This is a genomic window from Lentzea albida (assembly GCF_900111005.1).
Lineage (GTDB): Bacteria > Actinomycetota > Actinomycetes > Mycobacteriales > Pseudonocardiaceae > Lentzea > Lentzea albida.
The window spans coordinates 54,291-110,934 of the sequence record NZ_FOFV01000004.1; the positions used below are offsets into that span (position 1 = coordinate 54,291).

Sequence of the window (56,644 nt, forward strand, 5' to 3'; positions counted from 1 at the left end):
CCCGCGATCATCAGCTCGGTGACGCGGGTCGGGATGCTCGTCGCCGGCGGGATCACGACGTAGCGCGGATCCGGCACCAGCACGGTGAACTCGGGGTTGTAGAAGTACAGCGTCACCCGCTTGTACGTGGCGTTGAACAGGTTCTGCGGCATGTGCACGCCCGCGGGCGGCGTGGAGATGCGCCACTGGTTGTCGCTGTTGCGCTCGACCTTCACCGGGACGTCGAGCTTGCCGAGCTGAGGGACGAATGCGTTGTCACTGCCCAGCCTGCCGACGTAGTTGCCCTGCAGCTGGATGGTCTGCGTCTTGTCCTGCGTCACCTGCGAGGTCGGCACGGGCACGGTCGAGAAGCCGGTCTCGATGATGGTGGGGTTCTTGCTGTCCCAGTTCTTGCTGGCCTCGGGCGTCAGGAACGCGCGGGCGGCCGCGTAGTCGCCGTCCGGGCTCGCCGTCGCCTCGATGAAGTCGCGCACGAGCGTGAGCGGGTCGATGTTCGGGCGCGGTTCCGGCGCGGCCGGCATGTTGGACGACTTGTTGTCCTTGGAGCCGATCGGTTTCGGCTGGGTGTTCGTCGGGATCGCGGCGCACCCGGACAGGGTCACGAGAACGAGCACCAACCACGCCAGCCGCTTCACCGCACTTCCTCCGAAAACTCGTCCGCCTTCGTGCCGGTCTTGTCCGCGGGGGGCCCGTCGACGGGCTCCGCCGGCTGCCAGGTGATCTCCTCCGGCCGCAGCTCGATCTCGCCCGGCTCCTCCTCGGCGATCGGTTCCTCGACCACCACGACGGGTTCGAGTTCCAGGGCCGGCGCGAGCGGCAGCGGGCTCTCGCGCAGTTCCTCGCCGTGCCTGCGGGGCAACGTCAACCGGAACACGGCACCGTGGCCGGGCTCGCCCCACGCCTCCAGCCAGCCGCCGTGCAGCCGGGCGTCCTCCAGCGAGATCGACAGGCCGAGGCCGGTGCCACCGGTGCGGCGGTTGCGCGACGGGTCGGCCCGCCAGAAGCGGCTGAACACCAGCTCGGCCTCGCCCTTGCGCAGACCGACCCCGTGGTCCCGCACGGTGATCGCGACGGCGTCGTCGTTGCCGCGCATGGTGAGCTCGACCGGCTGGCCCTCGCCGTGGTCGATGGCGTTCGCGAGCAGGTTGCGCAGGATCCGTTCCACGCGCCGGGAATCGAGCTCGGCGACGAGCTCGGAATCGGGCAGGTCCAGCACCACGGGCGAGTTGGCGGACGTCGAGATCGCACGCACCGAGTCGTGCGCACGGCGTGCCAGGACGCGGATGTCGACCTGGTCCGCGGTCAGCTCCTCGACACCGGCGTCCAGGCGGGAGATCTCCAGCAGGTCGCCCAGCAGCGACTCGAACCTGTCGAGCTCGTCCACGAGCAGTTCGGTGGACCGCGCGAGCCCGGCGGGGAACTGTTCGCGCGAGGCGTGCAGGACGTCCGCGGCCATGCGGACCGTCGTCAACGGCGTGCGCAGCTCGTGCGAGACGTCGGAGGTGAACCGGCGCTGCAGCTGGCCGAACTCCTCCAGCTGCTTGAACTGCGCCTGGATCGACTCGGCCATCTCGTTGAAGGACTCGGCCAGGCGCGCCACGTCGTCCTCGCCGACGACGTGCATGCGTTCGTGCAGCGTGCCGTCGGCGAACCGCTCCGCGACCTCGGCCGCCTGGCGGACCGGCCGCACCACCTGGCGCGTCACGAGGTTCGCGATGAGGGCGAGGAGGACCAGCAGGACGATGCCGCCGACCGCGAGCGTGGACTGCACGACCTCGGCCGTGCGCTGCTCCGCGGTCAGCGGGAAGATCAGGTACAGCTGCATCGAGCGCGCGGACGTGCTGATCGGCAGGCCCACGACGAACAACGTCGTCGGCGTGTTGTCGCGCTGCACGGTGTGGATCTGCGTGCCGGAGCCGCCGTCCTCGACCATCTCCCGCAGGCCGCGGGGGACGTCGTCGAGCTTGCCGACCGACGGCACCCGCCCGACGCCCGCGGCGCCCAGGCCGTCGGCCAGCACCGGTTCGAACGCGCCGGCGCCCGCCGTCGTGGCGTCGGTGCCGTTGCCGCCGACGGCGAGCTTGTTGATCGCGCTGGTGAACCGCGTCTGGACGCTGTCCGGGCCGGGGTTCAGACCGACCAGGTCGTTCTGGATGAGGCTGCGCGACGCCAGCGCCTGGCGCACCGCGGCCTCGTCCTTGGTGCTCAGCAGCTGGTTGGTGATCTGCATCTGCAGCACCATTCCCAGCACGAACACCACGGCCGACGAGAGCGCGAGCGTGGACACGACGACGCGCAACTGCAGCGAACGACGCCAGAGGTCACCAAACGCGGCCCATCGCCTGCGCGCCTCCTCCACGAGGAACTGCGCCTTGGCGACGACCGGCCGTACGAACTTCATACGCCACCTGTCACGGAGGGCCGGCCTTGTACCCGACACCGCGGACAGTCAACACCACCTCGGGGTGTTCCGGGTCCCGTTCGACCTTGGAACGCAGCCGCTGCACGTGGACGTTCACCAGGCGGGTGTCGGCGGCGTGGCGGTAACCCCACACCTGCTCGAGCAGCACCTCGCGGGTGAACACCTGGCGCGGCTTGCGGGCGAGCGCGACGAGGAGGTCGAACTCCAGCGGCGTGAGCTGGATCGGCCTGCCCTCGCGCAGCACCTCGTGGCCGGGGACGTCGATGGTGAGGTCGCCGATCTGCAGCACCTCGGACGGCTCGGCCTCGGTGCGCCGCAGGCGCGCCCGGATGCGGGCGACCAGTTCCTTCGGCTTGAACGGCTTGACGACGTAGTCGTCCGCGCCGGACTCGAGGCCCAGCACCACGTCGACCGTGTCGCTCTTCGCGGTGAGCATCACGATCGGCACGCCCGACTCGGACCTGATCGCCTTGCAGACGTCGATGCCGTTCATGCCGGGCAGCATCAGGTCGAGCAGCACGAGGTCGGGCTTGAGCTCGCGCAGCGCGGGCAGGGCACGGGCACCGTCGGCGACCACCGCGGTGTCGAAGCCCTCCCCGCGCAACACGATCGTCAGCATCTCCGCCAGGGCGGGGTCGTCATCGACGACGAGCACGCGTGCCTTCATACCCAACATCGTTGCACTGCCGGTCGGGCGTTCGCGCACCGCCCACGCTCCGTTGCTGCTGGTGGCGGTGTGCGCTCGTTCGGTCACCGGCCGGAACTGCCGTTCCACGTACCCCACCTCGCCCCGTTTGACCTGCTCGTCGCGGGAGTAACCGCGCGAGCGCCGCCTTTCGTTACCCGGGCGTTGTCAGGTCGTGCGGACGGCGGAGGCCAGCCAGATGCGCGCGTCACCCACCTTGTGCGGGTCGGTGATCGCGGGCACCGCGCGCTCGTGCCGCGCGGCCAGGTCGACCTGGTGGGTGACCTCGGCGTCCCAGCCGTAGCCGTCGAGCCACTCGACCGGATCCTCCACGTCGGACTGCCAGCGGGCGTCCAGCGCGTCGAACCGCCGGTGCACCGCCTTCATCTGGGGCAGGTCGCGGAAGGCGCGGTTGACGTGTTCGAGGGCGAGGGTGCTGCCGCGGGCGGACAACGCGCTCACCCAGTAGAGGACCTGCTCCCCCGCGTCCGGCGGCAGGAACATGAAGAGGCCCTCCAGCAGCCACGCCGTGGGCCTCTTCGGGTCGAACCCCGCGCGGATGAGCGCTGTCGCCCAGTCGTCGCGCAGGTCGCACGGGACGACGACCCGGTCGCAGGCGGGCACGGCGACCTGCTCCCGCAGGGCGTCCTCCTTGAACTCGAGCAGCTCGGGCAGGTCGAGCTCGAAGAGTCTTGTGCCCGGCGGCCACTGCAGCCGGAACGCTCTTGTGTCGAGGCCCGCCGCCATGACCACCACCTGGGGGTGGGCGGCGGCGAGCAGCTCGTCGTCGAAGTACCGGGTGCGCAGGACGAAGTGGTCACCCGCGAGGGTGCGCACGCCGTTGAGGTCGCTCGCGGAGCCGGCGGCCTCCACGAGTCCCGCGGCATAAGGGTCGTCGAAGAGGGGGTGCGGGTGGGCTTGCTCGTTGGCACGGGCGGCAGCGATCAGGACCGCCGTACGGGCGACACCGACCGGAGGACGCTGCAGGACACGCTTCAAATTCGATTCTCCTATCACTCACAGTGACATCCGGACACTCGATCGTGTCAATCGGTACGCACGTGAGCGACCACTCAAGGAGTGAAGAGTGGTCCCAGAAGCGAAGAAAAGTTCACGTTTGACCGCCCGTCCACGACCTGCCAAGGGGCCAACCAGTTGATTTTCGCCAATCCGTCGTAGACCACGCCACACCGGGCCTGCAGCGACCCATCGGATTCGTAAATGTCGCGGGCCCGCGAGTCGTCGTCCTGCTCGCGTCTCGCGGCGCGCTCCGCCGCGACCTCGACAGGCACGCGCAGGAGGAGGTGGAGATCGGGCACGGGCAGCCCGAAGCGTTCGATCTCGAGCTCGTGGACCCACCGCACGAACTCGCCGTGCTCGTCCTGGTGCAGCCGCGCGGCGCTGTACGCGGCGCTCGACGCCACGTACCGGTCGAGCAGGACCACGTCGTGCTCCTCGAGGTCCTTGCGGATCTCGTCGGCCGCGCCGCGCCGGTCGAGCGCGTAGAGGACGGCCATGCCGTAGACCGAGTCGCTTAGGTCACCGAGCCTGCCGTACAGGCCGTCGCGGACCAGGTCGGCGTGCACGCTCTGGCCGTAGCGCGGGAACGCGTGGCTCGCCACGGTCCTGCCCTGAGCGGTCAGAGTTTCGGTCAGTCCGCCGGCCAGAGTGCGCTTGCCGGCGCCGTCCAGACCTTCGATCACCACGAGCTTTCCCACGCCAGAACCCTAACGGGACCGGTTCCGGGCACTCACACGGCCGCAGTTCGTCCCCCACACGGGCGAAATCCGATCTTTCGATCACCAGAACGAGTGACTACGGTGAACAGTCACACGGCGCGTGTGTGAAGGGTAGGTGCCGCGGTGGCCGCGGATTCCGGGCACGCCGGATCGGTCGGAGAACCGAACGGGCACCCGACCGGGGGTTTGCCGACCCCGCTCGCCGAGACGCTGCGCTACGGGCCTTTCCACCGCGCACTGCGCGAGGCGATCGCCCACCGGGGCCTCTCGCTCGCGAGGCTGCGCGCACATCTCGAGCAACTGGGTGTCCAAGTGGGCCAGTCGACGCTCTCGTACTGGCAACGCGGCCTGCGCCACCCCGAGGTACCGCGCGCCATCAGCACGGTGCGCGCGCTGGAGACCGTGCTGCGCCTGCCGCCATCGTCCTTGTTGGACCTCATCGGCCCGCGCAACGCGAACACCTACGCCCCGCGCCCGGTCGCGACCTGGCCGGAGCCCGCGCCGCTGCTCGCGTCGTTCGAGTCCGTACCGGAGGCCGCGCGGGGCAACGCCGACCTCGAAGTGCTCTCCGTGCACGACACCGTCCAGATAGGCATGCACCGCGAGCAACGCTCCATCACCACACGGCTGGTCGTGCGGGCGGTGCGGCAGGGACCGGACCGGTACCTGGCGATGCACAACGGCGACGACGGCTCGTTGATCGAGAACGCGATGGTCAGAGCGGGTGAGGGCTGCCGGCAGGGGCGTCTGCGCCGGGAAAGCGCTTCCCGGAACCTCGCCGTCGAGATGCTGTTCGACCGGCGGCTCGCGGCGGGCGAGGAGCACGTCTTCAGCTTCACGATCGTCGACGACACGGGCAACGCGACGCCGGGCCACCACCGCACGTTCCGCGACACCTGCGGCTCGTACCTCGTGCAGCTGTCGTTCCACCGGCGTGCGATGCCCGCGCGCTGCATGAAGCAGTTCCTGGCCTCGGCCGACGCGACGCCGGTCGACGTCGACGAGCTCGTGTGCGGGCTCGGCGGCGTCGTCAGCGCCTACTTCGGTGACGTCGGGCCGGGCATCGCGGGCATCGCCGGCGAGTGGAGCTAGGGGCGAGGAGAGCGAGGGGGCTAGAGACCGGCGCTCCGAAGAGCATTCCGGTTCCGGATTTAGGAGGAAGCCCTCTCATGGCCTCGCGTCGACCACGGTAGCAGTGCGGTGCCTCAGTCCGACAGCAGTTTCCCGAGTTCTGACACCGTGGTGACGGTTCCGGTCTCGTCCTGCGCCAGTCCAACGCGAATCGCCGGTGCGTCCACTGTGGACTCCTTGCGCGCGAATAGGTCCCGCAGCCTCGCCACGGTGAAGTACTTGCGCCGCAACGCCGCCGCGGCGATCAGCTTGACGACGTCGCGGTTCTCCTCGACCCGGTTGCCCCACGACGAGCCGCGCAGGTAGAGGTGCAGCCAGGTGCCGGACCAGGTGTCACCCTCGCGCTCGAACATCACCGGCAGCGCGACCTTTCCCTTGCCGCGCATGGAAGAACGCGCCCGCACGGTGCTCGGCTCGAACGGCTTGCCCATCTGGTCGAGGTCGCGGCTCATGAACCCGAACATCGACTCGGCGACGTCGTCGAACCCCTCACCCGAGTACACGTTCACCTGCGGCACGACGTACTTCGCGGTCGACTTGATCCGCTGCACGTCGATGAACTCCGTCGCACCGTTCGAGGCGTCCGTGACGTCACCCGAGTGGACGACGCCGCCGTCCTTCAGCTGCGTCCACGACACCTGGCCCTTGTACTCGAACCTCTCGTTGAGCAGCACCGCGGACAGGTCGTAGTCGGTCCGCTTCGCCTGCTGCCTCCAGTGCACGAAGAACCGCAGCACGTCGCCGTCGAACGAGAGCTTCGACCCGCGCGGGAGCACGCCGAAGCCCTCCTCGACCCCGGTGAGCGGCACCACGACGTCGAGCACCTCGTCGTCGACGACGAGTTCGGAGTACTCCGGCAGCCGCCTGACCAGTTCGTTCTCGACCACCTCGACGATCTGCGCGACCGCTTCGGGCTCCAGCGGCTCGCGGTCGTCGTCGGCGATCCACACCTTGCGCGCACGGGTCGCGAAGACGCGGGCCGTGTCCGGCGTCGTGCGGTTCTCCAGGTGCTCCAGCACCGAGACGAGAACGCGGCTCGACACCTCGGGCACCGCCGCCGCGACGTGCGTCGCGAGGTCCTCGGCACCGTTGCGGAGCAACCGGTCGAGCTGGCGCAGCAACAGTCCCGGCGCCTTGGCGAGGATGCTGACGGCGCGCTCGACGTCGTTCTCCGCGAACGCCATCTCGACCTGCCCGGCGAACGACCGCGCGACCTTCTCCCGGCGCGCCACCGCGAAGACGTCCTGCGCACGGTCGAACGGGTACTCGTGCGGGTGCAACCGCTCGCCGAGCCGCTTCCACGCCTCGCGGTGTTGCCCGACATCACCGAGCTTGCTCTCGGCGATCTGGTCGAGGGCCTGCAACAACGCCCTGCGCTCCGGCCGCCGGAACGAACGGAAGCGCGTGGGCTCCTCGAGCGTCACGTCTCCCCCGGACGCCTCGGCCGCGAGCCGAAGCACGTCGGTGACGGTGTCGACGTCGCGCAACGGCCGCTGCGCGACGAGCCGGACGGCGTTGAGGATCGCGCGGTTCTCCCGCACGGGCACGTCGAGTTCGACGTCCTCGGCGAGCATCGCGAGCTCGCCGAGGACCGTCCTGTCGTTCTCCGCCAACGGGATCGGGCTCGTCGCGAGCTCCTCGAACAGCCGCTGCACCTCTTCCTCGAGCGTGCCACCGAGACGCACGACCGTGACGCGGTCCTTGAGCGAGGGGATCAGGTCGTCATGTGCCGCGAGCATCTCCTCGTACGAGTGCTGGACGCGGCCGTACTTCGGCAGGTCGAGCAGGTTGCCGGTCGGCTCGACGCCCTGTTCCACCGCGTCCCGCACGCACTCCCACCAGAAGGCGAGCGTGCCCGGCACGTTGTGCGGGAACTCCTTGAAGTACGGGTTGTGCTGCCCGCGAGCCCCGATCAGCTCCTTGACCGCGCGTACGACCTCGGCCGCGAACTCTTCGGCCGCCGCGAGGTTCGACACGTGTTCGAGCAGTTCGCGGCTCGCCTTGAAACCCGACCGGATCAGCGCCGCGTCCAGCTGCCTGGCGACGACGGCACCGTCACCCGGCGCACCGCCGGAGGTGGGCACGCGCAGGGTCTTCTTGATGATGGTCGTCCGCACCCCGACAGTAAAACCCGCACGTCAACGCAATTCCACCCGTTTGGGCACGATGTTGTTCGGGCTCCAACGCCTAACGTCAGAGTGCATGAACGGTGATCCGTCGACCCCCTACAGCCGCGACCTGGGCGACGAGTTGCGGCAGATCCGCGAGCGGTTCACGACCTTCCGCGCGAGGAAGATCGCCAAAATGCTCGGGTGGGACCCCGGCAAGGTCTCCAACATCGAGCACGGCAAGGTGCGGGCCACCGAGATCGACATCATCCAGTACCTGGGGCGCTGCGGGCGGAGCCAGGCGTTCATCACAGACTTCCTGGAGCGGTACCGGTCTGCGTTCAACCTGTACTTCGTGCAGGTGCCGACCAACCTGCGCACGATGGCCATGGCCGAGTCGGTGGCAGACAAGATCACCACCTATGACCTGACGAACATTCCAGGTCTGCTGCAGTCGGAGGAGTACGCGCGAGCGCTGTACGAGGCACGTGGCGTCCTCACGCCGGACCTGATCGAGACCGCGATTCGGTTCCGGATGGAACGGCAGGCGATCATGCGAGGTCACAACCGCCCGGCGTGCACCTTCTTCGTCCACGAGAACGCGCTGCGGCTCAAGGTGGGCAGCGACGAGGTCATGGAAGACCAGCTCATGAGGTTGCTCTTCCACACCCACGCCATCCGCATCGTGCCTGCGGCAAGCGGTCCGGCAGGTGTGCTCCTGGCCCATTACGTGCTGTGGGAGTACGAGAAGCGCAGCGATGTGGCCTTCACGGAGTCCGACCTCGCGATGGTGTTCGTGCAGGACGACCTGGGCGTCAAGCGCTGCAAGTCGATCTTCGCGCGGCTGGATGCCCTCGCACTCGATGAGGAACAATCGCGATCGATGGTGGCGGACCTCGCCAGCCGATCGCGGGAGGACCTCAGTGGCCGGAGACTGTACTTGGCGTAAGAGCAGCTACAGCGGTGGCGACTCCGTTGAAAGCGACTGCGTCGAGGTGGCGTTCGCCCAGGCTGTGCGCGTCCGCGACTCGAAGAACACCGCAGGCCCCGAGCTGGAGTTCAGCGTCGAGGCCTGGCAGGCGTTCATCCGCTGAGCTCACCCGGCAGCGGCAGGTCCAGCGCCGTCAGGAACCTCCGGGTCTTGACCTCGACGAACACCGCTTCCTCATCGATGTCCTCGGCCTCGTCCAGCTCGAAGTCCCCGGGTTCCTCGTCTTCGGCGAGGTACTGCAGCAGCTCGGCCTGCTTGCCCGGCACGTCACCTCCGGAGTGCACCAGCGCCCACCACTCGGCCAGGCCCGCCGCCTCGCGCAACGTGTCGGTCGGGTCGGACGCGTTCGGGTTCTCGAAGTAGGTGCGCGGCGTCAGGCCCAGGTAGGCGACGCCCGAACCCGGTCCGGCCGGGGCGTAGACGACCGAGGTGATGTCGCTGTCGTGGATGTCGATCCACAGCGACGGCTCCGCCAGGGGCGGCAGTTCGCCCTCGGACAACGTCTTCCACTGGCCGTGCTCGTAGGCATAGGTGCCGAAGAATCCCACGACGGACATGAAACAGGGGCCTCCCGCAGCGTGCGCGGGAGGCCCCTGTCAAAGCGCGCTCAGTAGCGGTAGTGCTCCGGCTTGAACGGGCCCTCGACGTCGACGTCGATGTACTCGGCCTGCTCCTTGGTGAGCTTGGTCAGCTCGCCGCCCAGCGCCTCGAGGTGGATGCGCGCGACCTTCTCGTCGAGCACCTTCGGCAGGCGGTAGACCTCGTTGTCGTACTCCTTGAACTTGGTGAACAGCTCGATCTGCGCGATCACCTGGTTGGAGAAGGAGTTCGACATCACGAACGACGGGTGGCCCGTGGCGTTGCCCAGGTTCATCAGGCGGCCCTCGGACAGCACGATGATCGTGCGGCCCGACGGGAAGACCCACTCGTCGACCTGCGGCTTGATGTTGTTCTTGCGGATGCCGGGGTAGCGCTGCAGGCCCGCCATGTCGAGCTCGTTGTCGAAGTGGCCGACGTTGCCCAGGATCGCCTGGTGCTTCATCTGGGCCATGTGCTCGACGGTCACGACGTCCTTGTTGCCGGTCGTCGTGATGACGATGTCGGCGATCGGGAGGACCGTCTCCAGCTTCGCGACCTGGTAGCCGTCCATGGCGGCCTGCAGGGCGCAGATCGGGTCGATCTCGGTGACGATGACGCGGGCGCCCTGGGCGCGCAGCGACTCGGCCGAGCCCTTGCCGACGTCGCCGTAGCCGCAGACGACGGCGACCTTGCCGCCGATCAGGACGTCGGTGCCGCGGTTGAGGCCGTCGACCAGCGAGTGGCGGATGCCGTAGCGGTTGTCGAACTTCGACTTGGTGACGGCGTCGTTGACGTTGATGGCCGGGAAGAGCAGCTCACCGGCGGCGGCCAGCTGGTACAGGCGCATGACGCCCGTCGTGGTCTCCTCGGTGACGCCGCGGATGCCCTCGGCGATGTTCGTCCACTTCTTGCCGTCCTTCTCGAGGGACGCGCGCAGCGTGTCGAGGACGATCTTCCACTCTTCCGAGTCGTTCTCGTCGGCCTGCGGGACGACGCCGGCCGCCTCGTACTGGACGCCCTTGTGGACGAGCAGGGTGGCGTCGCCACCGTCGTCCAGGATCATGTTCGGGCCCTTGCCGTCCGGCCAGGTGAGCATCTGCTCGGCCGTCCACCAGTACTCCGGCAGGGTCTCGCCCTTCCACGCGAAGCAGGCGACGCCCTTGGGCTCCTCCTCCGTGCCGTGGGGGCCGACGACGACGGCCGCGGCCGCGTGGTCCTGCGTCGAGAAGATGTTGCAGGAGGCCCAGCGCACCTCCGCGCCCAGGTCGACCAGGGTCTCGATCAGGACGGCCGTCTGGATCGTCATGTGCAGCGAGCCGGAGATGCGGGCGCCCTTGAGCGGGTACACCCCGGAGTACTCGCGGCGGAACGCCATGAGGCCGGGCATCTCGTGCTCGGCCAGACGGATCTCCTTGCGACCGAACTCGTGGAGCGACAGGTCGGCCACTGCGAAGTCGATGCCGTTGCGGGTCTGCAACCGGTCCGCGGTCATTGCGAAGTCCTCCAAGGCACTTCAGAGAGGGTGTCGTCCGACCATACCGCCCTCTGATGCACCACTATGGCCCCACGTTGGGTGAGGGAGGTCTCGGGTGTTGATTGCCGGCCCGGACACACGTGTCGTCGAGCTGCGCGTGCACGGCGTCCAAGGAACGACGCCGCAGACGCTCGTCGACGCCGTTGCGGCCGTGGACGTTGCGGGGGACGGACTCGGGCGCATCGTGCGTCCCGCGGACAGACTCCGCAGGCCCGCCCCCGGACCAGTGTTGCAGACCGAGGGCCGTCCCATCCCCCGCACGGTCGAGGGGTACCTGTGGGGCGGGATGACGTCCGGAGGTGTGGCGAAGGCCACGTGGGCGCTGCTCTTCCCGTTCAGCATCGCGAACGTCGCGCACTGGATGCTGCCGCCCGTTCCGGAGCGCAACCTGCCCGCCCACCTGCTCGGCATCGGCCTGCGGTCACTGCTGCGGGTGTTCGCCCTGCTGTTGACGGCGCTGCTGGTCGCGCAGATCTCCGTGGTCAGCCTGGACCTGCTCGCCGCGCAGTGCCTGCGTCCCGGTACCGCCTGTTTGAGCAGCATTCCGACCGACGTGCGCACCTTCCCCTGGTTCCGGACGTTCCTGGGGCTGCTGCCGATCCTCGTGGTGGTCGGGGTGATGCGGCGCATCTCGCACGTCGAGTGGCGGATCGAGCGCCGGGAGATCGCGGAGGCCGAGGAGCAGGAGAAGCAGCCCGCCTCCGGACTGCCCGGCGCGCACGTGGCGACGGACCCGGACACGCCGGCGCTGCGGTCGTTGCACGTCGTGGCGGCGCTCGCGATGACGGCGCTGATCGCGCTCGGCGGGCCGTTGAAGCAGCTCACGGCCACCGGCGGCATGGGGGTCGCGATCGGCGTGGCGTGGACCGCGTCACTCGTGCTGCTCGGTGTGTCCGTGCTCGGCGTGCTGCTGCTGGACGACCCCACGGGCGGTGCGCCTCATCGTGGCGGACGGTGGTTGCGCGCGGCTTTGAGTCGTAAGCCACGGCGAGTGTTGTTGGTGCTCTCCGTTCTTCTCGTGCTCACGACGCTGGGGCTGCAGGAGCAGCTGCCGTTGCGGGTGCCGGGCGCGGACGTGTCCGTGCAGGTCGTGGCGTTGCTGATGGCGTTCGTGCTGGTGCTGTTCGGGCTGATGCTGGTCCCCGCCGCGTTGCTGGCGCGCGGGTCGTGGAAGGCGCTGCCGCGCGAGCTGCGGCCGTGGGCGGGTGGCTGGTTCGCGGCGCCGGTGCTGGCGATCGCCGGGCTGCTCGGCGGCGGGTTCGGTGCCGGGGTGGCGTTGCCGGTGCGCAAGGCGCTGGGTTCCGGGCTGCAGCTACCCGTCGGGTACAGCTACATCACCCTGTTGTGGGGTGTGGCCGGGGTGTTGGCGCTGCTCAGCACGCTTGCGGTGGCGTCGTTCACCGGTGCCGTGCGGTGGCGGGCGTTCCGCAAGGGCAAGGTGTGGGCGCGTGAGGCGTCGTTGCTGCACTCCGGACGGATGCGTGACCTGCGCACGGCGACGCGTGCGTGGTGGTGGGCGCGCTGGGAACGCAACCACGGCCATCGCATGATCATGATCGTCGCCGTCGTGCTGGTGCTCGGTGCCGTGCTGGCTTCTCTGCTCCGCCTGCAGAACGTGCCGCTGGCGTCGTGGACGGCGCCGTTCTCGGCCTTCGGCGTGTTCGTGCTGGGTTTGCTGGCCGTGTCACTGCTTCGGGCCGTGTACCTGGCGGCGCGGCAGCCGGAGTCCGGGCGGCGGCTGGGGATCATCGCGGACATCGCCCAGTTCTGGCCGCGGGAAGCTCACCCGATCGTGCCGCCGTGTTACGCGCTGAAGGTCGTGCCGGAACTCGTCGCCCGCGTCGAGGACCACCTGCGCGACCCCGGCACCCGAGTGGTCCTCTGTGGACACTCGCAGGGATCTTTGCTGGTCGCCGTGGCCGCCGCCCGGTTGCTGGAGGACCTGCCCGAGCACGACCGCGAACGGATCGGGCTGGTCACGGCCGGGTCGCAGCTGCAGTGGGCGTATCCGCGGGCGTTCCCGGCGGTGGTGCCGCACGCGTCGCTGGCCCGGCTCGCCGGTGGGCTCGACGGGCGCTGGCGCGCGTTGTGCCGGGGCACGGACCCGTTGGGCGGCGCGGTGATGACGTGGCGGCGGCAGGTGTTCGACGGGATGTTGCTCGGCGTCGGCTACCGCGAGGACGGGTCGGAGGGCGCGCTCGCACCGGCGTTGCGCGGGCCGACCGGCGCGCTGGTGCTGGGTGGTGACCACTGGCTGCCGGACCCGCAGCGGGGGCCGTTCCCCGGACGGCGGTGGCGGTCGGGGGTGTCGGGGCACGCGGACTACACGTCGGACCCGGAGTGGGACAGGGCCGTGGCGATCGCGGCCGGGTTGCTGCAGGTGGACGCGCCGGAGTCACCGGCACTGCCGTTCGCGCGCAAGTTCTAGCGGCGACCGGTCTCCCGCTCCCACAACGACTCCGCGAGCTGCGCGACGGCCTTGTCCCGGTGCCGCCGGTAGGTGTTGAACGACAGGTGCAGCGAGGCCGCGACGCGTTCCTGGGCGCCGGCCGGGTGCAGGAACGTCCGGTCGATCAACGTGGTGAGGTCGGGCTTCAGCGCGGCGGCGGCGTCGGTGAGCAGCTCCCGCAGGGCCTCGGTGGGCTCGCTTGCGGCCCGCCGGACCATCCGGGACCCCAGCAGCGGGTTCTCCCGGAGGAGTTCCGGCGCGTGCAGGGTGCGCAGGGCGTCGCGGACGGCTTGCGCGAACTCCGGTTCGGACAGCGGCACCTCGTCGAGCACCGGCCGGCCGGTCTGATGGGCGTGCAACTGCTCCGCGTACTCCGCGACCCCGGTCCGGCGCCAGTCGTGCGCGAACACCGGGAACCGCGCTTCGCCGACGTCGTAGGTGCAGACCCCATGGAACCCGAGGGACTCCATGGCGGGCGCCCACAGTTCGTCGTCGCCGAACGCCCCTACGAAGCTCCACGCCGTGTCGTCGCCGATCAGGACGATCTCCAGCATCTGCCAGGCGACGAACAGCGTCAGCGACGGGGACGGGCGCTGCCCGTGGTCGCGGTCGAGGAAGAAGCGCCAGGCGCGCACCCGGTCACCGGCACGCGTCGGCCCGTTCTTCGCGGCGTGCTCCCACATCGCGTCGGTGCCGGGATCCACGCCGAGATCGGCCTCCGCCAGGTCGAGGTACGCGCCGAACCCCCGCGGTTCGCCGGACTCGGTGCGGAACACGCGGAAGTCCTCCGGCCGGCGCCGCATCCAGTGCACCACCAGCTCGGCCTGCTCAGGCCCCTGCCAGCGCTCGGTCATGCCGACGATCGCCGCACGGTCGGCATCGCGCAGGCCGTCGGCGTACGCGCGCATCGTCGGCGGCAGCGACGCCAGCGCGGGGAACGGAGACCGGGCGCCGTTCAGCGCGACGGTCCGCACCATCAGGTCGAGCTGTTCCCGTTCCGCCGCCGTGGCCCGGACCTGGGCCTGGAACACGTCGAGCTTGCGGCGGTACAGGTCGGCGTACCGGCCGGGGTCGCGCCAGCGCAGGTCGGCGACCAGTGCGTCGCGGACCACGTCGTGCGGATGCAGTCCGTACGGGGACTCGTCGACGAACACCTGCGCGCGCAGCCAGGCGAACACGTCGTCGGCGTCGTCGCCGGTCATCGACCGCAGCAGTTCCTCGGTCGTCACCAGCAGCAGCGCACACACCTCCAGCGCCGTGCGGTGGCGGGCACTCGGGACCTCACCGATCAGGTGCGGCAGCAACGCCCCCAGGTCCGGCAGGTCCGCGAGGGTGTGCGGCGTGATGCCGCGGCGCACGGCGTCGACCATCATCGACAGGGTGAGGGGGTGGCCGCTGCTGCCCTTCAGCAACCGGTCGTGCGCCTCCGCGGGAACGTCCTGGGCGTTCAGGTAGGCGCGTCCGTCCTGTTCGGACAGGTTGCCGAGCGCGAGAACCCTCATCACCGCCCGCCACGCCGGGTCGGCCCGCCAGCGCGGTCCCGGGCCCCGGCGACCGGCGATCACCACCAGGCACGACTCCGGGAGCGACGGCAGGTAGTGCTCGCGGACCCAGTCGTCGACCGGTTCGAGCAGTTCGTACGTGTCGAGGAACAGGACCGCCGGCGCGTCCTCGGCGGGGACGGGCAGCGCCTCCCGCCCGAGCGTCAGGTGGCGGGCGTCGACCCGGACCGGGTCGAGACCCTTCTCGGCGGCGATGCCGGCGAACACGTCGAGCAACGCGCTCTTGCCCACCCCGCCCGGTCCGTGCACGAAGAGCAGTCCGGTGCCGCCCAGGGCCCCCCGGAACACCGCGACCTCCTCGTCGCGACCCGTGAAAGACCACCGCCGCAACTCGCGCAAGGTGTGTCCGAGTGAGGGCATGCACCCGACAGTATCCAAAGCGCTGCCCAGCGGATCGGGCACCGGATGGGCACCGCGCTGGGCTGTCGGCGGTGCGGCGGGACGGTGACGATCTCGGTGGAACACCCCACCCCTGGAGGACGTCATCATGGACCAGAGCCCTGCCGAGTTCCCGAGCAACTGGGGGCGCTGGGGCGACGCGGACCAGCTCGGCACCGTCAACCTGATCACCGCCGAGGCCCGCGCCCGCGGTGCCGCCCAGGTGCGCACGGGGCTGTCGGTCTCGCTGGCCCGCAAGACCCCGACCCTGCCGCTGATGGGCGGGCCGATGGCCGCGCTGCGGGCGAACACCACGGCCGTGCAGACGATCATGTCGTTCACCGGCGCCTCGCCGATCGCGATGGCCGAGCTGATGCTCGTGACGACGCACCACCCCGAGGTCACGCACCTGGACGCGTTGTCGCACATGGTCGTGGACGGGCAGGTCTACCCCGGGATCGCCCAGGCCGCGAGCTCCGGCCCCACGGGCGTGGTCCACGGCGCCGCGGACGTGTTCGCCGGCGGGATCGTGACCAGGGGCGTGCTGCTCGACCTCGCTCCCGGCGGCATGCTGCCCGACGGGCACGCGGTCACCGCGGACGACCTGGACGCCGCGGCGAAGCGCGTGGACGTGGTGGTCGAATCGGGTGACGCCCTGGTGGTGCGGGCCGGCTGGGACCGCGTGCGCGACGACGGCCGGCCGCTGCCGGGGATGACCTCGGGCGCGGTCCGGTGGATGCACGACCACGGGATCTCCCTCTACGCCGGGGACATCGGCGACGCGTCGCCGCCGATCGAGGACGACGTCCCGGGTGCGCTGCACCGGCTGGGGCTCCTGCGCCTCGGCCTCCTGCTGGTCGACGGCGCGCAGGCCGAGGAACTCGCCGCGGCCTGCGCGGAGCAGGGCCGCCACACGTTCCTGTTCGTGGCCGCGGTCCCCCGCATCCTCGGCACCACGGGTCTGCCCGTAAATCCGCTGGCCGTCTTCTGATCCGGCTCCTACTCTCCCGGTCATGCTGACCGGTGATCTCGTCCGCCTGCGTCCCGTCGAGCCGGAGGACGCCGACTCCCTGCACCGCTGGCACAACGACGACGAGGTGATGCGGTGGCTGCAGAGCTACTTCCACACGTCGCTGGCCGGGACCCGCAAGCGCATCGGCGACCGCCAGGAGAACACCTACGAGAAGGTCACCCTCTGCATCGAGACGCTGGAGGGCAAGCTGATCGGGATCGTCGCGCTGCGCGATGCCGACCCGATCAACGCGCGCGCCGAGGTCGACATCTACATCGGCGAGAAGGACCACTGGGGCGGCGGGTACGGCACCGACGCGTTGCGCACGATGTGCCGGTACGGGTTCGACACGCTGCGGTTGCACTCGATCCAACTCGGTGTGGTGGAAGCGAACGAGCGCGCGATCAAGTCCTACAAGAAGGTCGGCTTCCAGGTCGACGGGCGGTACCGGCAGTCGTTCTACCGCGACGGCGAGTGGCACGACTCGCTGCTGATGTGCGTGCTGAAGGACGAGCTCACCTGAGCGCGGGCGCGAGGTGGCCGATCGCCTCGCGCAGGTGGTCCTCGACCGACGCCGTCGACACCACGACCAGTCCGGACGGGCGGTGGTCCACCCACCGCTCGACCGCCAGCCGTGCCGCCGCGCTCACCGCGGCGGCCAGCACTTCGGCGGCTTCGCGGGACTTGCCGAGTCTTTCCGCGATCACGTCGGCGATCGGCGGTTCGATCGAGGCGACCGAGTCCAGGTAGGCCTGGCGCAGCGCCGGGGTCGACGTGATCAGGGCGAGCGCCTCGGTCGGCGGTTCGCGGTACTGCTCGGCGAACGCGGCGATGATCGAGTCGACCAGCTCTTCGCCGGATGGCCTGTCCCGCAACGCTTCGGCGACCTTCAGCGCCCTGGACGCCGTGATGCCGGCGACGATCGCGTGCTCGCGGCTCGGGAAGTAGTTGTTGTAGGTGCGCGGTGAGACGTTCGCCGCCTCGGCGATCTCGTCGACCCGCACCTCGTCCACGCCCTTCTCCAGGGCGAGCCCCAGCGCGGCGGCGGCCAGTGCCGCTCGGGTCTCGGCCTTCTTGCGCTCACGCAGTCCCACGCCACTCACTCTAGAGACCTGTTGCGACACGATCACTACCGATTGACTTTCGATAGATCACTACCGATACTCGATGCATGATTGCTGAACGTTGGGCCGTCACGGCTCTGCGGGTGTTCCTGGTGGCGCTGTTCGCCGTCCTCGTCATGCTGGAGACGTTCTCCCTGCCCGGCCAGTACGCGCACATGGCGCAGCAGAACCCGGAGGAGGCCTACCTGAGGTGGCCTTCGACGATCGTGTCGGTGTTCTGGGTGGTGTGCGTGCAGGTGGTGATCGTGGCCACCTGGAAGCTGCTCACGTTGGTGCGCAAGGATCTGATCTTCACCGAGGCTTCGATCAAGTGGGTGAACGTGATGGTCTGGGCGATAGCCGCGGCGTGGGTCGTGCTCATCGGGGTGTTCCTCTGGGTCGGGTTCAACGCCGACGACCCCGGCGTGATCGTGCTGTTCTTCCTATTCACGTCGGCCGTCAGCGTGATCGGGCTCGTGATGGTCGTGATGCGGGCGCTGCTCAAGCGCGCCACGGAACTCCGCTCCGACATGGAAGCGGTGATCTGATGGCCATCGTCGTGCGCATCGACGTCGAACTGGCCAAGCGCAAGATGAGCGTCGGCGAGTTCGCGGAGAAAGTCGGGCTGACGCCCGCGAACGTCGCGGTGCTGAAGAACGGCCGCGCGAAGGCCGTCCGGTTCAGCACGCTCGAAGCCATGTGCCGGGTGCTGGAGTGCCAGCCCGGCGACCTCCTCGAGTTCGTCGAGGACGAGGAGTCAGCCTAGGGTCTTCGCCAGTCGGTCGGCGGCTTCGAGCCGCCCCGACTCGGCGAGCAACCCCACCGGCGCCAGCACGTAGTCGCGGTCGACGGTGATCTCCGCCGTCCTGAGTACCGGTCGCAGCACCGGGTCGGTGCGCAGCGCCTCGACGACCGGCCCGATGTCCGGCGTGTGCCGGAAGACCCCGCCGGACAGCACCAGCAACCCCGCGCCGTGCGGGCCGAGCTGGCCGTCGACCTGCCGCAGGTGCCTGCGGATCGCCAGGATCGCCGCGAACGACGCCAGCTTCACGTCCACGGCCGGATCGTCCGCGAGCCAGTCGACGTTCTCGGCGCGGAACCGGGCCTCTGCCGTCAGGTCCTCGGTGGTGAGGCGTTCCGCGTGAGCCTCCTTCACCACTCCCGGCGCGGACCAGCGCATGCCCAGGTCACCCTCGACGGTGCGGCGGTCCGGCGGCAGCGCGACCGTCCTCTCCAGACCCTCGCTGTCCACAGCCGACACCGCCGAGTACACGTCCGTGGTCGCGCCGCCGACGTCCACGACGAGCACCGCTCCTTCACGGTCCTGGTGCGCGAGCCGGGACACGCCCGCCAGCACGGCGTCCGGTGTGACGGCCCTGACCAGCTGCCGGAACCGCGGCCCCTTCGACAGGCCCTTGCCGCCGATCACGTGCTGGAGGAACGCCTCGCGGATCGCCCTGCGCGCCGGTTCCGGGGCGAGCCGGCCGACGTCCGGCAGCACGTTCGGGCAGGCCACGACGGTCCGCTTGGCCAGCAGTCGCAGCGCTTCCGGCTGCGCCTCGACGTTGCCGGCCAGCACGATCGGCACGGCGACGCGGGCGAGCTTCGCGGCGTTGTGCAGCAGCACCTTCTCATCGCCGCCGTCCGTGCCGCCGACCAGCAGGACCAGGTCCGGGGTGGCCGCGCGGAGCGCCTTCGCGTCGACCGGGCCCGCGCTGACGTGCACGATCTTGGCGCCGGCACTCAGTGCGACCCGGTAGCCCGCCTCGGCGCTGACCACGCGTTCCTGACCGACGACCGCGAGCCTCAGCCCACCGCCGGCGGACGAGCACGCGAGGACCTCGCCGTCGCCGACCTCGGCGCGCAGGGCGTCGATGCCCTTCAGGACCTCCGGCGGCGTGGTCGGGTGCTGCCCGGTCCGGACCAGCTCGCCCTCGGGTGTGACGAGAGCGGCCTTGGTCCAGGTGGAACCGACGTCGAGACACAGGATCACCGGGTTAGCTTGCCACCATGAAGCTCACGCCCAAGGTGATCCTCGAAGGAACACGGCTGACCGGCAAGACGGACCTGGCCTTCGCGTTGAACGAACACCCCCGGCTGGTCGGTCACCGCCGGTACCGCTACCACTCGCCGTTGATCTCGGCGGAGTGGAGCGGCTTCAGCAACGAGCCGTGGGGGCGCGGGCTGATCGACTTCTCCCCCGAGGAGACCGAACTCGCGATGGAGACCTACGAGACGTGGGTGCGGATGTTCGAACTCCAGCGCTACTACTCGTGGATCGTCGACCGCTTCCACCTGTCCACGCTGGCCCATCAGGCGCGGCAGGGGCGCGAGTTCGACTTCGACTGGCTGGAGGAACGGCTCAAGCCGCTCAACTTCGCGATCGTGCTGTGCACCCGTCCCGAGGACACGTTCGAGGAGGCCCGGGAGGAACGGCTCAAGATCAGCGCGAACCCCAAGCAGTACGTGTCGCTGGAGCCGTTCATCGAGGAACAGCAGCAACTCCGCGCGCTGGCGGCGAAGTCGGTGCTGCCCGTCTTCGAGTTCGACGTGACGCGGCACGGGCCCGACGACGTGGCCGCGTGGCTGGACGAGCGAGGCCTGCTGACGCTCTAGTCGTCCGCTTTCTCGTGCACCACCTTCATGAACGCCCCGAGCTGCGCGAGCTCGCCCGGCGTGAAGAGGTCCACGAGGTACTCGCGCACCGTCCCGACGTGACCGGGCGCGGTGGTGCGGAGCAGGTCCTTGCCCACCTCGGTCAGCACGGCGAGGATGCCGCGCTCGTCGGACTCGTGCGGTTCGCGCCGCACGAGTCCCGACTTCTCCAGCTTGCCGATCTGGTAGGTCAGCGAGCTCTTCGACACCACGACCCTGCGCGCCAGCTCGGTCATGCGCATGCGGTTGCCCGGCTGTTCGGACAGCACGACCAGCACGTTGTACTGCGCGTGCGAGAGGCCCGCATCGCGCTGCAACTGCTGTTCGATCTGCCTCTCGAGGAGGTGGTACGCCTGGACGAAGTGGTGCCAGGCGTTCCCCTCCTCCTCCGAGAGCCACCGCGCGTTCTCCATGGAGCGCAGGTTAGTTGGTGCCCTCCGACTTCCCTGCCCGTTCACCCTGCTTGCCCAGCACCGAGTTGCGCCGGCTGTAGACGAAGTAGACGACCACGCCGAGCGCCATCCAGATGAGGAACCGGACCCAGGTGAGAGCGGTCAGGTTCAGCATCAGCCACAGGCAGGCGAGGATCGCGAGGATCGGCACCAGCGGCACGAGCGGCACGCGGAAGCCGCGCGACAGGTCGGGCCGGGTCCTGCGGAGCACCATCACGCCCGCCGAGACGAGGATGAACGCGAACAGCGTGCCGACGTTCACCATCTCTTCGAGCTTGCCCGCCGGGAAGAAGCCCGCGGCGATCGCCACCAGCACACCGATGATGATCGTGATGCGGGTCGGCGTGCCGTGGCTGCCGGTCTTCGCGAGACCGCGCGGCAGCAGTCCGTCGCGCGACATCGCGAAGAGGACGCGGCTCTGGCCGAGCATCAGCACCATGACGACGGTGGTGAGACCGGCGAGCGCGCCGACCGAGATCACCGTCGCCGCCCAGTCGACCCCGTTCTGCGCGAACGCGCTGGCGAGCGTCGCCCGCGTACCGTCCGGCTGGGTCGCGAGCTCCTTGTACGGCACCATGCCGGTGATCACGAGCGTCACGGCGACGTAGAGCACGGTGACGATCGCGAGCGAGCCCAGGATGCCGCGCGGCACGGCCTTCTGCGGGTTCTTGGTCTCCTCCGCCGTGGTCGCCACGACGTCGAAGCCGATGAACGCGAAGAAGACGATGCTGGCCGCGGCCAGCATGCCGAGCACGCCGTAGGTGCTGCCCGAGTAGCCGGTGATCAGCGAGAACAGCGACTGCTCGATGCCGGTGTGCGCGGCCGGCCCGGACTCGGCGGCCGGCGGGATGAACGGCGAGTAGTTCTCGGCCTTGATGTAGCTGATGCCGAGCACGATCACGAGCAGCACCACCGCGACCTTGATGGCCGTGATGACCGCGCTGACCCGCGAGCTGAGCTTCGTGCCGATGACCAGCAACACCGTCAGCACCGCGACCAGGAGCACGGCGCCCCAGTCGAACTTGATGCCGTCACCGACCTCGGTCTTCACGTCGAGGCCGAAGAGCCCCAGCGTCGTCTGCAGGTAGGCCGACCAGCCCTTGGCGACCGCGGCCGAACCGACCGCGAACTCCAGCACCAGGTCCCACCCGATGATCCACGCGGCGAACTCGCCGAACGTCGCGTAGGAGAAGGTGTACGCGCTGCCCGCGACCGGCACCGTCGAGGCGAACTCGGCGTAGCACAACGCGGCCAGCGCGCAGGCGATCGCCGCCAGCACGAACGACAGCGAGACCGACGGCCCCGCGATGTTGCCCGCGGTGCTCGCGGTGAGCGTGAAGATGCCGGCACCGATGACGACCGCGACACCGAAGACCGTGAGGTCCCAGGCCGTCAGGTCCTTGCGGAGCTTGGTGCCCGGCTCGTCCGTGTCCGCGATCGACTGCTCGATCGACTTCGTGCGCCACAACCCGTTCCCCGGCACGGTGCATACCTCCTTGATGGATCCCCGATCGGCCCACCCTAGAGGTATCCACCAGGTGAGATGCCGATAGCCGTTCACCACGGGTTTGTCCGGTGTTCTGTCCGGCGGGCGGGGAAGCCGCCTGAGGGGAGGGCGAGCCGGCGCGACCGGTTCGGCGAGCTGCGGAGCCCTTCTCGCGAACGAAGCCGCCCCGGGCGGTGGGCCCGGGGCGGCTTCGCAGTCAGTTCAGGATCAGGAGCTGGCGACCGTGGACCGGTCCAGGTCCGGCTCCAGGTAGATCAGCCGGGCCTGCGGCACCTTGCTCCGCACCCGCTGCTCGGCGTCGTTGATCGCCTGCGCCACCTCGTCGAGCGGCAGCCGCGGCTCCAGGGCGATCTTCGCGGCCACGAGCAGCTCGTCCGGGCCGATGTACTGGGTCTTGATGTGGATGACGCGCTGCACCTTGCCGGCGGCGAGCTCGTCGCAGATCACGTCGAGGTCCTTGTCGGACGCGCCCTCACCGATCAGCAGCGACTTCATCTCGATGATCAGGATGATCGCGATGACACCGAGCAGCACACCGATGGCGATCGTGCCGAGCGCGTCGAAGACCGGGTTGCCGGTGACCGTCGCGAGGCCGACACCGATCAGCGCGAGGATCAGACCGATCAGCGCGCCCGCGTCCTCCAGCAGCACGACCGGCAGTTCCGGCGTGCGGGAGTTGCGGATGAACTGCCACCAGGTCGCGTCGCCCTTGATGAGCTTCGACTCCCTGATGGCCGTCATGAAGCTGTAGGTCTCGAGACCGATCGCGACGACGAGGATGCCGACCGCGACGATCGGGCTGGAGAGCGCCTCGGGGTGCTGCAGCTTGTGGATGCCCTCGTACAGCGCGAAGACCGAGCCGAGGGTGAAGAGCATCAGGGCGACCACGAACGACCAGAAGTACCGGTCGCGGCCGAAGCCGAACGGGTGCAGCCTCGTGGCCTTGCGCTGGGCCGTCTTCTGGCCGAGCAGCAGCAGGCCCTGGTTCGACGTGTCGGCGACCGAGTGCACCGACTCGGCGAGCATCGACGACGAGCCGGTGATCAAGAATCCGATGAACTTGGCCACCGCGATACCGGCGTTCGCCACCAATGCCGCGACGATCGCCTTGGTCCCGCCCCCTGCTGACACGCCTGTCTCCTCGCAACCAGTCCGGTTTGTCCGGGCGAACCTTAGTCGGTTCCCGCCGTGGCGCGGAAAAGTTCGGCGGAATCGACACCATCCGGTCGGATGACCACCGCCGGGTCCGACGCCGGCAGCCACACGGACTCGCCGCGTGCCAGCCGCAACTCCTCGCCACGGGCGTTCGTGAGTACCACGGCACCGGCCGTGCAAATCATGATCTGCGGGCCTTCGTGGTCGACCCGCGTCTCGCCGGTCAGGTCCAACCTGGACAGTTCGAACTCCGGCGCGGGCGTGCGGTAGACGCGGACGCCCGGCTGGACCTCCTCGCCCAGCAGCACTTCCATGTCACCGCAGGTGAAGTCGAGCACACGCAGCAGCTCGGGCACGTCGACGTGCTTGGGCGTGAGGCCGCAGCGCAGGACGTTGTCCGAGTTGGCCAGGATCTCGATGCCCGTGCCGCGCAGGTACGCGTGCAGGTTGCCGGCGGGCAGGTGGATAGCCTCGCCGGGCTGCAGCACGATGCGGTTGAGCAGCAACGCCGCCAGCACGCCCGCGTCACCGGGGTAGGACTCGCCCAGTTCCAGGATCGTGCGGCACTCCAGGTCGAACTCGCCGTGCTCCTTCACGTGCAGCACGCACGCGTCGAGGACCTGCGGGAGCAGCACCGACAACGACGTCTGCGGCAGCGTGATCAGCATCGTGAACAACGCGCGCAGGCCCGACGAGTCCGGCTGCGCGACCAGCATCTCGGTGTACGGCGCCAGCGCGGGCGCGTCCAGCGAGCGCAGCAGCGCGACCGTCCGCGCCGGGTCGCGGAAGCCCGCCAGCGCGTGGAACTCGGTGAGGGCGCAGACCAGTTCCGGCTTGGCGGCCGGGTCCTTGTAGTTGCGGATCGGGGAGTCGAGCGGCACGAGGCGCTTCTCCTCGGCCGCGAAGCCCTCGGCCGCCTGCGCGGCGGACGGGTGCGCCTGCAGGCTCAGCGCCTCCTCGGCGGCGAGCACCTTGATCAGGAACGGGAGCCTGCTGCCCCACCGCTGCGCCACGCGCTGACCGAGCTGGCCGTCCGGGTTCTCGGTCAGCAGGTCGAGCAGCGAGCGTTCGACGCCGTCCGCGCCGACGACGCGGGACGGGTCGCCGGGGTGGGCGCCCATCCACAGCTCGGCCTCGGGATGGGGTGCGGGCACCTCCTTCCCGAGCAGCTCGGCGATGGCCGTGCGTGAACCCCACGCGTACGGCCTTACCGCGTTGTGCAGCAGGTCCACTTCTGAGTCAGCTCCCCAATCAGTACGGGTTGCCGCCGAGAGTTCCGGCGGCGAGCCCGAGGTACAGCGCGGCCAGTTCGAAGCGCAGCGCGAGGAGCGCGGCGCTGACCGCGTCGCCTCCCGCCACCTCGACGGCCGGCTCCAGCACGTCTGCTCCCGGCAGCGAGTCCTCGGCGGCGTGCCTCATGGCGTCGGCCGCCGGGCCCTGGCGCACGGCCAGCAGCAGCACGCGCACGAGTCCGCTGCCCGGCTCGTCGTCCGGGTCCGCGAAGAGGTCCGCGCCCGAGGTCCCCTGAACGGCGCGGCGGTGCAGCACCGATCGGGTCACCGCCTGCGGGTAGCCGGCGACGTCGGAGGCGACGCCCGCGAACGTCGCCAGCACGCCCGCGCCGTGCTCGCCGACCGCGGTGGCGACCTCGTCGAGGCCCCACAGCAGCGGCGTGCGGTCGGCGACGCGCAGGGCGAGCGACTTCGCCGGGTTCACGAACGACTCGTGCACCGGGTGGTCGCGCTCGGCCTCGCGGTCGAGCTCGTCCGCGATCAGTTCCACGTCGGTCTTGAGCAGCCCGAGCGAGTGCAGCACCAGCAGCCACGCGGCGAGCGCGCGCGGGAAGCTGAAGCCCGGCGGCACGTCGACGCGCGGCGGCAGCAGCACGGCCCGGCCGGCGGCGGCCGCGGCGATCGGACCGGAGTCCGGCGCCGTCAGCAACACGCGCGCGCCCCGGCGGACCGCCCTGTCGATCGACTCGGCGAGCACCCGGTCGCCGGGGTCCTCGGTGTGCGCGAGCACCACGTCGAGGGCACCGACCCACGGCGGGACCTCGTCGACCGCGACCACCGGAACCGAGCAACCGGAACCGAGCAACGCCATGACGACGCCCGCGACCGCGACCGCGTGGCCGGGCCGCGTGATGAGCACCACCGCGCGCGGGCGTTCGGAGAAGATCCGTTCCACCCCCGCCTCGGCCGCGGCCTCGGCGGTGGAGCGGACCTGCGCCCCCGCACGGGCGGCGGCGCGCAGCCAGCCACCCGTGTCGGCGTCGGCGAGGCGGCTCGAGTCGTCGAGCAGCGTGTCGTCGAGCACCTACGTCACCCGGCCGCCGGCGGCTCGACCGCCTCGTCCAGCAGCAGCACCGGGATGCCGTCGCGCACCGGGAACGACCGACCGCACGAGGTGCACGTGAGGAAGTCCGCCTCCGGATCGGTGGGCGTCCCGACCTGCAGCGGCGCGTGCTCGGGGCACGGGCAGGCGAGGATCTCCAGCAACTGCTCTTCGAGCTTGACGGCCACGGTGTTCTCTCCTCAGGCCCGCACGATCGCGAGGACCTCGTCGCTGAGCGCGGCGACGGCCTCGGGGGTGGCGGCTTCGACGTTCAGGCGCAGCAGCGGCTCGGTGTTCGAGGCCCGCAGGTTGAACCACGACCCGTCCGCCAGCTGCACGGTGAGACCGTCCAGCTCGTCGATCGTGACGCCGTCCTTGGAGCCGTACGCGTCCTTGATGGCGGCGATCCGGCCGGCCTGGTCCTGCACGGTGGAGTTGATCTCACCGGAGGCGGCGTAGCGGTTGTAGACCGACGTCAGCGCGGACAGCGGGCCGTCCTGCTCACCGAGCGCGGCCAGCACGTGCAGCGCGGCCAGCATGCCGGTGTCGGCGCGCCAGAAGTCGCGGAAGTAGTAGTGCGCGGAGTGCTCACCACCGAAGATGGCGCCGGTCTTGGCCATCTCCTCCTTGATGAACGAGTGGCCGACGCGCGTGCGCACGGGCTTGCCGCCGTGCTCGGTGACGATCTCCGGCACCGCGTGCGACGTGATCAGGTTGTGGATGATCGTGCCGCCGGGGTCCTTCGCGAGCTCGCGCACGGCCACCAGCGCGGTGATCGCGGACGGGCTGACCGGGTCGCCGTTCTCGTCCACGACGAAGCAGCGGTCCGCGTCGCCGTCGAACGCGACACCGGCGTCCGCGCCCTCGGCCTTGGTGCGGGCTTGGAGGTCGACGATGTTCTTCGGGTCGAGCGGGTTCGCCTCGTGGTTCGGGAAGCTGCCGTCGAGCTCGAAGTACATGGGAACCACCTCGATGGGCAGGCCCTCGAAGACCTGCGGCACCGTGTAGCCGCCCATGCCGTTGCCCGCGTCCACGACGATCTTGAGCGGGCGGATGCTCTTCAGGTCGACCAGCTCGTTGAGGTAGGCCGCGTAGTCGACGAGCATGTTGCGCTCCTCGAACGTGCCCTTCTCGACGCCCTCGGCGTCCGGCACCTGGTTCTCGGCGTCCTGGCGGATCTGCGCGAGACCCGTGTCCTGGCCCACCGGCGAGGCGCCCGCACGGCACATCTTGATGCCGTTGTACTGCGCCGGGTTGTGGCTCGCGGTGAACATGGCACCGGGCAGGTCGAGCTTGCCGGACGCGAAGTAGAGCATGTCCGTGCTGGCCAGGCCGATGCTGATGACGTTCACGCCCTGCGCCTGCGCACCCTCGGCGAACGCGCGCGAGAGCTCCGGCGAGGAGTCGCGCATGTCGTGCCCGATGACGATGGCGGGCCCACCGACCAGGCGCGCGAAGGCGGCGCCGAAGTCGCGGACCAAGCCGGCGTCCAACTGTTCGCCGACCACCCCGCGGATGTCGTACGCCTTGACGATGCCGGACAGGTCACGCACGCCGCACACTCCCAGGGAACTCGCTCTTGACGGCCACTGGTCGAGCAGCCTACCGGCGAGAAGATTAGTGGTGCGTGTGGTCGGTTCAGTCCTCGTGGGGATCCGGCAGGACCCGCAGGTGCCCACGCCTGTGAGAGCCCGCAGGCACGTCGGGCAGCTTCGGGCTGACATCAGCCCGCCCGGCCTCCCGCACGGCCTCGGCCAGCGCCGTCAGGTCGTCCACAGTCGGCTCGGGCGCCGCGAACTCACCCTGGTGCCTCACGACCTCCCAGCCACGAGGCGCCGTGAGCCGCAACGCGTGCTCCTCGCACAGGTCGTAACTGTGCGGTTCGGAGTACGTGGCAAGCGGCCCGACGACCGCGGTGGAGTCCGCATAGGCGTAGGTGAGCGTGGCGACAGCCGGGTTAGCACACCCGGTTCGCGAGCACCGTCTCACGCTCCGCACGATCCGGGACGATAGCGCGTCCACGGGAGGCTGTGTGTGAGGCACGCTGTGTTTAGTCCTCCGGAGGAGCAACTAGGCTGCTCGGTTGTGGTGATGGCACGGGGTTCACAACGGCAGAATTCGCCGCGTCGGCGCAACCGCGACCGGCACGGCCGGGGCCTGCGCGGCCCCCTGTACCCCGCCACCCTCCCCGCGGCCCGGTCCCGCGCGGAACGCTTCGACGCCCTGGTCATCGAGGCCCTGGAGCCCATCGAGGCCCGCTGGCGCACCGAACTCACGCAGCTCGACGTGGCCGTCGACGACGTGCCCGAAGTGCAGGTCGAAGGCGAGGACGGCGTCGTGGAGGACGGCAACGTCCCCCTGGCCCGCCTGCTGCCCACGGGCTCCGACAACCGTGCCCGGATCGTTCTCTACCGCCGGCCGCTGGAGGCCCGCGCGAAGGACGGGGCCGACCTGGCCGACCTCGTGCACGACGTCCTGGTCGAGCAGGTGGCGAACTACCTCGGGCTCGACCCGGACGTGGTGGACGAGGGCTGAGACGCCTCTCACACCTGCCGCCTGCGGGTGGGCACCGCGGTCAGCAGCGTGAACAGCAGCGCCGCCGCCTGCCCCAGCAACAGGAAGTCCCGCAGGGTGCTCGACATCGACACCCGGACCTCCGCCCCACCGGACGGCAGCGGCACCCCGACCAGGTGCCCCCAGGCCCGCACCACGGGCACCTGGACGCCGTCCACGAAGACCTGCCACCCCGGCTCGTCCTCGGCGGCCAGCACCAGCACCCGCCCCTCCCCGCCGGGCGACACCTTCACCGCCACGTCGGGCAGCGTCACGTTCACGGGCGCCACCCCGTCGGCCGACACCGAGTCCGGCGGCTCCCCGCCGGTCCGCGCCCGCCGCGCCAGGTCGGGCGCCAGCAGGACCCCGGTGTCCGCGGTCAGCCGCACCCGCAGCACGGGCCGTCCGTCCGAAGCCCGAGGCGCCTCCGACACCAACTCCCCGGCGGCCTCGCGGACCTTCGCGGCGGCGGAGTCCGACGGCAGCACCACGAACGAAACTCCCGACGAAGCCGCCTGAGCCAACGCCATCTTCACCGCTGGAGGGGCCCCCTCCAGCAAGGAGGAGTTCCACCGACGCAACCGGGCGGGCGACGACGCGGTGGGCACGAGGTCGTCGTCACCGAAGGCGGGCATCCGGCCGGCGACCTGCCGGGCGGGCGACCCGAGGATCAGCACCGACCGGCCGGACCGCTCCAGTTCCGCCGTCAACGACGTGCTCAGCGCCGGCCCGCCGCCGGCCTTCAACGGTCCGGACCGCAGGTCCAGCAGCCCGGCCACCCCGAGGCTGACCAGCGTCACGACACCGACGACGTACACGGCCCGCCGCACCCGCGCCAGCCGGGCGATGCCTGGCGGGACCCCGCGCTGGCAACCGGCCAGCACCACGCACACGAGACCCCACGCCAGCACCACCAGCGGCGCACCGGGCCAGGCGCCGACGGCCGCCACGGCGGCAAGGGCCCCGATGGCCAGCACGATCACCAGCAGGCCGGGCAGCATCAGGACGTTCGGCCGCAGCACCGCGGCGGCGAAACCGGCGGCGACGAAGACCGAGCACACGATCAGGTTCGGCGGCGGCGACTCGAAGGCCGCGCCGAGGCCGTTCAACACCATCTCGGGGTGTTGCAGCAACACGGCGGGCCACGGCAGGAGGAGCGCCATCGGCAGAAGCACGATGGCGAACAGGGCGGCGATCCGGCGGGCGCCGCCCGTCACGGCGATGAAGCCCACGAGAGCGCCGACGATCACCACGAGGTGTGTCAACGGCGAGAAGGCGCCCAGCACGGCGACACCGATCGCGGTGCCGGAGGCCATGGGCAACCAGGCGTGCGTGGACGACGCGCGCAAGACCGCGTACACGCCGGCGAAGACCACGGGCGTGACGATGTGCACGACGACGACGTCGAGACGGCCTTCGGACACGGCCGTTGTCGCGACCGGCAGCAGGCCGTAGAAGGCGGCGACCACCGCGCGCACGGAACGGCGTACGCGCAGGCCTCGTGACGCGATGTACGCCGACAACGCGGCGAGGGGGATGTCGCCGAGCAACAGCAGCGCCACGGCGAACGACGGACCGCCGGGGACCAGGCCCAGCACGGCCAGGGCGGCGGGCGCAGGAGCCGCGGTGCCGCCGAGGACCGGGTGCCACGACGACAGGTACGTCGACCAGACCGACCCCGCCGAGCCGACCGGGAGCAGGCGGCCGCCCGCCAGGTCGAGGCCGAGGCGGGACCAGTTCGCGACCAGCGCGACGACGGACAGGCCGAGCACGAGCAGGACCGGCGGCGACAGCAACAACGAGCGGAGCACCCGCGACTGGTCGACCTCGACGAACACCACACCCGGAGCGGCGCGCGGTCCCGGCGACGGCCGGGGTCGCGGTGACGGGCGCAGGGCCCCGGGCAGGGCGGCGTCCACGGAGACGACGACGGGTGGGCGGCGCAGACCGGCGACGCGGGGGCGCCCGCGCGAGGCACCGGCCGGCAGCGCGGACGGGCCGACGGGCCTCGGGTCCACTTCGGACGGTTCGAGCCACGTCGAGCCCGCATCGGTTGCGGGCAAACGACCCAGCGCGGCGTCGGCTTCGACGCGGCGGCGGATCAGGAACGTCGCTCCGGCGCGGACCGCGTTGCGCAGCCGGGTGAGTCTGCTGGTGAAGAGCCCGCGGACGACGGCGGAGCCCCGGCGGGCGCGGCGTCCTTCGAGCAGACGGCCTCTCGTGAGGAGGTAGCGGGCCGCGCCGACCTCGGCGTGTGCGTCCGCGAAACGCCGGAGGAGCAGGAAGCCCAGGGCCCGCAGCAGCGACAGCACCAGCAGCCGCGGAAGTCCGATCAGGAACGAGGAACCTGAACAATTGACCAAGAAAGTGCGCATGCCGTGCGCGCGGTCGACGCCCCGAAATGACGGGCCCGGCCGCGCCATGGCCGCGTCCAAACGGCGTGCGCCTTTAGTTGCGGCGCGTGCATGTCGCATGCGTGCGACCGGTACGCACAGGACCAAATGACCTGAGCGATTAGCGCGCCAGCCGAAGTCGAGATCGTCGCGCAACAGCGGCATCGCTTCGTCGTAGCCGCCGAGGCAGTGCCAAACCTCACGTTTGATCAACGATCCCGCGGACGAGACGGCGAGAACCTCGGTGCTCTGCTGAAACGATGCGGAATGTTCCGCGGAGGACAGACCCGTCTGTCGATGTCCTGAAGAATCCGTCGAGAGACCTGCCTCGACGACCAGACGAGAATCCACCCAATCGAGGCACAGCGGGCCGAGCACCGCGGCCGACGGGGACACCTCGGCGGCGGTCAGCAACGCGGCCAGGCAGTCGGGTTCCGGGGCGCTGTCGTCGTGCAGCAGCCACAGCCACCTGCCGGGATCACCCCACCGTTCGACGGCGTGCTCGACGGCGATGCGCACGGCGGTGCCGAAGCCGGTGCCCCGCGGCGCGGTCAGCACCCCGTCCAGCAGATCTCCCGCCTCTGCCAGGACTTTCGCCGTCCCGTCCGTCGATCCGGTGTCGACCGCGATCACGTGCCGTGGACGGATTCGCTGGCGCCGCAAGGCAGACAGCGCCGTGCTGAGCCACTGGTCGCCGTCGTGGCAGACCAGGACGCACAGCACCGGCGCCGTCCGGAGCCTCGGGTGAGGACTTGTCACGTCCTCAAGTTAAGGCAGAAAGATCACGCTTCTGACCGACTAGACGGCTCGCTTCTTCAACTTGCGGCGTTCTCTCTCCGAGAGACCGCCCCAGATGCCGAAGCGTTCGTCGTGCTGGAGTGCGTACTCCAGGCACTCCGAGCGCACCTCGCAGCCCAGGCAGATGCGCTTGGCCTCCCGCGTCGATCCACCCTTTTCGGGGAAGAACGCCTCGGGATCCGTCTGGGCGCAGAGCGCGCGCTCCTGCCAGTCCTGCTCGTCGGCAGGGTCGAACAGGTACGACAGCTCGCCCTGCACGACCGGCTGAGTGACGTGATCTTCTTCGAGCTCTTCGAATTCCTGCATTTCGTCCGCCTCCTCGCCTTCCGCTCTCCCCGGTTGGCGGACGCCAGTCGCCGTTCCCACAACGACGAATGACACCGATGTGATTACACCTGCGTCACAGCGGGCGGTCAAGCGGAGTCCACACGTCGGGGGATATTCGCGCGGATGGCCGCAAAAACCTTGACGGACCGCACGGACGGTGATTCACGTGCCGCAACCCGTCCTCGAACGGCCCACAGGGCCAGCCGACACGCCACACTGGAGGGGTGAAGCGATCAGCGGTTCGCCCCAGCCCACTGTTCCTCGGCCTGCTCGCGGCGACGGCCGCCGGAGCCGCCCTCACCCTGCTCGAGGGTGACGCCGCCATCATCACGGGCACCATCCTCTTCGTACTGGCCGGGTGGGCGGTGACGCTGTGCCTGCACGAGTTCGGGCACGCCGCCGTGGCGTACAAGGGCGGCGACTTCTCCGTGCGCGAGAAGGGTTATCTGACCCTTGACATCCGCCGTTACACCGACCCGGTGCTCAGCATCGTGCTGCCTCTCGTGCTGCTCGTCATGGGCGGGATCCCGCTTCCGGGTGGCGCCGTCTGGATCAACCACCACGCCCTGCGCTCGAAGAAAATCGAGTCGTTGGTCTCACTAGCCGGGCCGCTGTCGAACCTCGTGATCGGCGTCCTGCTCACGCTCGTCGTCGCGGTCTTCTCGCCGCCCGTCGCACTGGCCTCGGCGATTTCGTACCTTGCTTTGTTGCAGGTGCTGGCGTTCGTGCTCAACATCCTCCCGGTGCCCGGCCTCGACGGCTGGGGCGCGATCGAGCCATTCCTGCCCTACGAGGCCCAGCGCTTCGGCGCCAAGGCCCGGCCGTGGGCGCCGCTGGTGCTGTTCGCCGTCCTGATCGCCTTCAGCCAGGTCAGCCAGCTGTTCTTCTGGGCCTCGAACGCGGTGTTCGAGCTCATCGGCGGCGAGCCCGGCTACGCGTACGCGGGCATGTCGGCGTTCATGTTCTGGCGCTACCTGTAGGGGCGGATCGGCGCTGTGGAAGCATGGGCGGGCGTGAAGGTCGTAGCACTCGTCGGCGGGGTCGGCGGCGCCAGGTTCCTGCAGGGTCTCAAGGCACTCGGGGCGGATGTCACCGCGGTGGTCAACACCGGTGACGACGTCTGGATGCACGGGCTGCGCATCACGCCCGACCTCGACACCTGCATGTACACGCTGGGCGGTGGCATCGACACCGAACGCGGCTGGGGTCGCGAGGGCGAGTCGTGGACCGTCAAGGAGGAGCTCGCGGCGTACGGCGCCGAGCCGACGTGGTTCGGCCTGGGCGACCGGGACATCGCGACGCACCTCGTCCGCACCCGCATGCTGCGCGCCGGCTACCCGCTGTCCGCGGTGACGGAGGCGCTGTGCGACCGGTGGAAGCCGGGCGTGAAGCTGCTGCCGATGTCGGACGACAGGGTCGAGACGCACGTCGTCGTGGAGCTCGACGGTGAGACGAAGGCCATCCACTTCCAGGAGTGGTGGGTCAAGCACCGGGCCGGGCTGCCCGCGAAGTCGTTCGCGTACGTCGGCGCCGAGACCGCGACCGCCGGACCCGGCGTGCTGGACGCGATCGACCAGGCCGACGCGGTGGTCCTCGCGCCGTCCAACCCGGTCGTGAGCGTCGGCACGATCCTCAACGTGCCCGGCGTGCGCGACGCGTTGCGCAAGACCGAGGCGGGCGTCGTGGGCCTGTCGCCGATCATCGGCGGGAAACCGTTGCGGGGCATGGCCGACGCTTGTTTGGACGCGATCGGTGTCGAGACCTCGGCCGAGGCGGTCGGGCGGCTCTACGGCTCCCGCAAGTGCTCCGACGACGGCATCCTCGACGCGTGGCTCGTGCACACCGGCGACCGGGCGGACGTGCCCGGCGTCGCGGTGCGCGCCGTCCCGCTGCTGATGTCCGATGTGGACGCCACGGCGCAGATGGCCCGTGACGCGCTCGAACTGGCCGGAGTCGAAGTTGACTGACCACGCCGCGGCGGCGCTCGAGCTGCTGCCGGTTCCGGGACTGCCGGAGTTCCGCCCCGGAGACGACCTGGCCGGTGCGATCGCGCAGGCCGCGCCCTGGCTGCGCGACGGCGACGTGCTGGTCGTCACGTCCAAGGTGCTGTCCAAAGTAGAGGGACGACTGGTCCGCGTGCCGGCCGATCCCGAGGAGCGGGACAGGATCCGGCGCGAGCACGTCGCCGCGGAGTCGGTGCGGGTGCTCGCGCGCAAGATGCGCACGCTGATCACCGAGAACAAGCTCGGCATCGTGCAGGCGGCGTCCGGAGTGGACGCTTCGAACGTGGCGGGCGACGAGATCGCGCTGCTCCCGGTCGACCCGGACGGCTCCGCGGCCTCGCTGCGCGCCGCTCTCAAGAAGTCGCTGGGCGTCGAGGTCGCCGTGGTGGTCACCGACACGATGGGCCGCGCGTGGCGGGTCGGCCAGACCGACGCCGCGATCGGCGCGTCCGGCCTGCGCGTGCTGCACGACTACGCCGGCGCGGTCGACCAGCACGGCAACCAGCTCGCCGTGACGCTGGTCGCGGTCGCCGACGAGATCGCGGCGGCCGCCGACCTGGTGAAGGGCAAGCTCGGCGCGGTGCCGGTGGCCGTGCTGCGCGGGTTCGACGTGGTGGACGACGGTTCGTCGGCACGCGACCTGGTCCGGCCGACCGAGGAGGACCTGTTCAGCCTCGGCACGGAGGAAGCCCGCGCCCAGGGCCGTTCGGAAGCCGTGCTGCTGCGCAAGTCCGTGCGGTTCTACTCGGACGAGCCGGTCGACCTGGCCGTGGTGCGCCGGGCCGTCGGTGCGGCGCTGACCGCGCCCGCGCCGCACCACACGAAGCCGTTGCGGTTCGTGCTGGTGCGGGAGAAGCGTGCCGAGCTCCTGCGGGCCATGCGCGAGCAGTGGGAGAGCGACCTGCGCGCCGACGGGTTCACCCCCGAGCAGATCTCGAAGCGGGTGCGCCGCGGCGACCTGCTGGTGGAGTCACCGGAGATCGTCGTGCCGTTCCTCGTCCGCGACGGAGCGCACACCTACCCCGACGCCCGCCGCGCGGACGCCGAGAAGACGATGTTCACGGTCGCGGGCGGCGCCGCCGTGCAGGGCCTGCTGGTGGCACTGGCCGCCGAGGGCCTCGGCTCGTGCTGGGTGTCGTCGACGATCTTCTGCGCGGACGTGGTGCGTTCCGTGCTGGGTGTTCCCGCCGACTGGGAACCGCTGGGTGCCGTGGCGGTGGGCCACCCGGTCGAGCCGTTGACGCCGCGCGAACCTCTTGAAGGGCTGATCGAGCTGTGACACTGCACGCCGACGCCGTCTCGACGCTGAGCCGGTTCTCGGGCCAGGACGCGCTGAAGGAGGCCTACCTCGGCTTCCTGGCGGCCCGCGAGGACGCCTGTCAGCGTTCCTGCGAACCCGGCCACCTCACGGCCTCCGCACTGGTCCTCGACGCCACCGGGGAGCACGCGCTGCTGACGCTGCACCCGCGCGTGGGCCGGTGGCTCCAGCTCGGCGGCCACTGCGAGCCGGAGGACTCCTCGCTGGTCGCCGCCGCCCTGCGCGAGGCGACCGAGGAGTCGGGCATCCGCGGCCTGCGCATCGAGCCGACGCCGATCCACCTCGACGTGCACCCGATCACGTGCTCGCTCGGCAAGCCGACGCGGCACTTCGACGTGCGGTTCCTGGTGCGCGCGCCCGTCGGGGCGCAGCCGGTGCGGTCGGAGGAGTCCGTCGACCTGCAGTGGTGGCCGCTGGACTCGTTGCCGGACAACGTGGACGACCTGCACCCGTTGATCGACAGCGCGCTGGCCCGCCTGCGTTAGAACCTGCGGTAGTCGCGCGGCGAGAACCTCGGGGCTCGCCGCGGCCGCCGCAACCCCGCCGCTTCCAGGTACATGACGGCGCGGTGGCGTTGCGGCTGATACGGCTCCAGCAACTCCATCATCGCGTCGTCATCGCCCGGCGTGCCGGTCAACGCCCACGTGACGTTCTTCGCCACGTGGTAGTCGCCGACGCTCACGGCGTCCGGGTCGCCCCAGGCTCGTTGCGCGACCTCGGCGGACGTCCACACGCCGATGCCGGGCACCTTCTCCAGCAGCTCGCGGCTGCGCATCTCGGCGGCCTTCTCCAGCCGGTGCGCGACCTGCGCGGCGTTGATCAGCGTTCGTCTTCTCGCTCCGTCGAGCCCGCACTGGTGCCATTCCCAGTCCTGCAGGCCCAGCAACCGTTGCGGCGTCGGGGGAACCTTCAGCGGCTTCGGGCCGGGAGCGCTCTCACCGAACCGGCGGCCGAGCTCGCGCCACGTCCGGAAGGCCTCCACACCGGTGACCTTCTGCTCCAGGATCGAGGCGAACAGCAGGTCCCAGACGCGGTTCGTGGCACCGAGCCGCAGCCCGGGCCGTTGCCTGCGCGCCTCGGCGATCACGGGGTGGTGGGCGACGAACTCGTCCACCGTGTCGTCCGCGCCGAGCAGGGCGGGCAGGCCGTCGAGCAGCCACGGCCCGCCCTCACCCCACGCCTCGGCGAGCACCTCGCCGGTCGTCCTGGTGATGTGCACCGTGCCGGGACCGCACGGCGTGTTCGCCGCGAACCAGACGCCGTCCTCCGTGCTGAAGGACGGGTCGCCCGGTCCGCGGCGCAGCCTGCCGAGCACCGCGCCCAGGTCGAGTGGGAACGGTGGAGTCCAGGCTCTGCTAGTGGCGCGGCTCGAAACGTTGCCGAGCGAATTCGTGGTCAGACGGGCGCAGCGCGGTGCCGCCCCCGCGTCCTCGTACTGGTTGTACGGGGGCGTGGGGGCGGTGCCGCGCTGTGCCCTGCTGGGCGCGGATTCACCGTCCACGTTTTGAGTCACGCCACTAGGCATCCGTCGAGAAGCGCACGCCGGCCTCGGGCAGCACCACACCCGGCCAGACCCGCGCTCCCCCGATCAGCTCGCACCGCGCGCCGATCACCGCGGAGTCGCCGACCACGGCGTCCCTGAGAACCGCACCGGCCTGCACGAGCGCACCGGCACCCACGATCGAACGCTCCACCACGGCACCCTCACCAACAACGGCGCCGTCGAACAGAATCGCGCCATCGAGCACAGCACCTTCAGCGACCGTGCAGTTCGCACCGACCGTGCTGCCGCCCTTGACCGTGGCACCTTCGTGCACAGCAGAGCCTTCGAGCACCAAGTAGTCGCCAGGCTGTGCAACTGCGGCAGATGGAGCAACGCCGCGCACGAGGTCCGCGGACCCCTGCACGAACGCCTCCGGCTTGCCGAGGTCGAGCCAGTACGTGGCGTCCACGTGCCCCTGCAACCTCTTGCCCGCCTCGAGCAGCCCGGGGAACGTCTCGCGCTCCACCGACACCGGCCGCCCGGCGGGAATCGCGTCGATCACCTCACGCCGGAACACGTAACAACCGGCGTTGATCTGGTCCGTCGGCGGGTTCTCCGTCTTCTCCAGGAACGCCTGCACGCGCCCCTCCTCGTCCGTCGGCACGCAGCCGAACGCACGCGGGTCCGCCACCTTCACCAGGTGCAGCGTCACGTCCGCCTCGTGCTCGCGGTGCGTGTCGACGATCCCCGTCAGGTCGACGCCCGACAGGATGTCGCCGTTGAACACCATCACATCGCGTTCACGCAGCTTGTCGGCCACGTTGCGAATCGCGCCCGCCGTGTCCAGCGGCACCTCTTCCACCACGTACTCGAGCTCCAGCCCGAGCCGCGACCCGTCCCCGAAGTACTCCTCGAACACCTCGGCCTTGTAACTGGTCCCGAGCACCACGTGCGTGATGCCGGCCTCCTTGATCCGAGACAGCAGGTGCGTCAAAAATGGCACCCCCGCCGTCGGGAGCATGGGCTTGGGGGCGGACAGGGTCAGCGGGCGAAGGCGGGTGCCCTTGCCCCCGACCAGCACCACAGCTTCGACGCCGTGCACCTTTTTCCTCCTCCGCGTTACAGCGAGCCGTTCGACGGAATACTCTGACACGAAGCAGATCGTCATACGGGATCTGGTCCCGGCAAGGAGCTAAATCCGACATGGACCCCCGCGACCGGGCCGACGCCTTGCTCGCCCGCGCCCGCGCACGTGGGCGGAACATCGTGACGCCGGACAACATGACGTCCCCGATGGACGCCTCCGACACGCAGCAGATCCCTCGCGCGCTGGTCAACGCCGTGGACCCGCGCCGCGACCCGGACTCGACGATGATCCTGTCGCCCGCCCAGATGGGTCAGCAGCGACCGCACCAGGCGCCGGGCGCCCCCATGCCGACGCAGCCGCTGCCCGCGCAGCAGGCGCCGGCGGACGACGCGGAGATCACACAGGTCGTGCAGCCGGGCCTGATCCCGACGGTGTCGCACCACCAGCAGAAGCGGAACACGCTGTCGCAGCGGCTCAGCGGCGACATGTGAGTCGCGGCACGCGGGCGGGCGAAAGCCGGCCGCGAGCCATGATGCGCGTGCGAAGCCGAAGGCGAGCCGTCCTTGCCAAGAGGCCTGGGTGGGGTGGTTTCGTCACGAGTCGTGCCACAGCACTGATGTGGCACGAACTTGGTACGGCTCGTGGCGAAATCACCCCACGAACGCAACCGAACAACGCAACGCGCAGCCGCCGTGAGCAACAGACGTGCCATCAACCCGCGAGCGGCGCCGGCCTGGTTTTTGATCAGATCGGCGGGGTCTGGGGCGGAGCCCCAGCCACCCAGCGAACTCAGGACTTCCGGGTCACAGCCCACACCCGCAACGCCAACCCGGCCTTCAACACCGCCCGGAACGGCGCCCACAACACCCCGGTGTACCGATCAGCCAGGTACCGGTAAGCACTCCGGTGGTGCTCCCGAAGCATCCGATCCGAAGACCGAGCCGTCGAGTGCCCGCCGATGTGGACCACCTCGGCCTCGGGCACGTAGACGTTCAACCACCCGGCAGCCCCGACCCGCTCCCCGAGGTCGACGTCCTCGAAGTACATGAAGTACCGCTCGTCGAACCCCGAGACCGAGTCGAAGGCCTCGCGCCGCATCAGGAAGCACGACCCGGACAACCACCCGGCCGTCCGCTCCACCGGCTCGGTCTCCTGCCGGTACGCGCGGGTCCAGGGGTTCGACTTCCACACGGGGCCGAACACCGCGTGCCCGATCCCGCGCCCGATCGAGGGCAGCAGCCGGGCCGACGGGTAGACCTCACCGTTGGGCTCGCGGATCAGCGGGCCGAACATCCCGCCCCGCGGCCACCGCTCGGCGGCCGCGATCAACGCGTCGACGCTGCCGGGGGCGAACTCGATGTCCGGGTTGGAGATCAGGACCCAGCCGATGTCGGGTCCCAGTGCCGCGACGCCGCGGTTGGCGCCGCCGCCGTAGCCGAGGTTGCCGCCGGTGGGGACGAACGTCACGTTCTCCCGCGCGGCCGCGAGCTCCTCCGGAACGCCGTCGGTGGACCCGTTGTCGGCGAGGATCACCTGCACCGGACGGGAGGTGGCCTTCTCGAGGGTGTCCACAAAGGGAGCCAGCGTCTCGCCCGGCGAGTACGTGACCGTCACGACACCAAGTCCGTCGCCGTAGTTCACGCGCGCCACCCTAGCGCCGCCGCGCTCGGCCGACGGCGGCGCACCAGTCACCTGCGGCGGCGCACCAGTGCCGCTCGCTCGTAGGCCAGGCGGTGGCGGTCGGCGCTGACCGCCCACGAGAAGTCCTTGGCGCGCTGCTGACCCGAGGCGGCCAGGGCGGACCGGCGGGCCGGGTCGTCCAGGAGGTCCGCGATGGCCGCGGCGATGTCGCCGGCGCCCACGCCGCAGTACGCGACGGCCTCGCCGCCCACCTCCGGCAGTGAGAGGCGGCGGGTGGTGAGGACGCACGCGCCGCAGGCCATGGCTTCCAGCACGGGCAGGCCGAAGCCCTCGCCGAGCGACGGGTACGCGACCAGTTCGGCGCCGCCCAGGAAGCCCGCGAGCTGTTCGAACGGCAGGTAGCCCGCGCGGATCACGCGGATGCGGTGCGGCACGGAGTCGAGCGCCCGTTCGACCTGGCTGTCCCAGCCCGGCTGGCCCGCGAGGACCAGGGCGGGCGGGTCGGAGCGGCCCACCATCGCCTGGGCGAAGCCGCGGATCAGCGCCGGGACGTTCTTGCGCGGTTCCAGGGCTCCCAGGAACGCGACGTAGGGCGTGTCCCCCAGCGCCAGCGTGCGGCGGACGGCCAGGACCTCGTCCGGTGACGGCGGGTGGAAGCGTTCGGTGTCCACGCCGTGCTGGGCGATGTGCAGGACGCGGCGTTCGGCACCGGCCACGCGGACCAGTTCGTCGGCGGTGGCCTGGGACGGGACCACGCACAGGTCCGCTCGCCGCAGCGACGCCCTCGTCCAGGCGCGGAAGAAACGGGCCTTCACCGAGGAGTGCAGCACCGGGTCGGTGAAGAACGTGGCGTCGTGCAGCGTCACGACCGAAGCGGCCTTGCCCGCCAACGGAAGCGTGTAGTGCGGGGAGTGCACGACGTCGACGCCGAGCGTCCGGATCAGGCGGGGCAGCGTCGTCTGCTCCCAGGCCAGGCGGGCCGTCCTGGTGGCGACGGCGTCCGCGGCCCTGACCACGCGGGCGTTCGGGGCGATCTTGCTGAACAGCTCCTCGTCGCGCGGCTGGCAGACGACGGAGAGTCTGGATCCGTCGGCGTCGAGCGCGGCGACGAGCGAATCCACGTAACGGCCGACACCACCACGGTCTGCGGGGATCGCGGTGGCGTCGATCAGCACGCTGGGTTCGACATTGGCCACGATCAGCTAGCGTAATGTCATTTGCTTTTGCGTTTAGCGGGAATGCGCTAATCCGGCTGTACAGCGTGGGCGCCCCAGACACCCTGCGCTGTCTTTGCCCAGGTGAACTCACTCGCCCGTGTGATACCGGCCTCGACGGTGTGATGAGGATCGGCTATGACGGCCCTCAGTCCTTCCGTCAACGACGCCAGGTCGCCGCGCCGCACCACGGTCCCGGCGCCGCCCGCCACCTCGATCAGCGCCGGGTCGTCGGAGTGCACGACGGGGACGCCCGCGGCCATCGCCTCCAGCACCGGCAGCCCGAAACCCTCGGCCAGACTGGGTGCTGCCAGCACGGACGCCCCCGCCAGCACCGAGGCGAGCCGCGCGTCCGAGACCCTGCCGAGCAACGTCACGTGCGGCGCGCGCAGGTCGACGCCGCCCCAGCCCTGCGGACCGACCACGACCAGCGGCACCTCCAGCCGTTCCGTCGCCCGCACCAGCAGGTCGAAACCCTTGCGCGGCTCCACGGTCCCGATGGCGAGCACGTACGAAGGGGGCAGATCGGTTGCGGGCGAACCGACCAGTCGCGTGACTCCGTTCGGCACGACGTGGATCGGAATTTCCACGTGCACACAATTTGCCAATTGAGATGCCACGGCCTGTGTGGGGACCACCAGAGCGCGTGCTTCCCGGGCCGCCCTGGCGATCACCTTGCGGTGCCAGGCGACGCCGCGCGGGGTCAGCGTCTCCGGGTGCGTCCACGGCACCACGTCGTGCACGGTGACGACCGCGCCGGGCAACGGCGCGAGCGGCGTCGGGGCGTGCACGTGCCGGCCGAGCCTCGGCGGGAGACCGCGCTCCCACAACGCCACCAGCGCCCGGCGCGGCAGCCTGATCACGCGGTCGGCGTTCGCCGTCGCCGCCGTCACGACGGACCAGCCGTCCGGCGCGTTCTCCCTCAACGCGCGCAACAGCTCCGCCGTGTAGCGGCCGGTGCCGCCGGGGATCGGGGCGTTGAGTTGCTCGGTCAGCACTACCAGCTCGGGCACGTCGCGTACCGTCTCACGCCGTGTCGGCAGTCAGCACCGTGGTGGTCGTGACGTGGCGGGGCCGTGACCACATCACGGCGTGCCTGGACGCCCTCAGGGCCCAGAAGAGTCCACACAGGACGATCATCGTCGACAACGCGTCCGACGACGGCACGGCCGAGCTGATCAGCGCACACCCCGGTGGGCACGAGGTCGTGAGGCTCCCCCGCAATCGCGGTTACGCGGGCGGGCTCGCCGCCGTCCTCGACCGGGTCGACACCCCGTACGTCGCGTGGCTCAACGACGACGCGGCACCGCACCCGTCGTGGCTCGCCGAGCTGGAGAGCGCTCTCGAAGCCGACCGGGACGCGGCCGCCGCCACCTCCTCGATCCTGCTCACGGACGGCTCCACGCAGTCCGTCGGCGTGGCGCTGACGGCGGACGGCCACGGCAGGGACGTCGTGCTCGCCGGGCGCGAGGTGTTCGGGTTCTGCGGTGGGGCGGCGCTCCTGCGGACGGCGGAGCTCAAGGCCGCGGGAGGCGTGCCGGCGAGTTTCTTCTGCTACTACGAGGACACCGACACGGCCTGGCGGCTGCGGCTGGCCGGGCACCGGGTGATCTCGGTCGGGCCGGCTCGGGTCCGGCACAAGCACGGCGCCACCACCCGGCCGGGTTCGGTGCTCTTCCACCGCTGGAACGAGCGCAACCGGTTGCTGATGCTGCTGAGGTGCGCCCCCGCCGGGGTCGCGTTCGGCCAGCTCGCGCGGTTCCTGGCGATCACGGCGCTGCTGCCGCTGCGCAAGAACGTCCCGGACGCCGCGAACTTCCGGCTCGGGTTGCGGGCGCGGGTGCTGGGCGAGGTGCTGCTCAGGCTGCCGGTGACGCTGGTGCAGCGGCTGCGGATCAGGGTCAAGACCTCGCGCAAGCAGGTGTGGCGGGACTGGGCGGGCAGATGAGAACGGCGTGGCTGTTGACGTTCGGCGGCCTCGCGGCGCTCGCGCTCGGCATCGGCGCGTCCATCACGCTCACCTACGGACTGGTGTTCGTCGCCCTGCTCGGCGGCCTCGCCTACGCCTTGGGCGTCAGCGGCCTGTCCCAGCGCAAGTGGATCGCGCTGCCCGCGTTCGTGCTCGGCCTCGTCACCCCGTTCCTGCTGCTGCACGGCGTCCACAGCGTGCTGGTGCACCGCACCGGGCAGGTCGAGCAGTGCACGGTCACCTCCGAGGACGAGCACCCGTTCGCCAAGTACCCCCGCGTCGACTACGTGCTGGCCTGCCCCAGCGGCGAGGTCGAGCTCGACCGGGACTGGAACGACCGGCTGAAGACCGATCGGGCCCAGGTCGTGGTGGGTGCGCCCCTGCTGCCGCTGTGGGCGGACGACAGCCGGTGGAACCTCCTGGTGGTCACAGGCGTCTCCGGAGCGATGATCCTCCTCGTTCCGGTCGCGCGGCTGCTCCGGCGGCAGCCGTGAGGCGGCCAGCGCCACTCATCGTGATCGGGCTCGCCGCCGTCGCCGCCGCGGTCGTGCTGGGAGCCGTCGTGCCCGAGCAGTTCGAGCTCGCGGTGCTGTTGCCGTGCTGCCTGCTGTCGCTCGCGTTCGCGTGGGGCGTCGGCAAGCTCGGGCCGGCGTGGCTCGTGCTGCCCGCCTTCATGGTCGTGATCCCCGGCACGGCGGTGCTCGTCGGCGACGGTCACCGCGCGCTGATGGACGTGCTCGCCACGCCCCAGACCTGCGCGGTCACGAGCGTCGAGGACGTGCCGGGGCCGGACAACCCGGTGTTCGCGCACCGCGTGACCTGCCCGGACGGCGCCGAGCTGCGCATCGTCGTGCGGGGTGAGCAGGACAAGAAGGTGCAGCCGGGACCGGCCACCGTCCTGCGGCACCCGGTGATGCGGCCCCTGTTCGCCGAGCGCAACGACTGGTCCGGCGAGTGGGTGTTCGGGGTACCTCTTGCCGTCGTCTTGCTGTTGATCTGTGCAACCACACTGCGGGCGCGCAGAGTGATGAGGCAGGCTTAGCGCGTGGATCGAGCCTCACTGCCCGTCGTGTCCGTCGTCGTCGTGAACTACAAGGGCGCGGACGACACCATCACCTGCGTGCGCGGGCTGGCCGAGGTGGACCACCCGGCCGAGCTGCTCGAAGTGATCGTCGTCGACAACGAGGCGCACGACACCGCACGGCTGAAGGCGGCGCTGCCCGGCGTCAAGATCGTCACCTCGGAGCGCAACCTCGGCTTCGCGGGCGGCTGCAACCTCGGCGTCGAGCACGCCACGGGCGGGATCCTCGCGTTCCTCAACAACGACGCCCGCGCGGACCGGAACTGGATCAAGGCCGCGATCAGGGTCTTCCACACCGAACCGGCGGTCGCCTCGGTCGCGAGCAAGGTCCTCGACTGGGACGGCGAGAAGATCGACTTCGTCGACGGCGGGCTGACGTGGTTCGGCATGGGCTACAAGCGGCACGCCGGCCAGGACGACGACGGCAGCCACGACGGCCCGAAGGACGTGCTGTTCGGCACCGGGTCGGCGATGTTCGTCCGGACCGAGGTCTACAAGCAGCTCGGCGGGTTCGACGAGCGGTTCTTCATGTTCTACGAGGACGTCGACCTCGGCTGGCGGCTCAACCTGCGGGGCTGGCGCGTCCGCTACGAACCTGCGTCGCTCACGTTCCACCGCCACCACGCGTCGATGAAGTCGATCGACCACAGCCGCGAGCTGTACCTGCTCGAGCGCAACGCGCTCATGTCGCTGTACAAGAACTTCTCCGACGAGACGCTCGCGAAGGTGCTGCCGGCCGCGCTCGCGCTGTGCGTGCGCCGGGCGACGGCCCGCGGTGAGATCGATCCCACGCAGCTGGAGATCACCCGCCGCCCGGCCGATCCCGCCTCCGACCGCGAGCCCGTCGGGGTGTCGCGCGAGGCGCTCGCCGGGTTCCTCGCGATCGACCAGTTCGTCGAGGCGATGCCGTCGCTCGCCGAGTCGCGCAAGAAGGAACAGGCCGCGCGCCGGATGTCGGACGTCGACCTGGTTCCGTTGATGCGCAAGGCGTTGGAGCCCGCCTATCCCCTGCCGCGCTACCTCGCCGCACACGACATCCTCGTGGACGTGCTGGGCCTCGACGACGTGTTCGGCAAGCCGCGCAAGATCCTCGTGATCACCGGTGACGCGATCTCCGACCGGATGGCGGGTCCCGCGATCCGCGCCTGGCACATGGCGGACGTGCTGTCGGGCGAGCACCAGGTCCGGCTCGTCACGACGAACCCGCTGTGCGCGCCGCCCGACGCCCCGTTCGCCGTGGAGCGCGCCCGGCAGAAGGAACTGCCGGCGCACGTCGAGTGGGCGGACGTGGTCGTGGTGCAGGGCCACGCGCTGGAGATGGCGGGCGACGTGAAGAAGCAGTCGTCGACCAAGATCGTCGTCTGTGACATGTACGACCCGATGCACCTGGAACTGCTGGAGCAGGGCAAGGACAACGCGGACGACAAGCGCGCCCTCGACATCGAGGCCGTCACCAAGGTGCTCAACACCCAGCTCGAACGCGGCGACTTCTTCCTGTGCGCCTCGGAACGGCAGCGGCACTTCTGGCTCGGCCACCTGGCCGCGCTCGGCCGGCTCACGCCCGCGTTGTACGACAACGACCCCACGACGCAGTCGCTGCTCGGGATCGTCCCCTTCGGACTGTCGGGCAAGCCGCCGCAGCGCACCGGTCCGGCGATCAAGGACGTGGTGCCGGGCGTCACGGACGCCGACAAGGTCGTGATCTGGGCCGGTGGCGTCTACAGCTGGTTCGACCCGCTGTCGCTGATCGAGGCGGTGGACCACCTGCGCAGGCGGCAGCCGTCCGCGAAGCTGTACTTCCTCGGCATGAAGCACCCGAACCCCGAGGTCCCGGACATGGACATCGCCGGCCAGACGCGGGCGTTGTCCGCGAAGCTGGGGCTGACCGGTGAGCACGTGTTCTTCAACGACGGGTGGGTGCCGTACAACGAGCGGCAGAACTGGCTGCTCGACGCGGACTGCGGTGTCACCACGCACTACGAGCACGTGGAGACCACGTTCGCGTTCCGCACGCGGGTGCTCGACTACCTGTGGGCGGGCCTGCCGATCGTCACCACGTCCGGCGACTCGTTCGCGGACCTGGTGGAGCGGGAGGAGTTGGGCGTCGTCGTGCCCCCGGAGGACCCGGTGGCGCTCGCCGACGCGTTGGAGAAGGTGCTCTACGACGAGGAGTTCGCGGCCGCGTGCCGCGAGCGCATCGCCGTCGTGCGCGAGCGGTTCACCTGGGAGACGGCACTCGCGCCCCTGGCCGAGTTCTGCCGCAACCCCAGGCCCGCCGCGGACCGTCTGCCCGGCTCGGCCCCCATGGTGCGCACACCGGGGCTGAGCACGGCGGACAAGGTGAAGCGGGACCTGCTGCTGGTGCGCGAGTACCTGGACGCGGGTGGCCCGACCGAGTTGGCCAAGCGGGCGACGGGGCGTCTGCGCAAGATCGCGCGTGGCGGTAGGTAGATGGCGAGATCCCCGAAACCCCTCAAGGTGCTGCTCGACGGCACCCCCCTGCTCGGACACCGCACCGGCATCGGCCGCTACACGGCGGCCCTGGCCGAAGAGCTCGCGTCGATGTCCGACGACGTGGACGTGCGGGCGGTGGCGTTCACGTTGCGCGGCTGGCGCGCGTTGCGGACGGTGCTGCCGCACGACGTGACGGCACGCGGCCTGCCCGTGGCGGCACGGGCGTTGCGCCAGATGTGGCTGCGCGCCCCGTTCCCCCCGGTCGAGGTGCTCGCCGGGTTCACCGACGTCATGCACGGCACCAACTTCGTGCTGCCGCCGACCGTGCGGGCGGGCAAGGTCGTCACGATCCACGACCTCGCGTTCCTGGACGCGCCAGGCGACCTGCCGCCGTCGGACCGCAGGCTGCCCGAGCTCGTGCGCCTGTCGGCCCAGCGGGCGGACGTGATCTGCACGCCGACCGCGGCCGTCGCCTCCGTGGTGGCGGACCGGTTCTCCGTACCGCTGGACAAGATCGTCGTGACGCCGCTGGGCGTCGACCCCGCGTGGTTCGCGTCCCGCCCGCCGTCTCCGACGTTGCGCGGGCGCCTCGGGCTGCCGTCGGAGTACCTGCTGTTCGTCGGTGCGGACGGCCCGCGCAAGGGGCTGGAGCACCTGGCCAAGGCGCACGCGTCCGACCCGTCGCTGCCACCGCTGGTGATCGTCGGACCCGGCCGGTCCGGTGTGGACGGCCGGGTGCTGCGGACCGGCTACCTGTCGGACGTGCACCTGCGTTCGGTGGTGGCCGGGGCGTCCGCGCTGGTGCTGCCGTCGCGGGACGAGGGTTTCGGGCTGCCGGTGCTGGAAGCGCTGGCCTGCAGCGTGCCCGTCGTGTGCTCGGACGTGCCCGCGTTGCGCGAGGTCGCCGGTGGGCACGCGCTGCACGTGCCGGTCGGGGACGTCGAGGCGCTGGCGGCGGGGATGGCCGAAGCCGTTGCGGCGCCGTCGACTCCGGAGGCGCAGTCGGAACGGCGGGCGCACGCGGCCGGGTTCACCTGGCGGCGGTGCGCGGAGAAGACGGTCGAGGCGTATCGGCGCAGCCGTGGCTGAGCGCTCCGCGGCTGAGCTCTACGTGGTCGAGGTCTACGGGCGGGTGCTGCACGCGAACTTCCTGTACGACGCCGACCTCGACGGGTTCGTGGCCCGGATCACCGAGCAGGCGGCGGACATGACGGACGCCGAAATCGAGTCGCTGCTGACCTACCGCAACTGGCGCGACAGGATCGTCGGCGCCTACCTCGCCGGGTTCGGCAGGCGCACCGCACTCCGGGACACGATCGGAGCGCTGCTCCTCGAGAGCGACCACATCTACGCCGGGCAGGGCTACAGCTTCGCGCTGGCCGCGTTCGGCGAGGAGGCCGACGCGGACTGGCTCGCCGCCTACCTCGACCGGTGGCTGCGCACCTCGGAGCGGTACGACCAGCCGTGGGCGTTGGGCGCGTTGATGTTCATCGACCCCGTGCGCGGGGTGGCCTACGGCCCGGCGGACTCGGAGCACGAGACGATCTGCAGGCTGGTCTCGCTGGTGGGCGCCAGGAAGTCCTGACGCCCCAACGTGATCACCGAGAGTGCGGCCTCGGCGAGTGCTTGTCGAGCTGGCTCAGCGACACCTGCCGCGAGCCCGTGACAACCGCAACGCACTTGAGGAAGCGCTGCCGATCGGAATCCGTTGTCGCGGGTCGCCGCGGTTCGCGCCCGGAATCGAACATGCCGACCAGGCTCCCGCAATCGGAACTGCGGTGCCAGACCGGTCACTCCAATGGCGCAGCACCGGCACTCGGAGCTACCACTCCCGCGCGCACCGCCTCCGAAAGGGCGCTTCGCCAGTGCGGCAACGGGCGTAGTCCCGCCGCTGCCCACGCGGCGCCCGACAGCACCGAGTAGGCGGGTCGCGGCGCCGGGCGCGGGAACTCGTCCGTGCCGCACGGCAGGACGCGGGCGGGATCGGCGCCGATCTCGGAGAAAACGGCCTGGGCGAACCGGAACCACGTCGTCTCGCCGCCGCCGGTCGCGTGCAGCAGTCGCTGGGACGGCAGGACCGAGGCCAGTTCGAGCAGGCCCGCGGCGAGGTCGCGCGACCACGTCGGCGAGCCGGTCTGGTCGTCCACAACGGACACCGTCGGCCGCGAGGACTCCAGTGCCGCCATGGTCTTCACGAAGTTCGAGCCGCCCGCGCCGTACACCCACGAGGTGCGCACGACGTAGCCGCCCGCTTCCAGCACGCGGCGTTCGCCTTCGAGCTTGGTGCGGCCGTAGGCGGACTTCGGGCCGACCGCGTCCGAGGTCTCGTACGGTCGCGTGCCCTCGCCGGAGAACACGTAGTCCGTGGAGACGTGGATCATCGGGATGCCCAGGGAGGCACAGGCTTCCGCGAGCAGGCCGGGGCCGACGGCGTTGACCGCGAACGCGCGGTCCTCGTCGGTCTCGGCCGCGTCGACGGCGGTGTACGCGGCGCAGTTGATCACCGCGGTGGCACCGGCCAGGTCGGCGGCCGTCACCTTCGTCACGTCCAGCTCGGCCGACGACAGCGCGCGGACGTCGGAGGACAGGGCTGCGAGGTCGTGGCCGAGCTGGCCACGACCGCCGGGAACGAGGATCACGCCGGTCAGCCCTTCTCCAGCGCCGCGCGCTCCTTGAGCGGCTCCCACCAGGCGCGGTTCTCGCGGTACCACTCGACGGTGTCGGCGAGGCCGACGGCGAAGTCGACCTGCGGCGCGTAGCCGAGCTCCGAGGCGATCTTGGAGATGTCGACCGAGTAGCGGCGGTCGTGACCCAAGCGGTCCTGCACCGGCTCAACGGCCGACCAGTCACGGCCCGTGGCGGCCAGCAGCCTCTCGGTGAGCTCGCGGTTGGTGAGCTCGGTGCCACCGCCGATGTTGTAGATCTCGCCCGGCCGGCCGCCCTCGGCGACGAGCTGGATGCCGCGGCAGTGGTCGGCGACGTGGAGCCAGTCGCGGACGTTCAGCCCGTCGCCGTAGAGCGGCACCTTCCCGCCGTCGATCAGATTCGTGACGAAGAGCGGGATCACCTTTTCGGGGAACTGATACGGCCCGTAATTGTTCGAGCACCGGGTGATGCTCACCGGAAGACCGTGCGTGCGGTGGAACGCGCGCGCCAGGAGGTCGGAAGAGGCCTTCGAGGCGGAATAGGGCGAGTTCGGTTCGAGGACGTGCGTCTCGGTCCAGGAACCGGTCTCGATCGAGCCGTAGACCTCGTCCGTGGAGACGTGCACGAACCGCTTCACGCCGGCGTTCAGCGCGCCCTGCAGCAGCGTTTGCGTGCCGAGGACGTTCGTCAGCACGAAGTCCGCGGAACCGGTGATGGACCTGTCGACGTGCGACTCGGCCGCGAAGTGCACCACGACGTCGATGCCGCGCATCTGCTCGGCGACCACGGCGGCGTCGCAGATGTCGCCCCGGACGAACTCGAACTTGCCCGCGACCGGTGCGAGGTTCGTCTCACTGCCCGCGTACGTGAGCTTGTCGAGCACCACCACTTCGGCACCGGCGAACGCCGGGTACGACCCGCTCACCAACTCCCGCACGTAGTGCGAGCCGATGAACCCGGCCCCACCCGTCACCAGTACGCGCATACCCGTTCCTCCCGTGGTGTACCCCGCTCGCAGTCTGTCACGTAACCAATCGCTGCAACCCACAGCAACGTCACGTCGTCTGACTTATAAAGAACTAAACTCTTGGTCGTGGGGGAGGAAACGGTCGTGGGAGGCAGAAGCCTGCCGGTCGGAGTGGTCGGAAACCGGCCTTCCGCGGCCCTTCGCGCTTTCCTGGTGACGGGGAAGATCTTCGTGGCCCTCGTCTCGACCGCTGTGCTCCTCATCACGTCGTACGGCTGGAACCAGCTGCGCACGGCGAACGAGGGCATCGTCAAGACCGAGGTCATCCCGCAGGAACTCGCCGAGCAGGGGCCCAAGCCGCTCGACGGCGCGGTCGACATCCTGCTGGTGGGCATGGACAGCCGCACCGACGCGCAGGGCAACCCGCTGTCGAAGGAAGTGCTGGCCATGCTCAACGGTGGCATCGCCGACGGCGAGCAGAACACCGACACGATGATCCTCGTGCACATCCCGGTCGACGGCACGCGCGCGGTCGCGATCTCGTTCCCCCGCGACTCCTACGTCGAGATGGCGGACGGTTTCGGCAAGCACAAGCTCAACTCGGCGTTCGCCCGCCAGCGCAACACCGTCGACCAGGAGCTGCGGGCACAGGGCGTGACCGACGAGGCGCGCATCCGCACCGAGTCGATGGCCGCCGGCCGCAAGACGCTGATCAAGACGATCGAGGGCCTGTCCGGCAACCAGGTGCGCATCGACCGCTACGCCGAGGTCAACCTGGCGAGCTTCTACGAGGTCACCAAGGCCATCGGCGGCGTCGAGGTGTGCCTGAACGAGGCCACCTCCGACCGCGACTCCGGCGCGAACTTCCAGGCGGGCCAGCAGACCATCGAGGGCGCGGCCGCGCTGTCGTTCGTTCGGCAGCGCAAGAACCTGCCGAACGGCGACCTGGACAGGGTCGTGCGCCAGCAGGCGTTCATCGGCGCCCTCGCGAAGAAGGTGCTGTCGAGCGGCACGCTGACCGACCCGTCCAAGCTCAGCGGGCTGGTCGAAGCAGTGCAGAAGTCGGTGATCCTCAGCTCCGGCTGGGACATCACGACGTTCGCCGAGCAGATGCAGGGCCTCGTCGGCGGCAACTTCGAGTTCAAGACCATACCGGTGGGCGACCCGACGGACACCTACAGCGACGGCAACGTGCTGCCGGTGAACCCCGCGCAGGTGCGCAAGTTCCTCACCGACCTGGCGGCGGACAAGGGCTCGGCGAGCAAGTCCCCGACGGTCACCACCACCCTCCCGGCGCCGCCGAACTCCTCGATCACCGTGCAGGTCTTCAACGCCGCGGGCGTGCAGGGCCTCGCCGGTGACGTGATGACCACGTTGACCGCCAAGGGCTTCCTGCGCGGCAACGTCGCGTCGGCGCAGCAGAACAGCGACACCACGGTGGTCCGGTACGGGCCCGGCGAGGAGGGCTCCGCGCGCAAGGTGGCGGCGGAGCTCGGCCCGAACGTGGCGGTCGAGGAGGACGCGTCCGTCCGAAAGGGACAGATCCACGTCTTCGTCGGCGCGGACTACTCCACGCCCGACGACGGCGAGGAGGTCGACCCCCAGGGCGTTCCCGGCACCTCGTCGGCCCCGAGCACGAGCAGCACCCCGAAGATCACAGCGGGTGGACTCGTCTGCGTGAACTGAATCCCCGGCGTAACGCGGTCGCGATAGTTACGCTGGGAGAGCAGATCCAGTACACGGAGGGCGACGTTGAGCACTGCCGCACGCGCGAGAAAAGCCGCACGGGTCACAGGCCGTGTGGTGATCGCGCTGGTCGCCGTGACGACGCTGGCCTTCTCCGGCTACTTCTGGACCGCGCTGCGCCTGGTCAAGCAGAACACCAACACCACGCAGATCCTCCAGGTGCTGGACGACATCCCGAACTCGCCGCCCGTCGAGGACGGCGCGATCGACATCCTGCTGGTGGGCAGCGACAGCCGCACGGACGCGCAGGGCAGGCCGCTTCCCGCGGACGTGCTGCGCAAGTTGCGGACCGAGGGCACCGACACGGTGAACACGGACACGATCATCGTGATGCGCGTGCCCCGCAACGGCGGCAAGGCCAGCGCCATCTCGATCCCGCGTGACACGTACCTCCCGATCGCCGGCTTCCGCGAGGACAAGATCAACGCCGCGTACGGCGCGGTGAAGTACCTGACCGCCGAACGGCTGCAGGCCGAGGGCGTGAGCGACCAGCAGGAGCGCGAGCGCAGGTCCGACGAGGCGGGGCGCAAGGCGCTGGTGCAGGCGGTGCAGGACCTGACGGGCATGCGCGTCGACCACTACGCGGAGATCAACCTCTACGGGTTCTACCTGCTCACCGAGGTGATCGGCGGCGTGCAGGTGTGCCTGAAGGCCGGCACGTCGGACCCGAACTCCGGCGCGAACTTCCGCGCGGGCCCGCAGACGATCTCGGGCGGTGACGCGCTGTCGTTCGTGCGGCAGCGGAACATGCCCGGCGGTGACCTGGGTCGCATCACCCGGCAGCAGGTGTTCATGTCGCAGGCGATGAAGCAGCTGCTGTCCGCGGGCACGTTCACCGACCCGGCGAAGATGAGCGGGCTGCTCGACGCGGTGTCGAAGTCCGTTGTGGTGGACCAGAACCTCGACATCGCGACGCTGGCGGCGCAGGCGCAGGGCCTCGCGTCGGGCAACGTGGAGTTCGCCACCATCCCGGTGACGAGCATCGACGCCCGCAACGAGCGCGGGCAGAGCGTCGTGACGGTCGACCGCGAGGCCGTGAAGGCGTGGGTGGCCCAGCTGATCGGCGAGACCACGCCCCCCGCGCCGTCGTCGACCGCGCCCTCCAGCAGCACCCCGGTCGAGCCGTCGCGGTTCGGTCCTGAAAAGCTGCTGTCGCTGGACGGCGCGCATGCCGTGGCAGCGCGGCAAGATGTGCCCTGCGTCGACTAGGAGTCACCGCGTGAGCGTCACCGAGGTCCTCTTCACGCCGTTGCTCAAGGCCGACCCGGGTCGTCCGCTGATCACGCACTACGACGACGCGGTGGGCACCCGGATCGAGCTGTCGCGCGCGACCGTGAAGAACTGGGCCGCGAAGACGGCGAACTGGCTGCGCGACGAGCACGACGTCGAGCCGGGTGACCCGGTGGCCGTGCTGCTGCCCGCCCACTGGCAGACCGTGGGCCTGCTGCTCGGCGCCTGGTGGTGCGGTGCCCGCGTCGTCGGGGCCGGCTTCTCCGGCGCGAAGGTCGCCGTCGTCCCGCCCGGCGGCACGGCGGACGCGGACGTCGTGGCCGTGGCCTCGCTGCACCCCATGGGCCTGGGCTCCGGCGCCCCGGTCGACTACGCCGACGACGTGCGCGTGCACGGCGACGACTTCATGCCGTGGGAACCGGTTCCCGGCTCCACGCCCGCCCTGGGCGAGTCCACTGTGGATGAAGTGGTGGCTTCCGCCCGCTCGCTGAGCGAAGGGCTCGGCACCGAACCGCGCGTGCTGTCCACTCTGGAGTGGGACTCGCCTTCCGCTGTGCTGCAAGGCTTTCTGGCCGTGCTCGCGGCCGGCGGCTCACTCGTGCAGGTGAGCAATCCCGACGCGGGCCTGCTGGCCGCGCGCCGGGACAGCGAGAAGGTCACGCGGCAACTGGGTTGAGCACCTTGTTGTTCTTGAACAGCACGCGGTCCAGCGCGTAGGCACCACCGTTGAAGCCGAGCGCGAGGGCGGCCGCGCCGAGCACGACCACCAGTTCGGCACCACCCTCGCCGATCAGGCCGTTCGGCAGGTGGACGAGCAGCCACGCGCCGAGCATGTTGGCGGCGAGCAGGACACCGGCGACCGGCAGCGCGAGGCCCGCGATCAGCGCGAGGCCCCCGGCGAGTTCGACGGTCGCGGCGAACCACGCGGACAGCGTCGGCAGCGGCACGCCCATCTTGTCGAACGACCCGGCGGTGCCCGCCATGCCGAACTCGGTGAACTTCTGCCAGCCGTGCGCGACGAACACGACGCCGACGGCGATCCGTCCGATGAGTGCGGCGATGTCCTTGACCATGTTCCTTGCTCCCCGATCCTGTCGATCTGCGGTCGTTCAACCTCGAACCAAAACTAGTGCAGATTTGAACGACCTCATGATTTCGACAGGAATCCAACAGGGAGTCCTTAGGTTCGCAGGTCCGCTACTTCTTGAGCGTGACGCCTGATCCGTCCTGACCGGTCAGGGTCAGCGTGCTGCGATCGATCTCGTAGGTCGGCCCGCCGCTGGTGAACGCCTGCATGAGGGCGGTCTCGACCTCGTTGGTGTCACCGCACGCCATGTCGGTGACGGGCCCGAGCTCGGCCTTGATGACCTGGCCGGACAGCTCGTACGGCCGGTCCCCGCCCCTGAAGTTGCACCCGGTGTCGATGCTCAGGTTGCCGTTCCTGAACGAGACCGTGGCCATCACCCCCGCGGGAACGGACGAGGCGGCGTCCTTCGTGACCAGGCCGTCGACCGTCCAGGTGCCCTCCAGCGAGGCGGGCTGCTCGGGCGCGAGCACGATCTCCTCGCCCGGCCCGGTGACCACGAGGTTCGCACCGTCGAGCTTCCAGGACGGCTTCGCGTCGATCAGCTTCGCGAGCCACGTGTCCTGCTCGTGCAGCTCGGGCTTGGGACAGCCCATGGCCGTGACGCCGAGCTCCGCCACGGAGAGCTTGCCACCGTCGAGGCTCACCGGCCCTTGCATCTGGTTGCAGCCGGCGTGGGCGACGAGCCTGCCGTCGTCGGTGAACCTGAGCTCCACGTTCGTGCCCTCGACCAGGGCGCGCGGCTTGCCGTTCTCGGTGACGGACTCGGACACGTACACCTTGCCCTTGAGGTCGGTGCCCGTGGACGGACTGCCGCAGCCCGTCGCGACCAGCAGCAGGGCGACGAAGGCGATTCGGGTGCTCATGCGGCTAGGACGGAACGCCGCGCGCCTGCGGTTGCCTCCAGGGGTTGACATCCGACCCTTCGATCGCTGTACTTAACCAAGAGGTTAGGTAACCAAGTGGTTAGGTAAGAGATGGACCAGCTGAGCGCCACCTTCGCCGCACTGGCGGACCCGACCCGCCGGGCGATCCTCGCGCGGCTCACCGAGGGCCCGGCAACGGTGAAGGAGCTCTCCGAGCCGTTCGACATGAGCGGCCCGGCGATCTCCAAACACCTGCGCGTGCTGGAGAAGGCAGGCCTGATCACCCGAGGCAGGGAGGCCCAGTGGCGCCCCTGCCAACTCGACGCGACACCTCTCAAGGAGGTCGCTGTGTGGGCTGAGAACTACCGCCGCTTCTGGGATGCGAGCTACGCACGCCTGGACGAGCTCTTGACCGAGATGAAGGAGAACGAGCAATGAGCACCGTCAAGTTCGGAACCACCGTCACCCTCCCGTCCGACACCGAGATCGCGATGACGCGCACGTTCGACGCGCCGGCTTCGTTGGTGTGGAAGGCTTTCACCGACCCGGCACTGCTGCGCCGCTGGCTGCTCGGCCCCGACGGCTGGGAGATGCCGATCTGCGAGATCGACCTGCGCGTGGGCGGCAAGTGGCGCTACGGCTGGGCGCAGCCGGACGGGTCGGGCGCGTTCGAGATGCACGGCGAGTACACAGAGGTCACTCCGTTCTCGCGGATCGTGAACACCGAGATCTTCGAGGACAACCCGCCGGCCGTGACCACGGTGTCGTTCGTGGAGGAGGACGGGCGGACGGTCATGACTTCGACGATGACGTTGGTGTCGCAGGAGGCGCGTGACGCCGTTCTGGCCACCGGGATGGCGGACGGGGCGGGGCGGTCGTACGAGCGGCTGGGCGAGGTCCTCGCCGAGCTGTGATTCTGCGTAGTCACCTTTGGTGGCAGCGGTTCCCCCTTGCGTGGGGTTCGGCGTGACTACGTTCGGGAGCATGGGACGTTTTCTCGTGGCTCTGGCTCTGGTGCTCGGCTTCGCCGTGGTGTCTGCTCCCGTCGCTCAGGCTGCGCCGGGTACGCGCTGGGAGATCGTGCCGTGCGCCGCCGGCACCAAAGCGCTGTGGCTGCCGCGCGTTTCGGAGGCCGGCACCGACCTGTCGTGCACGACGGAGGAGGCACGGTCCGCCGCGGTGAAGGCGGCGCGGGACAGCGGCAGTCTGACCCGAGTGCTGAACGTCGGGATCGCGTACTCGCAGCAGTTCGCCGACAAGTCGATCACCCCGGAGTCGACCTGCGTACTGGGGGCTCGGGGTGCGGTGGGTGAGGCGATCGGCACCTGCGTGGCGTCGAGCTAACGCTGATGGGCCCGGAGGACGTGCCTCCGGGCCCATCAGCAGTTCGTTCTCAGCCGTTCAGGACGGCGCGCGACATCACGACGCGCTGCACCTGGTTCGTGCCCTCGTAGATCTGCGTGATCTTCGCGTCCCGCATCATCCGCTCGACGGGGAAGTCCCGCGTGTACCCGGCCCCACCGAATAGCTGCACCGCGTCGGTCGTGACCTCCATGGCCACGTCGGACGCGAAGCACTTGGCAGCAGCGGTGATGAACCCGATGTTGGCCTCACCGCGCTCAGCCTTCGCAGCAGCGACGTAGACCATGTGCCGAGCGGCCTCGATCTTCATGGCCATGTCGGCGAGCATGAACTGAACACCCTGGAAGTCCGAAATGGACTTGCCGAACTGCTTGCGGTCCTTGACGTACGCGACCGCGGCCTCGAGAGCACCCTGCGCGATACCAACGGCCTGGGCACCGATCGTCGGACGCGTGTGGTCCAACGTCCGCAGGGCCGTCTTCAACCCCGTGCCCGGCTCACCGATGATCCGATTAGCGGGAATCGTGCAGTTCTCGAAGTAGATCTCGCGGGTCGGCGAGCCCTTGATGCCGAGCTTGCGCTCCTTCGGGCCCACGGAGAAGCCCGGGTCGTCCTTGTGCACGACG

At 70.2% G+C, this 56,644-nt stretch carries 58 protein-coding genes (2 of these 58 only partly in view); 27 read left to right on the forward strand and 31 right to left on the reverse strand.

Going from position 1 to position 56,644, the window contains the following annotated elements:
* The 5 genes from BMY74_RS12160 to BMY74_RS12180 form a co-directional block, all read right to left on the reverse strand.
* On the reverse strand, window positions 1-635 hold the start of the coding sequence (locus BMY74_RS12160) for an LpqB family beta-propeller domain-containing protein (protein ID WP_089914521.1). Its footprint begins 1,108 nt before the window's first position; 635 of the gene's 1,743 nt are visible here — the first part of the coding sequence; it begins with the start codon at window positions 633-635; the stop codon falls past the left edge of the window.
* Window positions 632-2,401: an MtrAB system histidine kinase MtrB gene (gene mtrB, locus BMY74_RS12165; protein ID WP_089914524.1), complete on the reverse strand. Its 1,770-nt coding sequence runs from the start codon at window positions 2,399-2,401 to the stop codon at window positions 632-634. The genes BMY74_RS12160 and mtrB overlap by 4 nt, the downstream gene beginning before the upstream one ends.
* A gap of 10 nt (window positions 2,402-2,411) precedes the next feature.
* Entirely contained in the window at window positions 2,412-3,089 is a 678-nt protein-coding gene (gene mtrA, locus BMY74_RS12170) for an MtrAB system response regulator MtrA (RefSeq protein ID WP_030471262.1), read from the reverse strand.
* A gap of 186 nt (window positions 3,090-3,275) precedes the next feature.
* The gene (locus tag BMY74_RS12175; protein ID WP_245786065.1) at window positions 3,276-4,106 is read right to left on the reverse strand and encodes an SAM-dependent methyltransferase; all 831 of its coding nucleotides are present in this window, start codon (window positions 4,104-4,106) and stop codon (window positions 3,276-3,278) included.
* Between the two features lie 74 nt (window positions 4,107-4,180).
* Entirely contained in the window at window positions 4,181-4,825 is a 645-nt protein-coding gene (locus BMY74_RS12180) for a dTMP kinase (protein WP_089914527.1), read from the reverse strand.
* Between the two features lie 144 nt (window positions 4,826-4,969).
* On the opposite strand from BMY74_RS12180, the gene BMY74_RS12185 reads away from it, so the two are divergent.
* Complete coding sequence (locus tag BMY74_RS12185; protein ID WP_089914530.1) at window positions 4,970-5,938, forward strand: helix-turn-helix domain-containing protein; 969 nt, start codon at window positions 4,970-4,972, stop codon at window positions 5,936-5,938.
* A gap of 113 nt (window positions 5,939-6,051) precedes the next feature.
* Here the strand turns inward: BMY74_RS12185 and BMY74_RS12190 are convergent, their stop codons facing one another.
* Window positions 6,052-8,094: a TerD family protein gene (locus BMY74_RS12190; RefSeq protein ID WP_089914533.1), complete on the reverse strand. Its 2,043-nt coding sequence runs from the start codon at window positions 8,092-8,094 to the stop codon at window positions 6,052-6,054.
* Between BMY74_RS12190 and BMY74_RS44160 the strand changes: the two genes are divergently transcribed.
* Both BMY74_RS44160 and BMY74_RS12200 read left to right on the forward strand, forming a co-directional pair.
* On the forward strand, window positions 8,078-9,034 hold the full coding sequence (locus BMY74_RS44160) for a DUF5753 domain-containing protein (protein WP_143091549.1): 957 nt from the start codon (window positions 8,078-8,080) through the stop codon (window positions 9,032-9,034). The genes BMY74_RS12190 and BMY74_RS44160 overlap by 17 nt on opposite strands.
* Window positions 9,009-9,179: a DUF397 domain-containing protein gene (locus tag BMY74_RS12200; RefSeq protein ID WP_245786066.1), complete on the forward strand. Its 171-nt coding sequence runs from the start codon at window positions 9,009-9,011 to the stop codon at window positions 9,177-9,179. Before BMY74_RS44160 ends, BMY74_RS12200 begins: the two co-directional genes overlap by 26 nt.
* On the opposite strand, the gene BMY74_RS12205 is transcribed toward BMY74_RS12200, so the two are convergent.
* The gene (locus tag BMY74_RS12205; protein ID WP_089914543.1) at window positions 9,169-9,633 is read right to left on the reverse strand and encodes a hypothetical protein; all 465 of its coding nucleotides are present in this window, start codon (window positions 9,631-9,633) and stop codon (window positions 9,169-9,171) included. The genes BMY74_RS12200 and BMY74_RS12205 overlap by 11 nt on opposite strands.
* Before the next feature lie 50 nt (window positions 9,634-9,683).
* The gene (gene ahcY, locus BMY74_RS12210; RefSeq protein WP_089914546.1) at window positions 9,684-11,147 is read right to left on the reverse strand and encodes an adenosylhomocysteinase; all 1,464 of its coding nucleotides are present in this window, start codon (window positions 11,145-11,147) and stop codon (window positions 9,684-9,686) included.
* Between the two features lie 97 nt (window positions 11,148-11,244).
* Here ahcY and BMY74_RS12215 point away from each other — a divergent pair, with 97 nt between their 5' ends.
* The gene (locus BMY74_RS12215) at window positions 11,245-13,617 is read left to right on the forward strand and encodes a hypothetical protein (RefSeq protein ID WP_089914549.1); all 2,373 of its coding nucleotides are present in this window, start codon (window positions 11,245-11,247) and stop codon (window positions 13,615-13,617) included.
* Here the strand turns inward: BMY74_RS12215 and BMY74_RS12220 are convergent.
* The gene (locus BMY74_RS12220; RefSeq protein WP_089914551.1) at window positions 13,614-15,560 is read right to left on the reverse strand and encodes an ATP-binding protein; all 1,947 of its coding nucleotides are present in this window, start codon (window positions 15,558-15,560) and stop codon (window positions 13,614-13,616) included. The genes BMY74_RS12215 and BMY74_RS12220 overlap by 4 nt on opposite strands.
* A gap of 127 nt (window positions 15,561-15,687) precedes the next feature.
* On the opposite strand from BMY74_RS12220, the gene BMY74_RS12225 reads away from it, so the two are divergent.
* Together BMY74_RS12225 and BMY74_RS12230 are read left to right on the forward strand one after the other, a co-directional pair.
* A complete protein-coding gene (locus BMY74_RS12225; RefSeq protein WP_089914554.1) occupies window positions 15,688-16,569 on the forward strand; it encodes a cyclase family protein in 882 nt (293 codons plus the stop codon).
* 22 nt (window positions 16,570-16,591) lie between these two features.
* A complete protein-coding gene (locus BMY74_RS12230) occupies window positions 16,592-17,113 on the forward strand; it encodes a GNAT family N-acetyltransferase (protein WP_089914557.1) in 522 nt (173 codons plus the stop codon).
* Here the strand turns inward: BMY74_RS12230 and BMY74_RS12235 are convergent.
* The gene (locus BMY74_RS12235; protein ID WP_245786067.1) at window positions 17,106-17,684 is read right to left on the reverse strand and encodes a TetR/AcrR family transcriptional regulator; all 579 of its coding nucleotides are present in this window, start codon (window positions 17,682-17,684) and stop codon (window positions 17,106-17,108) included. The genes BMY74_RS12230 and BMY74_RS12235 overlap by 8 nt on opposite strands.
* Before the next feature lie 77 nt (window positions 17,685-17,761).
* Between BMY74_RS12235 and BMY74_RS12240 the strand changes: the two genes are divergently transcribed.
* Window positions 17,762-18,241, forward strand: a complete 480-nt coding sequence (locus BMY74_RS12240; RefSeq protein WP_089914563.1) for a DUF2975 domain-containing protein — start codon at window positions 17,762-17,764, stop codon at window positions 18,239-18,241.
* The gene (locus tag BMY74_RS12245; protein ID WP_089914565.1) at window positions 18,241-18,459 is read left to right on the forward strand and encodes a helix-turn-helix domain-containing protein; all 219 of its coding nucleotides are present in this window, start codon (window positions 18,241-18,243) and stop codon (window positions 18,457-18,459) included. Before BMY74_RS12240 ends, BMY74_RS12245 begins: the two co-directional genes overlap by 1 nt.
* On the opposite strand, the gene BMY74_RS12250 is transcribed toward BMY74_RS12245, so the two are convergent.
* Window positions 18,451-19,686, reverse strand: coding sequence for a glutamate mutase L (locus BMY74_RS12250; RefSeq protein ID WP_089914568.1), 1,236 nt, complete (start codon window positions 19,684-19,686; stop codon window positions 18,451-18,453). The two genes, BMY74_RS12245 and BMY74_RS12250, sit on opposite strands and share 9 nt — an antisense overlap.
* Window positions 19,687-19,703: 17 nt before the next feature.
* Between BMY74_RS12250 and BMY74_RS12255 the strand changes: the two genes are divergently transcribed.
* The gene (locus BMY74_RS12255) at window positions 19,704-20,309 is read left to right on the forward strand and encodes a hypothetical protein (protein ID WP_089914571.1); all 606 of its coding nucleotides are present in this window, start codon (window positions 19,704-19,706) and stop codon (window positions 20,307-20,309) included.
* Here the strand turns inward: BMY74_RS12255 and BMY74_RS12260 are convergent.
* From BMY74_RS12260 to BMY74_RS12295, 8 genes are all read right to left on the reverse strand, one after another.
* Entirely contained in the window at window positions 20,306-20,761 is a 456-nt protein-coding gene (locus BMY74_RS12260) for a MarR family winged helix-turn-helix transcriptional regulator (protein ID WP_089914574.1), read from the reverse strand. The two genes, BMY74_RS12255 and BMY74_RS12260, sit on opposite strands and share 4 nt — an antisense overlap.
* Window positions 20,762-20,771: 10 nt before the next feature.
* Window positions 20,772-22,283 carry an amino acid permease gene (locus BMY74_RS12265; protein ID WP_089914579.1) on the reverse strand — a complete coding sequence of 504 codons (1,512 nt, stop codon included), beginning with the start codon at window positions 22,281-22,283 and terminating at the stop codon, window positions 20,772-20,774.
* Between the two features lie 231 nt (window positions 22,284-22,514).
* On the reverse strand, window positions 22,515-23,438 hold the full coding sequence (locus BMY74_RS12270) for a cation diffusion facilitator family transporter (RefSeq protein WP_089914582.1): 924 nt from the start codon (window positions 23,436-23,438) through the stop codon (window positions 22,515-22,517).
* 41 nt (window positions 23,439-23,479) lie between these two features.
* On the reverse strand, window positions 23,480-24,694 hold the full coding sequence (manA, locus tag BMY74_RS12275) for a mannose-6-phosphate isomerase, class I (protein WP_089914585.1): 1,215 nt from the start codon (window positions 24,692-24,694) through the stop codon (window positions 23,480-23,482).
* 19 nt (window positions 24,695-24,713) lie between these two features.
* Window positions 24,714-25,778, reverse strand: a complete 1,065-nt coding sequence (locus BMY74_RS12280) for an SIS domain-containing protein (protein WP_089914588.1) — start codon at window positions 25,776-25,778, stop codon at window positions 24,714-24,716.
* A 5-nt stretch (window positions 25,779-25,783) separates the two neighbouring features.
* The gene (locus BMY74_RS12285; protein ID WP_089914592.1) at window positions 25,784-25,984 is read right to left on the reverse strand and encodes a Trm112 family protein; all 201 of its coding nucleotides are present in this window, start codon (window positions 25,982-25,984) and stop codon (window positions 25,784-25,786) included.
* A gap of 12 nt (window positions 25,985-25,996) precedes the next feature.
* Window positions 25,997-27,349, reverse strand: a complete 1,353-nt coding sequence (locus BMY74_RS12290; protein ID WP_089915654.1) for a phosphomannomutase/phosphoglucomutase — start codon at window positions 27,347-27,349, stop codon at window positions 25,997-25,999.
* A gap of 85 nt (window positions 27,350-27,434) precedes the next feature.
* On the reverse strand, window positions 27,435-27,794 hold the full coding sequence (locus tag BMY74_RS12295) for a DUF3499 domain-containing protein (RefSeq protein WP_189154299.1): 360 nt from the start codon (window positions 27,792-27,794) through the stop codon (window positions 27,435-27,437).
* A 93-nt stretch (window positions 27,795-27,887) separates the two neighbouring features.
* On the opposite strand from BMY74_RS12295, the gene BMY74_RS12300 reads away from it, so the two are divergent.
* Complete coding sequence (locus BMY74_RS12300) at window positions 27,888-28,331, forward strand: metallopeptidase family protein (protein WP_089915657.1); 444 nt, start codon at window positions 27,888-27,890, stop codon at window positions 28,329-28,331.
* Between the two features lie 8 nt (window positions 28,332-28,339).
* Here the strand turns inward: BMY74_RS12300 and BMY74_RS12305 are convergent, their stop codons facing one another.
* Together BMY74_RS12305 and BMY74_RS12310 are read right to left on the reverse strand one after the other, a co-directional pair.
* On the reverse strand, window positions 28,340-31,501 hold the full coding sequence (locus BMY74_RS12305; RefSeq protein WP_089914595.1) for a glycosyltransferase family 2 protein: 3,162 nt from the start codon (window positions 31,499-31,501) through the stop codon (window positions 28,340-28,342).
* 39 nt (window positions 31,502-31,540) lie between these two features.
* Window positions 31,541-31,846 (reverse strand): WhiB family transcriptional regulator, encoded by a 306-nt coding sequence (locus tag BMY74_RS12310; RefSeq protein WP_051784712.1) that lies wholly within the window; start codon window positions 31,844-31,846, stop codon window positions 31,541-31,543.
* Window positions 31,847-32,091: 245 nt separating this feature from the next.
* On the opposite strand from BMY74_RS12310, the gene BMY74_RS12315 reads away from it, so the two are divergent.
* Genes BMY74_RS12315 through BMY74_RS12330 form a run of 4 tightly spaced genes read left to right on the forward strand, consistent with a single transcriptional unit; the run spans window position 32,092 to window position 35,673 of the window.
* Entirely contained in the window at window positions 32,092-32,847 is a 756-nt protein-coding gene (locus BMY74_RS12315; RefSeq protein WP_089914601.1) for a site-2 protease family protein, read from the forward strand.
* 33 nt (window positions 32,848-32,880) lie between these two features.
* Window positions 32,881-33,834 carry a 2-phospho-L-lactate transferase gene (gene cofD, locus BMY74_RS12320; RefSeq protein WP_089914604.1) on the forward strand — a complete coding sequence of 318 codons (954 nt, stop codon included), beginning with the start codon at window positions 32,881-32,883 and terminating at the stop codon, window positions 33,832-33,834.
* Window positions 33,827-35,149, forward strand: coding sequence for a coenzyme F420-0:L-glutamate ligase (locus BMY74_RS12325; RefSeq protein ID WP_089915660.1), 1,323 nt, complete (start codon window positions 33,827-33,829; stop codon window positions 35,147-35,149). Before cofD ends, BMY74_RS12325 begins: the two co-directional genes overlap by 8 nt.
* Window positions 35,146-35,673, forward strand: coding sequence for an NUDIX hydrolase (locus BMY74_RS12330; RefSeq protein ID WP_089914606.1), 528 nt, complete (start codon window positions 35,146-35,148; stop codon window positions 35,671-35,673). The genes BMY74_RS12325 and BMY74_RS12330 overlap by 4 nt, the downstream gene beginning before the upstream one ends.
* On the opposite strand, the gene BMY74_RS12335 is transcribed toward BMY74_RS12330, so the two are convergent.
* Both BMY74_RS12335 and manB read right to left on the reverse strand, forming a co-directional pair.
* Entirely contained in the window at window positions 35,670-36,587 is a 918-nt protein-coding gene (locus tag BMY74_RS12335; protein ID WP_089915663.1) for a DNA-3-methyladenine glycosylase family protein, read from the reverse strand. The genes BMY74_RS12330 and BMY74_RS12335 overlap by 4 nt on opposite strands.
* Window positions 36,588-36,705: 118 nt before the next feature.
* A complete protein-coding gene (gene manB / locus BMY74_RS12340; protein ID WP_245786068.1) occupies window positions 36,706-37,773 on the reverse strand; it encodes a mannose-1-phosphate guanylyltransferase in 1,068 nt (355 codons plus the stop codon).
* Window positions 37,774-37,874: 101 nt separating this feature from the next.
* On the opposite strand from manB, the gene BMY74_RS12345 reads away from it, so the two are divergent.
* On the forward strand, window positions 37,875-38,249 hold the full coding sequence (locus BMY74_RS12345) for a hypothetical protein (protein WP_089914612.1): 375 nt from the start codon (window positions 37,875-37,877) through the stop codon (window positions 38,247-38,249).
* Between the two features lie 298 nt (window positions 38,250-38,547).
* Here the strand turns inward: BMY74_RS12345 and BMY74_RS12350 are convergent, their stop codons facing one another.
* From BMY74_RS12350 to BMY74_RS12360, 3 genes are all read right to left on the reverse strand, one after another.
* Window positions 38,548-39,399, reverse strand: a complete 852-nt coding sequence (locus tag BMY74_RS12350) for a glycosyltransferase family 2 protein (protein WP_177229714.1) — start codon at window positions 39,397-39,399, stop codon at window positions 38,548-38,550.
* 47 nt (window positions 39,400-39,446) lie between these two features.
* Window positions 39,447-40,574: a glycosyltransferase family 4 protein gene (locus BMY74_RS12355; protein WP_089914618.1), complete on the reverse strand. Its 1,128-nt coding sequence runs from the start codon at window positions 40,572-40,574 to the stop codon at window positions 39,447-39,449.
* Between the two features lie 68 nt (window positions 40,575-40,642).
* On the reverse strand, window positions 40,643-41,626 hold the full coding sequence (locus tag BMY74_RS12360) for a glycosyltransferase family 4 protein (RefSeq protein ID WP_089914621.1): 984 nt from the start codon (window positions 41,624-41,626) through the stop codon (window positions 40,643-40,645).
* A 20-nt stretch (window positions 41,627-41,646) separates the two neighbouring features.
* Between BMY74_RS12360 and BMY74_RS12365 the strand changes: the two genes are divergently transcribed.
* From BMY74_RS12365 to BMY74_RS12390, 6 genes are read left to right on the forward strand one after another with little or no spacing between them, the layout of a single operon-like run.
* Window positions 41,647-42,561: a glycosyltransferase family 2 protein gene (locus BMY74_RS12365; protein ID WP_245786069.1), complete on the forward strand. Its 915-nt coding sequence runs from the start codon at window positions 41,647-41,649 to the stop codon at window positions 42,559-42,561.
* The gene (locus BMY74_RS12370) at window positions 42,558-43,076 is read left to right on the forward strand and encodes a hypothetical protein (RefSeq protein ID WP_143091551.1); all 519 of its coding nucleotides are present in this window, start codon (window positions 42,558-42,560) and stop codon (window positions 43,074-43,076) included. Before BMY74_RS12365 ends, BMY74_RS12370 begins: the two co-directional genes overlap by 4 nt.
* A gap of 20 nt (window positions 43,077-43,096) precedes the next feature.
* Window positions 43,097-43,624: a hypothetical protein gene (locus tag BMY74_RS12375; RefSeq protein WP_089914625.1), complete on the forward strand. Its 528-nt coding sequence runs from the start codon at window positions 43,097-43,099 to the stop codon at window positions 43,622-43,624.
* Between the two features lie 3 nt (window positions 43,625-43,627).
* The gene (locus BMY74_RS12380; RefSeq protein ID WP_245786070.1) at window positions 43,628-46,114 is read left to right on the forward strand and encodes a glycosyltransferase; all 2,487 of its coding nucleotides are present in this window, start codon (window positions 43,628-43,630) and stop codon (window positions 46,112-46,114) included.
* Window positions 46,115-47,206, forward strand: a complete 1,092-nt coding sequence (locus tag BMY74_RS12385) for a glycosyltransferase family 4 protein (protein WP_177229715.1) — start codon at window positions 46,115-46,117, stop codon at window positions 47,204-47,206.
* Window positions 47,199-47,702: a DUF6000 family protein gene (locus BMY74_RS12390; protein WP_089914631.1), complete on the forward strand. Its 504-nt coding sequence runs from the start codon at window positions 47,199-47,201 to the stop codon at window positions 47,700-47,702. Before BMY74_RS12385 ends, BMY74_RS12390 begins: the two co-directional genes overlap by 8 nt.
* A 205-nt stretch (window positions 47,703-47,907) precedes the next feature.
* Here the strand turns inward: BMY74_RS12390 and rfbD are convergent, their stop codons facing one another.
* Window positions 47,908-48,765: a dTDP-4-dehydrorhamnose reductase gene (gene rfbD, locus BMY74_RS12395; protein WP_245786115.1), complete on the reverse strand. Its 858-nt coding sequence runs from the start codon at window positions 48,763-48,765 to the stop codon at window positions 47,908-47,910.
* Complete coding sequence (rfbB, locus tag BMY74_RS12400; RefSeq protein WP_089914637.1) at window positions 48,762-49,748, reverse strand: dTDP-glucose 4,6-dehydratase; 987 nt, start codon at window positions 49,746-49,748, stop codon at window positions 48,762-48,764. The genes rfbD and rfbB overlap by 4 nt, the downstream gene beginning before the upstream one ends.
* A gap of 195 nt (window positions 49,749-49,943) precedes the next feature.
* Between rfbB and BMY74_RS12405 the strand changes: the two genes are divergently transcribed.
* From BMY74_RS12405 to BMY74_RS12415, 3 genes are all read left to right on the forward strand, one after another.
* Entirely contained in the window at window positions 49,944-51,416 is a 1,473-nt protein-coding gene (locus BMY74_RS12405; RefSeq protein WP_245786071.1) for an LCP family protein, read from the forward strand.
* Between the two features lie 66 nt (window positions 51,417-51,482).
* Window positions 51,483-52,685: an LCP family protein gene (locus BMY74_RS12410; RefSeq protein WP_089914639.1), complete on the forward strand. Its 1,203-nt coding sequence runs from the start codon at window positions 51,483-51,485 to the stop codon at window positions 52,683-52,685.
* A gap of 10 nt (window positions 52,686-52,695) precedes the next feature.
* The gene (locus tag BMY74_RS12415; RefSeq protein ID WP_089914642.1) at window positions 52,696-53,382 is read left to right on the forward strand and encodes a TIGR03089 family protein; all 687 of its coding nucleotides are present in this window, start codon (window positions 52,696-52,698) and stop codon (window positions 53,380-53,382) included.
* Here BMY74_RS12415 and BMY74_RS12420 read toward each other — a convergent pair.
* Window positions 53,363-53,779, reverse strand: coding sequence for a DoxX family protein (locus BMY74_RS12420; protein WP_089914645.1), 417 nt, complete (start codon window positions 53,777-53,779; stop codon window positions 53,363-53,365). The two genes, BMY74_RS12415 and BMY74_RS12420, sit on opposite strands and share 20 nt — an antisense overlap.
* A gap of 124 nt (window positions 53,780-53,903) precedes the next feature.
* The gene (locus BMY74_RS12425; RefSeq protein WP_177229716.1) at window positions 53,904-54,656 is read right to left on the reverse strand and encodes an META domain-containing protein; all 753 of its coding nucleotides are present in this window, start codon (window positions 54,654-54,656) and stop codon (window positions 53,904-53,906) included.
* 111 nt (window positions 54,657-54,767) lie between these two features.
* Between BMY74_RS12425 and BMY74_RS12430 the strand changes: the two genes are divergently transcribed.
* The 3 genes from BMY74_RS12430 to BMY74_RS12440 all read left to right on the forward strand — a co-directional run bounded on the left by BMY74_RS12430 (window position 54,768) and on the right by BMY74_RS12440 (window position 56,000).
* Complete coding sequence (locus BMY74_RS12430) at window positions 54,768-55,094, forward strand: ArsR/SmtB family transcription factor (protein WP_089914651.1); 327 nt, start codon at window positions 54,768-54,770, stop codon at window positions 55,092-55,094.
* Window positions 55,091-55,570, forward strand: coding sequence for an SRPBCC family protein (locus BMY74_RS12435; RefSeq protein ID WP_089914653.1), 480 nt, complete (start codon window positions 55,091-55,093; stop codon window positions 55,568-55,570). The genes BMY74_RS12430 and BMY74_RS12435 overlap by 4 nt, the downstream gene beginning before the upstream one ends.
* Window positions 55,571-55,640: 70 nt before the next feature.
* Window positions 55,641-56,000 carry a hypothetical protein gene (locus tag BMY74_RS12440; RefSeq protein ID WP_143091552.1) on the forward strand — a complete coding sequence of 120 codons (360 nt, stop codon included), beginning with the start codon at window positions 55,641-55,643 and terminating at the stop codon, window positions 55,998-56,000.
* A 49-nt stretch (window positions 56,001-56,049) separates the two neighbouring features.
* On the opposite strand, the gene BMY74_RS12445 is transcribed toward BMY74_RS12440, so the two are convergent.
* Window positions 56,050-56,644, reverse strand: partial view of an acyl-CoA dehydrogenase gene (locus BMY74_RS12445; RefSeq protein ID WP_089914659.1) — the 3' portion only. It continues 569 nt past the right edge of the window; only the last 595 of its 1,164 coding nucleotides appear in the window; its start codon lies off the right edge, out of view; the stop codon is at window positions 56,050-56,052.

Excerpts from the sequence above, each read along its gene's own strand:
- mtrB (WP_089914524.1), bottom strand. The coding sequence starts at position 2,401 with ATGAAGTTCGTACGGCCGGTCGTCGCCAAGGCGCAGTTCCTCGTGGAG.
- mtrA (WP_030471262.1), bottom strand. The coding sequence starts at position 3,089 with ATGAAGGCACGCGTGCTCGTCGTCGATGACGACCCCGCCCTGGCGGAG.
- BMY74_RS44160 (WP_143091549.1), top strand. The coding sequence starts at position 8,078 with ATGATGGTCGTCCGCACCCCGACAGTAAAACCCGCACGTCAACGCAAT.
- BMY74_RS12205 (WP_089914543.1), bottom strand. The coding sequence starts at position 9,633 with ATGTCCGTCGTGGGATTCTTCGGCACCTATGCCTACGAGCACGGCCAG.
- ahcY (WP_089914546.1), bottom strand. The coding sequence starts at position 11,147 with ATGACCGCGGACCGGTTGCAGACCCGCAACGGCATCGACTTCGCAGTG.
- BMY74_RS12220 (WP_089914551.1), bottom strand. The coding sequence starts at position 15,560 with ATGCCCTCACTCGGACACACCTTGCGCGAGTTGCGGCGGTGGTCTTTC.
- BMY74_RS12225 (WP_089914554.1), top strand. The coding sequence starts at position 15,688 with ATGGACCAGAGCCCTGCCGAGTTCCCGAGCAACTGGGGGCGCTGGGGC.
- BMY74_RS12230 (WP_089914557.1), top strand. The coding sequence starts at position 16,592 with ATGCTGACCGGTGATCTCGTCCGCCTGCGTCCCGTCGAGCCGGAGGAC.
- BMY74_RS12240 (WP_089914563.1), top strand. The coding sequence starts at position 17,762 with ATGATTGCTGAACGTTGGGCCGTCACGGCTCTGCGGGTGTTCCTGGTG.
- BMY74_RS12245 (WP_089914565.1), top strand. The coding sequence starts at position 18,241 with ATGGCCATCGTCGTGCGCATCGACGTCGAACTGGCCAAGCGCAAGATG.
- BMY74_RS12255 (WP_089914571.1), top strand. The coding sequence starts at position 19,704 with ATGAAGCTCACGCCCAAGGTGATCCTCGAAGGAACACGGCTGACCGGC.
- BMY74_RS12260 (WP_089914574.1), bottom strand. The coding sequence starts at position 20,761 with ATGGAGAACGCGCGGTGGCTCTCGGAGGAGGAGGGGAACGCCTGGCAC.
- BMY74_RS12300 (WP_089915657.1), top strand. The coding sequence starts at position 27,888 with ATGGCACGGGGTTCACAACGGCAGAATTCGCCGCGTCGGCGCAACCGC.
- BMY74_RS12310 (WP_051784712.1), bottom strand. The coding sequence starts at position 31,846 with ATGCAGGAATTCGAAGAGCTCGAAGAAGATCACGTCACTCAGCCGGTC.
- BMY74_RS12345 (WP_089914612.1), top strand. The coding sequence starts at position 37,875 with ATGGACCCCCGCGACCGGGCCGACGCCTTGCTCGCCCGCGCCCGCGCA.
- BMY74_RS12370 (WP_143091551.1), top strand. The coding sequence starts at position 42,558 with ATGAGAACGGCGTGGCTGTTGACGTTCGGCGGCCTCGCGGCGCTCGCG.
- BMY74_RS12385 (WP_177229715.1), top strand. The coding sequence starts at position 46,115 with ATGGCGAGATCCCCGAAACCCCTCAAGGTGCTGCTCGACGGCACCCCC.
- rfbB (WP_089914637.1), bottom strand. The coding sequence starts at position 49,748 with ATGCGCGTACTGGTGACGGGTGGGGCCGGGTTCATCGGCTCGCACTAC.
- BMY74_RS12420 (WP_089914645.1), bottom strand. The coding sequence starts at position 53,779 with ATGGTCAAGGACATCGCCGCACTCATCGGACGGATCGCCGTCGGCGTC.
- BMY74_RS12425 (WP_177229716.1), bottom strand. The coding sequence starts at position 54,656 with ATGAGCACCCGAATCGCCTTCGTCGCCCTGCTGCTGGTCGCGACGGGC.
- BMY74_RS12430 (WP_089914651.1), top strand. The coding sequence starts at position 54,768 with ATGGACCAGCTGAGCGCCACCTTCGCCGCACTGGCGGACCCGACCCGC.
- BMY74_RS12435 (WP_089914653.1), top strand. The coding sequence starts at position 55,091 with ATGAGCACCGTCAAGTTCGGAACCACCGTCACCCTCCCGTCCGACACC.
- BMY74_RS12440 (WP_143091552.1), top strand. The coding sequence starts at position 55,641 with ATGGGACGTTTTCTCGTGGCTCTGGCTCTGGTGCTCGGCTTCGCCGTG.